The organism is Empedobacter sp. ULE_I140, from assembly GCF_053482575.1.
The window spans coordinates 288,356-346,026 of sequence record NZ_JBQMTX010000001.1 but is presented as its reverse complement, the minus strand read 5'-3'; the positions used below and the strand labels follow the sequence as shown (position 1 = coordinate 346,026).

The 57,671-nt window shown below is 33.5% G+C and carries 42 protein-coding genes, 2 tRNA genes, 3 rRNA genes, 1 other RNA gene, 2 pseudogenes and 2 riboswitches; of the genes and pseudogenes, 15 read left to right on the top strand and 35 right to left on the bottom strand.

Annotation, left to right across the window (positions count from 1 at the left end):
- Positions 1-77: 77 nt before the first annotated feature.
- The 6 genes from ACTS9J_RS01615 to ssrA form a co-directional block, all read right to left on the bottom strand.
- Entirely contained in the window at positions 78-449 is a 372-nt protein-coding gene (locus ACTS9J_RS01615; protein ID WP_448352754.1) for a hypothetical protein, read from the bottom strand.
- A gap of 43 nt (positions 450-492) precedes the next feature.
- Positions 493-1,161, bottom strand: coding sequence for a hypothetical protein (locus tag ACTS9J_RS01610; protein WP_152606162.1), 669 nt, complete (start codon positions 1,159-1,161; stop codon positions 493-495).
- 469 nt (positions 1,162-1,630) lie between these two features.
- A complete protein-coding gene (locus tag ACTS9J_RS01605) occupies positions 1,631-3,010 on the bottom strand; it encodes a DUF3987 domain-containing protein (protein WP_448352753.1) in 1,380 nt (459 codons plus the stop codon).
- A 109-nt stretch (positions 3,011-3,119) separates the two neighbouring features.
- Complete coding sequence (locus tag ACTS9J_RS01600) at positions 3,120-3,887, bottom strand: hypothetical protein (RefSeq protein WP_448352752.1); 768 nt, start codon at positions 3,885-3,887, stop codon at positions 3,120-3,122.
- A 144-nt stretch (positions 3,888-4,031) separates the two neighbouring features.
- The gene (locus tag ACTS9J_RS01595; RefSeq protein ID WP_448352751.1) at positions 4,032-5,300 is read right to left on the bottom strand and encodes a tyrosine-type recombinase/integrase; all 1,269 of its coding nucleotides are present in this window, start codon (positions 5,298-5,300) and stop codon (positions 4,032-4,034) included.
- A gap of 179 nt (positions 5,301-5,479) precedes the next feature.
- Positions 5,480-5,877, bottom strand: a transfer-messenger RNA (tmRNA) gene (gene ssrA / locus ACTS9J_RS01590).
- A gap of 141 nt (positions 5,878-6,018) precedes the next feature.
- On the opposite strand from ssrA, the gene ACTS9J_RS01585 reads away from it, so the two are divergent.
- Positions 6,019-7,524: an aldehyde dehydrogenase family protein gene (locus tag ACTS9J_RS01585; RefSeq protein ID WP_286474546.1), complete on the top strand. Its 1,506-nt coding sequence runs from the start codon at positions 6,019-6,021 to the stop codon at positions 7,522-7,524.
- Positions 7,525-7,552: 28 nt separating this feature from the next.
- Positions 7,553-7,924: a DUF779 domain-containing protein gene (locus tag ACTS9J_RS01580; RefSeq protein ID WP_180905490.1), complete on the top strand. Its 372-nt coding sequence runs from the start codon at positions 7,553-7,555 to the stop codon at positions 7,922-7,924.
- A 53-nt stretch (positions 7,925-7,977) separates the two neighbouring features.
- Here ACTS9J_RS01580 and gltX read toward each other — a convergent pair whose 3' ends face one another.
- Positions 7,978-9,486, bottom strand: coding sequence for a glutamate--tRNA ligase (gene gltX / locus ACTS9J_RS01575; RefSeq protein WP_180905491.1), 1,509 nt, complete (start codon positions 9,484-9,486; stop codon positions 7,978-7,980).
- Positions 9,487-9,604: 118 nt separating this feature from the next.
- Between gltX and ACTS9J_RS01570 the strand changes: the two genes are divergently transcribed.
- From ACTS9J_RS01570 to ACTS9J_RS01555, 4 genes are all read left to right on the top strand, one after another.
- Entirely contained in the window at positions 9,605-10,474 is an 870-nt protein-coding gene (locus ACTS9J_RS01570; RefSeq protein ID WP_280061916.1) for an MBL fold metallo-hydrolase, read from the top strand.
- An 86-nt stretch (positions 10,475-10,560) separates the two neighbouring features.
- A complete protein-coding gene (locus ACTS9J_RS01565) occupies positions 10,561-12,234 on the top strand; it encodes a PSP1 domain-containing protein (RefSeq protein ID WP_286474538.1) in 1,674 nt (557 codons plus the stop codon).
- A complete protein-coding gene (locus ACTS9J_RS01560) occupies positions 12,218-12,679 on the top strand; it encodes a gliding motility lipoprotein GldH (protein WP_084106949.1) in 462 nt (153 codons plus the stop codon). The genes ACTS9J_RS01565 and ACTS9J_RS01560 overlap by 17 nt, the downstream gene beginning before the upstream one ends.
- 6 nt (positions 12,680-12,685) lie before the next feature.
- Positions 12,686-15,022 (top strand): penicillin-binding protein 1A, encoded by a 2,337-nt coding sequence (locus ACTS9J_RS01555; RefSeq protein WP_313252391.1) that lies wholly within the window; start codon positions 12,686-12,688, stop codon positions 15,020-15,022.
- Between the two features lie 54 nt (positions 15,023-15,076).
- On the opposite strand, the gene ACTS9J_RS01550 is transcribed toward ACTS9J_RS01555, so the two are convergent.
- Together ACTS9J_RS01550 and ACTS9J_RS01545 are read right to left on the bottom strand one after the other, a co-directional pair.
- A complete protein-coding gene (locus ACTS9J_RS01550; RefSeq protein ID WP_115002232.1) occupies positions 15,077-15,298 on the bottom strand; it encodes a hypothetical protein in 222 nt (73 codons plus the stop codon).
- Positions 15,299-15,396: 98 nt separating this feature from the next.
- Positions 15,397-15,837, bottom strand: coding sequence for a GNAT family N-acetyltransferase (locus ACTS9J_RS01545; protein WP_313252393.1), 441 nt, complete (start codon positions 15,835-15,837; stop codon positions 15,397-15,399).
- A 93-nt stretch (positions 15,838-15,930) separates the two neighbouring features.
- On the opposite strand from ACTS9J_RS01545, the gene metG reads away from it, so the two are divergent.
- Positions 15,931-17,967, top strand: coding sequence for a methionine--tRNA ligase (metG, locus tag ACTS9J_RS01540; RefSeq protein WP_448352750.1), 2,037 nt, complete (start codon positions 15,931-15,933; stop codon positions 17,965-17,967).
- Positions 17,968-18,059: 92 nt separating this feature from the next.
- On the opposite strand, the gene ACTS9J_RS01535 is transcribed toward metG, so the two are convergent.
- The 5 genes from ACTS9J_RS01535 to ACTS9J_RS01515 form a co-directional block, all read right to left on the bottom strand.
- Positions 18,060-18,452, bottom strand: coding sequence for a hypothetical protein (locus ACTS9J_RS01535; RefSeq protein WP_291122696.1), 393 nt, complete (start codon positions 18,450-18,452; stop codon positions 18,060-18,062).
- 66 nt (positions 18,453-18,518) lie between these two features.
- Positions 18,519-19,424 carry an SPFH domain-containing protein gene (locus ACTS9J_RS01530; protein WP_448352749.1) on the bottom strand — a complete coding sequence of 302 codons (906 nt, stop codon included), beginning with the start codon at positions 19,422-19,424 and terminating at the stop codon, positions 18,519-18,521.
- Positions 19,425-19,481: 57 nt separating this feature from the next.
- The gene (locus tag ACTS9J_RS01525; protein ID WP_312356417.1) at positions 19,482-19,808 is read right to left on the bottom strand and encodes an iron-sulfur cluster assembly protein; all 327 of its coding nucleotides are present in this window, start codon (positions 19,806-19,808) and stop codon (positions 19,482-19,484) included.
- Positions 19,809-20,003: 195 nt separating this feature from the next.
- On the bottom strand, positions 20,004-21,179 hold the full coding sequence (locus ACTS9J_RS01520; RefSeq protein ID WP_291059184.1) for a hypothetical protein: 1,176 nt from the start codon (positions 21,177-21,179) through the stop codon (positions 20,004-20,006).
- Between the two features lie 44 nt (positions 21,180-21,223).
- The gene (locus ACTS9J_RS01515; RefSeq protein WP_291059182.1) at positions 21,224-24,016 is read right to left on the bottom strand and encodes a TonB-dependent receptor domain-containing protein; all 2,793 of its coding nucleotides are present in this window, start codon (positions 24,014-24,016) and stop codon (positions 21,224-21,226) included.
- A gap of 148 nt (positions 24,017-24,164) precedes the next feature.
- Between ACTS9J_RS01515 and ACTS9J_RS01510 the strand changes: the two genes are divergently transcribed.
- The gene (locus ACTS9J_RS01510; RefSeq protein WP_291068740.1) at positions 24,165-24,845 is read left to right on the top strand and encodes a response regulator transcription factor; all 681 of its coding nucleotides are present in this window, start codon (positions 24,165-24,167) and stop codon (positions 24,843-24,845) included.
- 9 nt (positions 24,846-24,854) lie between these two features.
- Positions 24,855-25,883 carry a sensor histidine kinase gene (locus ACTS9J_RS01505; RefSeq protein ID WP_038336818.1) on the top strand — a complete coding sequence of 343 codons (1,029 nt, stop codon included), beginning with the start codon at positions 24,855-24,857 and terminating at the stop codon, positions 25,881-25,883.
- On the opposite strand, the gene ACTS9J_RS01500 is transcribed toward ACTS9J_RS01505, so the two are convergent.
- Positions 25,880-26,290, bottom strand: coding sequence for a hypothetical protein (locus ACTS9J_RS01500; protein ID WP_448352748.1), 411 nt, complete (start codon positions 26,288-26,290; stop codon positions 25,880-25,882). The two genes, ACTS9J_RS01505 and ACTS9J_RS01500, sit on opposite strands and share 4 nt — an antisense overlap.
- A gap of 110 nt (positions 26,291-26,400) precedes the next feature.
- Between ACTS9J_RS01500 and leuS the strand changes: the two genes are divergently transcribed.
- The 4 genes from leuS to ACTS9J_RS01480 all read left to right on the top strand — a co-directional run bounded on the left by leuS (position 26,401) and on the right by ACTS9J_RS01480 (position 31,612).
- Complete coding sequence (leuS, locus tag ACTS9J_RS01495; protein ID WP_448352747.1) at positions 26,401-29,256, top strand: leucine--tRNA ligase; 2,856 nt, start codon at positions 26,401-26,403, stop codon at positions 29,254-29,256.
- 105 nt (positions 29,257-29,361) lie between these two features.
- Positions 29,362-29,898 (top strand): GNAT family N-acetyltransferase, encoded by a 537-nt coding sequence (locus ACTS9J_RS01490; protein ID WP_125348865.1) that lies wholly within the window; start codon positions 29,362-29,364, stop codon positions 29,896-29,898.
- Positions 29,899-29,970: 72 nt separating this feature from the next.
- Positions 29,971-30,663 carry a hypothetical protein gene (locus ACTS9J_RS01485; protein ID WP_286495041.1) on the top strand — a complete coding sequence of 231 codons (693 nt, stop codon included), beginning with the start codon at positions 29,971-29,973 and terminating at the stop codon, positions 30,661-30,663.
- Positions 30,664-30,670: 7 nt separating this feature from the next.
- Positions 30,671-31,612, top strand: a complete 942-nt coding sequence (locus tag ACTS9J_RS01480) for a hypothetical protein (protein ID WP_286495042.1) — start codon at positions 30,671-30,673, stop codon at positions 31,610-31,612.
- 85 nt (positions 31,613-31,697) lie between these two features.
- On the opposite strand, the gene metE is transcribed toward ACTS9J_RS01480, so the two are convergent.
- A complete protein-coding gene (gene metE / locus ACTS9J_RS01475) occupies positions 31,698-34,019 on the bottom strand; it encodes a 5-methyltetrahydropteroyltriglutamate--homocysteine S-methyltransferase (protein ID WP_291046757.1) in 2,322 nt (773 codons plus the stop codon).
- A gap of 86 nt (positions 34,020-34,105) precedes the next feature.
- Positions 34,106-34,241, bottom strand: a riboswitch (cobalamin riboswitch).
- A gap of 109 nt (positions 34,242-34,350) precedes the next feature.
- Here metE and ACTS9J_RS01470 point away from each other — a divergent pair.
- On the top strand, positions 34,351-34,812 hold the full coding sequence (locus ACTS9J_RS01470) for an Lrp/AsnC family transcriptional regulator (RefSeq protein ID WP_038336827.1): 462 nt from the start codon (positions 34,351-34,353) through the stop codon (positions 34,810-34,812).
- A 57-nt stretch (positions 34,813-34,869) separates the two neighbouring features.
- On the opposite strand, the gene ACTS9J_RS01465 is transcribed toward ACTS9J_RS01470, so the two are convergent.
- The 16 genes and pseudogenes from ACTS9J_RS01465 to atpD all read right to left on the bottom strand — a co-directional run bounded on the left by ACTS9J_RS01465 (position 34,870) and on the right by atpD (position 53,571).
- A complete protein-coding gene (locus tag ACTS9J_RS01465) occupies positions 34,870-35,403 on the bottom strand; it encodes a T9SS type A sorting domain-containing protein (protein WP_349676193.1) in 534 nt (177 codons plus the stop codon).
- Positions 35,401-36,306 (bottom strand): annotated as a pseudogene (locus ACTS9J_RS01460) (DUF5074 domain-containing protein); the annotation flags it as partial. The gene ACTS9J_RS01465 and the pseudogene ACTS9J_RS01460, both read right to left, overlap by 3 nt.
- 191 nt (positions 36,307-36,497) lie before the next feature.
- Positions 36,498-37,355 (bottom strand): DUF4465 domain-containing protein, encoded by an 858-nt coding sequence (locus ACTS9J_RS01455; RefSeq protein WP_052217978.1) that lies wholly within the window; start codon positions 37,353-37,355, stop codon positions 36,498-36,500.
- Between the two features lie 19 nt (positions 37,356-37,374).
- Positions 37,375-38,514: a PKD-like domain-containing protein gene (locus tag ACTS9J_RS01450; protein WP_448352746.1), complete on the bottom strand. Its 1,140-nt coding sequence runs from the start codon at positions 38,512-38,514 to the stop codon at positions 37,375-37,377.
- A gap of 9 nt (positions 38,515-38,523) precedes the next feature.
- A complete protein-coding gene (locus ACTS9J_RS01445) occupies positions 38,524-39,660 on the bottom strand; it encodes a DUF5074 domain-containing protein (RefSeq protein WP_448352745.1) in 1,137 nt (378 codons plus the stop codon).
- Positions 39,657-41,654, bottom strand: coding sequence for a TonB-dependent receptor (locus ACTS9J_RS01440; RefSeq protein WP_448352744.1), 1,998 nt, complete (start codon positions 41,652-41,654; stop codon positions 39,657-39,659). Before ACTS9J_RS01440 ends, ACTS9J_RS01445 begins: the two co-directional genes overlap by 4 nt.
- A gap of 99 nt (positions 41,655-41,753) precedes the next feature.
- Positions 41,754-41,937: riboswitch (cobalamin riboswitch) on the bottom strand.
- A 63-nt stretch (positions 41,938-42,000) separates the two neighbouring features.
- Positions 42,001-42,456 carry a cytochrome c oxidase assembly factor Coa1 family protein gene (locus ACTS9J_RS01435; protein ID WP_313304496.1) on the bottom strand — a complete coding sequence of 152 codons (456 nt, stop codon included), beginning with the start codon at positions 42,454-42,456 and terminating at the stop codon, positions 42,001-42,003.
- 523 nt (positions 42,457-42,979) lie between these two features.
- Positions 42,980-43,088, bottom strand: a 5S ribosomal RNA gene (rrf, locus tag ACTS9J_RS01430).
- A 210-nt stretch (positions 43,089-43,298) separates the two neighbouring features.
- Positions 43,299-46,080, bottom strand: a 23S ribosomal RNA gene (locus ACTS9J_RS01425).
- A gap of 204 nt (positions 46,081-46,284) precedes the next feature.
- Positions 46,285-46,358, bottom strand: a tRNA-Ala gene (locus tag ACTS9J_RS01420).
- A gap of 44 nt (positions 46,359-46,402) precedes the next feature.
- Positions 46,403-46,476, bottom strand: a tRNA-Ile gene (locus tag ACTS9J_RS01415).
- A gap of 186 nt (positions 46,477-46,662) precedes the next feature.
- Positions 46,663-48,181, bottom strand: a 16S ribosomal RNA gene (locus ACTS9J_RS01410).
- The 16S, 23S and 5S rRNA genes sit together here with 2 tRNA genes alongside, the layout of an rRNA operon.
- 708 nt (positions 48,182-48,889) lie before the next feature.
- On the bottom strand, positions 48,890-49,897 hold the full coding sequence (locus ACTS9J_RS01405) for a homoserine O-acetyltransferase family protein (protein WP_448352743.1): 1,008 nt from the start codon (positions 49,895-49,897) through the stop codon (positions 48,890-48,892).
- Between the two features lie 30 nt (positions 49,898-49,927).
- Positions 49,928-51,234 (bottom strand): annotated as a pseudogene (locus ACTS9J_RS01400) (O-acetylhomoserine aminocarboxypropyltransferase/cysteine synthase family protein).
- Between the two features lie 449 nt (positions 51,235-51,683).
- Positions 51,684-51,977: a F0F1 ATP synthase subunit epsilon gene (locus ACTS9J_RS01395; RefSeq protein ID WP_280038257.1), complete on the bottom strand. Its 294-nt coding sequence runs from the start codon at positions 51,975-51,977 to the stop codon at positions 51,684-51,686.
- 85 nt (positions 51,978-52,062) lie between these two features.
- On the bottom strand, positions 52,063-53,571 hold the full coding sequence (gene atpD, locus ACTS9J_RS01390) for a F0F1 ATP synthase subunit beta (protein ID WP_114998651.1): 1,509 nt from the start codon (positions 53,569-53,571) through the stop codon (positions 52,063-52,065).
- A 188-nt stretch (positions 53,572-53,759) separates the two neighbouring features.
- On the opposite strand from atpD, the gene ACTS9J_RS01385 reads away from it, so the two are divergent.
- The gene (locus tag ACTS9J_RS01385) at positions 53,760-54,689 is read left to right on the top strand and encodes a bifunctional riboflavin kinase/FAD synthetase (RefSeq protein WP_286495649.1); all 930 of its coding nucleotides are present in this window, start codon (positions 53,760-53,762) and stop codon (positions 54,687-54,689) included.
- Between the two features lie 36 nt (positions 54,690-54,725).
- Here the strand turns inward: ACTS9J_RS01385 and ACTS9J_RS01380 are convergent, their stop codons facing one another.
- The 3 genes from ACTS9J_RS01380 to ACTS9J_RS01370 form a co-directional block, all read right to left on the bottom strand.
- Entirely contained in the window at positions 54,726-55,763 is a 1,038-nt protein-coding gene (locus ACTS9J_RS01380) for a hypothetical protein (protein WP_291047426.1), read from the bottom strand.
- A complete protein-coding gene (locus ACTS9J_RS01375) occupies positions 55,760-56,302 on the bottom strand; it encodes an RNA polymerase sigma factor (RefSeq protein WP_291047424.1) in 543 nt (180 codons plus the stop codon). Before ACTS9J_RS01375 ends, ACTS9J_RS01380 begins: the two co-directional genes overlap by 4 nt.
- A gap of 152 nt (positions 56,303-56,454) precedes the next feature.
- Complete coding sequence (locus ACTS9J_RS01370; RefSeq protein WP_038336152.1) at positions 56,455-57,450, bottom strand: aspartate-semialdehyde dehydrogenase; 996 nt, start codon at positions 57,448-57,450, stop codon at positions 56,455-56,457.
- Between the last annotated feature and the right edge of the window lie 221 nt (positions 57,451-57,671).

The following is a 57,671-nucleotide window of genomic DNA, read 5'->3' as shown; positions in this document are numbered from 1 at the left end:
ATATTTATAATATAATACTTTTTTGTTTAGATAATGATATAAATTGTGTTATTCACAGTATTTTCATTTAAAACCCCTTATCCAATTCTTGATTCTTTTAAACAATAAAAATGAGGTATTAAAAATGGAATTGTAAAAATTAACAAACTTACTACTATTGCAGAATTTCTACTTTTCAGCCAATATTTATTAAATTCAAAGTCTGAAATTTCATTGTTATTATATCTAATTAAATATTTTTTAAACCTATAAATCGGTCTTATTACAATTCTTGATAAATAAAATAATCCAAAGGTTAATAAAAATGTCATAGCAGGGTTTTTATCGAAAAAATTAGGTGCATATTTTTCTCCTGAAGTTAAAATAGAGAAGAAAAATAATAAAGGAATTAAGTATAGTATAACTAAACCTAAAAAACTTGAAACATTTAAAATAAATTTATTTTTCATATTAATTACTATTGTTGATTGAAAATTTATATTTCTTTATAATTTAAGCCACCATAGACAATAAGCCCTCTCTAATCTCTTCATATATTTCTTTTTGGTTTTTATTAGTGTCAAATTTCCATTCTTTAGAAATAAATCCATTCTCTAAACTATCTGTATGACAAGTAACAATTAATTTATTATTCTTCTCTTCAAGAATAATTTTCATAAAAGGTTGCCCAAATAATAAAAATCCAATTTCTGTTTTAGAAGGAGCGTCAGAAAATATTTCCATTCGAGGTTCTGATAATAAACTAGAAATTAAATATTCATACTTTTCAAGCATATTAACTTTCGATGAACTTTTATTATAAACAAAAACTGCTGAAATAAAGCCAATAATCACAATTATTGCTAATAATATTTTATCTACACTAAGTTCCTCTATAAATTCACCATCAATCATATAAAAGGTAGGAACTATATAACAAATAACTCCAAAAACAACCGAAGCATAATAATGTTTATAAACTCCATCTAAACTCAATATTTGACCTATTGGATATAACATAAACATAATTGGTGTAAAAGAAATTGGCAATATAATTCGACTTAAAATAAAGCTAACAGGCACAATAAAATACCAATTCCATCCAATAAGACTAACAAGAGGAAAGCACATAAGTATTTCACTAAAAATCGTCAAATAAGTCATTAAAGTATTATTGTTCAAATCGCCATTTTTATATTCATATCTCAAATGACCATTATCGCTTTTTAATCGATTAAATCTTCGAATTGTATCTGTAATAAAGAATACGGATATATACAAAAAGTAGATGGATAAAATTAGAAAAAGTGTGCTCATATAAAAGTAATATCTAATGAGCCTAAATAGATGATTTTGATTAGAAAAGAAGGCGTAGGCTCGGACTCTTATCTATCTATAGGGGCTCTGGTAAGCCTTGAGGCATAGATAAGCGAAACCCACGCCCTTTATTTATAAAGGACATGAGAATCAACTTAACCTTACTCCTCATTTTTGAATGTACCAGATTCCTATAGGTAAGATTTTCGTTAACGCTTCACGTTAGTTTTACGATATGTTATTGAGACAAATATAAAACAAAATTTGCTTTGTTAACCAATGTTGTTGTTTTTTGATTTGTAAAAAATAAGGAGGTAAAAAACCTCCTTATTTTCTAATTAACTATGGAATAAGTTGTACCGATTTTAGTCAATGCCTTTTTATTTAATAACCTTTTTAATGCATTATCTACAGTCTTAACACTAACCAAAAGCTTCTCAACAACAATTTTCACCGCCTCTCCTCTTTTAAAATTTTGAGGTAGCAATTGTAAAATTTCAGACTCAGAAGCCTTCAAATCAATTGATTTGTCATATAAACTAGCCGTATCTAAAGAATTTCTTAGTAAGTAAGGCAGAATAACTTTTATAAAATCAATAGCTCTATCAGAGCATTCAAATCTATCCATTACATCAGAAAATTCATCGGTATTCTCCAAAACAGTATAAATCATCAACAAACGATACATCATTATTGCTTGTCGCAACACAATATCTACTAGATTTTCATCAATTTCTTGTACTGCTTTAAAATAACCTTCAAAGAAATTGTTAAAATCTTTGAGTTGTTCCTCTTTTAAATAAAATTCACGCTCTAAAGAATTAACAACCTCGTACACCTTGAATAAGTAATCGTTCAGATTATGAATTTCTTGTCTACGATTTCCTACGTAAGATCCATCATTCCATTCAGGTTTCTCAAGATAGGTGTAGAACATGATTCTGCTGAATAAACCGTTTTCCCTTGATTGTATCAAGGGCTTTAACTGCCCTTCTGTTCCTGAAATAGCCACCGTTAACCTTGGGGTATCACATATAATTTCTGGATAAGATTTACGAGAAATACTAATGCGTTCGTGTTGGAATGCTTTACGTAATATCTCTGAATAGTCCCCCCACTCCTTCTTTAATACAAAAGATAAAGTATCAGCTTCGTTATCATGGATATAACTCCCATCCGAAAACGAATTTGACAATTTCTCTTGTAGTTTTGCACTACTGCTATTCGCTGGAATAAAGAAGTTAGAATTTTTTGTTAGAATTTCTTCTTTTACTTTTTGAATAATTTTCTCTCCAATCGATAACTTCGATTTACCTGTAGCTGCTTGCCCAATAACAAATAAGTAGAGATTTGGAAAGAACAACTCATCTCTATAATAGCCAAATATTTTTGGGAAAATCGCACTAAGATGCGTTAAACTTGAGAGGAGAACGATATCCTTCTCTCGCCCTGTAAAGGTTTCTAATAAAGGTTTTAACACATCTGGAGCTAAATCAAATACCTCCTGTGGAAATTTTCCATCATCAGGTATTTCAAATGTAATGTCTTCCGTGGTAGTTTCTACCTCCGCCTGTGAACCCTCTACCTCTCCTTGTGAAATTTCTACTTCTTCTTTAGAAGTTGTTTTCAAATCAACGTTAGAGTCTATCTCTAACTTACTAAAATTTCCATTTAATAATGGCTTACTTTCGAACATTAAGTTCGTTGATGACATTTTTGTCATATTTATAATTTTATTTTTTTCGAAAAGACTATCTTTTCTTCTATTGCAAGTTTAGAGCGAAAGCTGAAGAATTGAACGGAGACTAATTTTTTAATTATTTTTACTTTGACTCTCCACTCATAGCCTTTGTTACAGCATCATAATATCTTTTATTATAAAATGAAGAGATAGTAGTTTCGTTTAAATTACAATTTGAAAAAACGCCTTTAACACATGGAATTTGGAAGATGTGACAAAAAATTACAATAAATTTTATTTTTTCATCTACTTCAGAGAGCAATTTTTCAACTTCTGAATAGAGTCTATGTTTTAGAATTATATGAGTTACTTTATCAATTTCTACTTTTGTCATATAGGATTCGATATATTCATCGGTTAATAATTCTTTTAAATTCTGGGTTATTGAAAATAATGCGAAAAAATTACTAATTCTAACAACTTCTTCAGATGTTGATTTTGGAGTAAAAGCAATTTTTACAAGATCTTCTGTAGAATTAAAATCATCACTAAGAATATTTTTGAGCCGTTTCAATTCTGATTGAGCATCAATAAATTCTTGAAGCATCTTTTTCTCTTCTTCAGTACTAATTGTATTATACTTTTTTATAAAATTATATTGGTATTGAATCCCTAATTGTAAAAACTTTCCTTTTAGCTCAACTAAACCATATGATTTAAACAATTCATCAAGCAAAGATTCTGCTTTTTTAGAAATTCTAAATTCATTAAAAGGGAATTCTAAATCATGTAAGAAACCTTTACTATAGCTTTTATTAAAACGAACTTTCCTAGATAAACTCTCTCTTTCTATATCTTTATAACCTTCTTCAGTAACAATTTGAAAATTATAAACAGTAGGTTCTTCCATATTATGTATTTTTTGTAACTTTTGTATTATTGTAAAAATAGTAGTTTAAATATTATTATAGTAAGGCTCAGGACTGTTTTAATATATAGAACCTCTTCTTTATCTCCTGAGCCTGTAATCTACCATAGTAGCTTCTTACAAAAATTACAAGTTTACAGCTTTCTTAATATCAATAACTTTTGCTATTGTAGGATACTCTTTTGGTTCAAGTTTCGACCTCAACAAATCTGCTTTCTGCTTATCGTTCATCTTAATATATGTTTGTAGGGTTTTAGTTTGTTTGTGTCCTGTACCGAGTTTCAACGTATCTAAATCAACTCCTTTTCCATAATTAAGCGTTACAAACGTTCTTCTTGCTGTATGGCTACTTATCATCTGCCATCTAACTTTTTTATTATCTCCGTTGTATTGCTTATTGAGTGTTTCGCATAGTTTAGCAACTTCTTTGATGTACTCATTGAACTTGACATTAGAAATCTTCGGGAGTTTATAACTATACTTTACAAGAATTGTTTTTACCACCTTCAACAATGGAAGAGTTAATTGCTCATTTGTTTTCTGCTGTCGTATTGCTATGTACTCATCATCAATAATGTTTGATTGATTTATCTTGTTGAGGTCTGAAAATCGTTGACCTGTATAGCATGCAACTAAAAATAAATCTCTTACCTGTTCCAATCTTTTGTTATCAGATAAGTTTAATTTCTCCATTTCATCTATCTCACTTTCACTCAAAGCAATGTTATCTACTTCGATATCCTTTGTCAAAAATCTACTATTATGCAAAAATGGATTAACCTTGATGCCCAAATTCTCAATAAAATATAAAACTGTTCTCAAAAATTTCATTTTACGATAAACAGTAGTCGGAGCATACCTCTTAGTCTCGATTAAATACTCTACATATTCATTTCTAAACTTCAAATCAATCATCTCAGTATTATAAATACGCTTCTTATCCTTCTGAAAATCTTTGAAGTTTTCTTTGGCTTGTTTATACTTTTGAACTGTGGTATGAGCTGTTGTAGATTTTATAGTTTCAATGTAGTCATCAAAATAATCTAAAATTGTTTTCTTATCGACTTTCTTAAACATTGGATTATTCTGAAAATATTCCTGTTCAATCAAATTCTTTAACTCTTCCGAATTTGGTTTTCTTTTGAAGGTATCAGTAAAGCTATTAAACATTTCATAAGCTACTTTTTCAATTTCGACCAATTCTTTGTTTATATTTTGATGATTCTTTTCTGAAATGGTTTCCTTGACCTTCAACCTGTCTTTATTCCAAAACTTCGGATTAACCTTCTGTTTGGTTGAGATTTTCATCTGTAGACCATCCCAACGCATGACCAAATAAATAATCGTTTCTGAACTACTCTTTGGCTCTTTCAATACAAATGTTGTCTTTATCATATATCATTTTTTAAAAATTCCTTTCTATGAGAGGGATTCAAGCTGATATACGAGGGGATGAATTAGGGGATGAAATAGCGATTTTTCACCGATTTTTATATAATTCCAAAAAGTATGGACACAAAAAAACCCTCTATTTTAGAGGGTTTAATAACTTTTAGTGTTTATAAAAGTTGTTTGTGTGGAGCTGGCGGGATTCGAACCCGCGTCCAAACAAGCAACAAATAAGCTTTCTCCATGCTTAGTTTATTATTAATTTTCGACGATATCCTGAGAATAAACACTCTGTCAACCGCTTATCATCTAAAATCTCGAAACCTATCCGATGCACTAAGGTTTCTATTCTTACTTTCCCGTGTCCCTGTATCAAACGCCGTAAGTCAAGGCTTTTGAGGGACATTCAGCTTCTATACCTAGTATAGACGTGGCGTATTCTTACTAAAATTCAGAATTATGCAGCTAAAGCGTACTCTTCGTTGCCAGTTAAAAAGTTGAAGTGCCTGATTAAAGTGAGTACACAACCTATCACTGCATGCTTACTTACCCATTGGCCCTGCTGTCAAAACCAGTCAGCCCCATAAAGTAAATTGTCAATAAATAATTGACGGATGCCAAATGTACAAATTTTATACCAAATAGAATTAACTTTTTCTAAACATAATTATTGAACAAATTTGAATAAATTAGAGAAAATTCAATTCACAAAAATTTTAATAAAATGGGAAACTTAGTTAATGTACCTACATTCAAAGATCATTATGACAATTACATCAATGGTCAATTTACGCCACCTACAAACGGAAAATACTTTGATGTTGTAACGCCACTTACTGGAAAAGTTTTTACAAAAGCTGCTCATTCTTCGGAAGAAGATTTAGCAAAAGCGGTAGATGCGGCTCACGAAGCTTTCAAAAGTTGGAGTCAAACTTCGCCAACGCAACGAAGCATTATTTTGAATAAAATTGCAGATCGAATCGAAGAAAATTTACAAAATGTTGCGGCTGTAGAAACCTACGATAACGGAAAACCAGTTCGCGAAACGTTGAATGCTGATATTCCTTTAGCTATCGATCATTTCAGATATTTTGCTTCAGTTATTCGTGCTGAGGAAGGTTCTATCAACGAATTAGATAAAGATACTGTTTCAATTATTATCCATGAGCCAATTGGTGTTGTTGCGCAAATTATTCCTTGGAACTTCCCAATTTTGATGGCGGTTTGGAAATTAGCTCCTGCTTTGGCTGCTGGAAACTGTGTGGTTTTAAAACCTGCTGAATCTACTCCTATCTCGATTTTATATTTATTCGAATTAATTGGAGATTTATTACCTCCAGGAGTTGTTAACATTGTAAATGGTTTCGGTGGAGAATTAGGTCGCGCATTGGTGACAAATCCTAAAGTATCGAAAGCTGCATTTACAGGATCTACAGCTACAGGGCGTTTCGTGATGCAATATGCAACAGAAAATATTATTCCAGTTACGTTAGAATTAGGTGGAAAATCGCCAAATGTATTCTTCGAATCTGTAATGGATCATGATGATGATTTCTTAGACAAAGCAATTGAAGGTGCAGTATTATTTGCACTTAATCAAGGTGAAATTTGTACATGTCCTTCTCGATTATTGATTCAAGAATCTATTTATGATAAGTTTATTGCACGAGTTGTAGAGCGTGTAAATATGATTAAAGCAGGAAATCCTCTTGATCCTGAAACAATGATTGGTGCGCAAGCTTCTCAAATTCAATATGACAAAATTTTAAGTTATATTAAATTAGGAAAAGAAGAAGGTGCAGAAGTTTTAACTGGTGGAGATGCTAATCATTTACAAGGAGATATCGAAAATGGTTATTACATCAAACCAACATTATTTAAAGGAAATAACAAGATGCGTATTTTCCAAGAAGAGATTTTTGGACCTGTATTAGCTGTAACAACTTTCAAAGATGAAGCAGAAGCGATTGAACTTGCTAATGATACAATTTATGGTTTAGGAGCTGGAGTTTGGACGCGTGATGCACATCAATTGTATCAAGTTCCACGCGCTATTCAGGCTGGTCGTGTTTGGGTTAATCAATATCATAGTTATCCTGCTGGAGCGCCTTTCGGAGGTTATAAACAATCTGGAATCGGACGTGAGAACCACAAAATGATGTTAGACCATTATCGTCAAACTAAAAATATGTTAGTTTCTTATAGCAAAAAGAAATTAGGTTTCTTCTAAATCAATAATTAATTAAAAATCTCAAAAAATGAAACGTGTTGATGCAACAGAAAAAGCAATTAATTTATTGAATGAATTAAAAGCAAAACATGGCGATTTAATGCTTTATCAAGCGGGAGGTTGCTGTGAAGGAACGCAACCACAATGTTTCAGAAAAGGAGAATTTTACCTTCGATACAAAGATGTTTGCATTGGAGAAATTGATGGAGTTGAATTTTGGATTGACAAAGATCTGTTCGAATATTGGAAACATGCACATTTCGAATTAGATGTAATTGATGCGATTGGCGCAGGAGGTTTTTCGTTAGAAGTTCCGCTTGGCAAAACATTTAAAGTCAATTATCGAATATTCTCTCAAGAAGAACTTAATCAATTAGACGAAGTTAAAATCAATTTATAACAGAAAAGCCATTTGCAATGCAAATGGCTTTTTTATTTATGATAGAAATAATTTTATCCTAAAACTTCAATCGCTTTGTTGATACGTGCAATCGTTTCCTCTTTTCCTAAAATTGCCATAATCACAGGAACATCTGGTCCTTGTAACGCACCAACTAAACTAAGACGTAAAGGCATTCCGATTTTTCCAAATCCAATTTCTTGAGCTGTAACAAATTCTGCCATTGCATCGTGTAAAATTTCTGAAGTAAATTCTGATGAATTTAAAACTTCAACAAATTTTCCTAAAATCTCTTTCGAATCATCTTTCCATGCTTTTTTAGCTGCTTTTTCGTCGTAAGTAGAAGGAGCTATATAAAAGAATTGACCTTGCTCGAAAATATCTTTTACAAAGTTTGCTCTTTCTTTTAACAATTCAACCACTTTTGCATCTAAAACTGGATTCGGTTCGATTCCGTTTTCTTTTAAAACTTCTTCGAAAGATGGCAATAATTCTTCAACAGATTTTTGTTGTAAATATTGGTGATTAAACCAAGTTGCTTTTTCTGGAGAAAAACGTGCACCTGATTTCGAAACTTTTTCTAATGAAAATAATTGAATCAATTCTTCCATTGTAAAAATCTCTTGATCAGTTCCAGAATTCCACCCCAATAAAGCTAACATATTCAACACTGCATCTGGAAAATAACCTTCTTGTTTGTATCCTTTTGCAATTCCTTCTTCTGTTTTCCATTCCATTGGGAAAACTGGAAATCCGTGTTTGTCTCCATCACGTTTGCTTAATTTTCCTTTTCCTTCTGGTTTCAAGATTAATGGTAAATGTGCGAAACGAGGCGCTTCCCAACCAAATGCATCATACAATAATTCGTGTAAAGCCATTGATGGTAACCATTCTTCTCCACGAATTACGTGAGAAATTCCCATCAAATGATCGTCCACAATATTAGCTAAGTGATACGTTGGCATTCCATCAGATTTAAACAAAACTTTATCATCTAAAGTTGCTGCATCAATCGTGATTTTTCCACGAATCATATCATCCAATAAAACTGTACGCGAATCATCAATTTTGAAACGAATCACATAAGGTGTTCCATTCTCAATTAAAGCTTTTGTTTCATCTTCCGTCAACGATAAAGAGTTTTTCAAATTTCCTCTTGTCGACCAGTTATAAATAAATGTTTCTTTATTTTCTTCTGCTTTTGCACGTGCAGCGTCTAATTCTTCTGCCGTATCAAACGCATAATATGCATTTCCTGAAGCTAATAATTCGTCTACATATTGTTTGTAGATTTCTTTACGCTCTGATTGACGGTAAGAACCTAAGTCTCCACCAAAACCAACACCTTCATCAGGAGTTAAGCCTAACCATTTCAACGAATCGATAATATATTGTTCAGCACCTTCCACATAACGTGTTTGGTCTGTATCCTCTATTCTTAATAAGAATTTTCCGTTATTATGTTTTGCGAAAAGATAATTGTATAACGCAGTACGGACTCCTCCGATGTGTAACGCACCTGTTGGACTTGGCGCAAATCTTACACGAACTTCTTTTGCCATTGTATCAAAATTTTTGCAAATTTAAGTCGTTCAATTCTATAATAGATATTTATTTTAAATAATATTCTATTTTTTATCTTCGTGAAAGCAAAATTCAACAAAATAAAACCACATAAAAATGAAATTATATTCAATAGAAACAGGAAATTTTAAATTAGATGGCGGCGCAATGTTCGGTATTGTACCAAAATCGATTTGGAATAAAACCAATCCTGCTGATGATAGAAATTTAATCGATCTTGCAATGAGATGTCTATTAATCGAAGATGGCGAACGATTAATATTAATTGATACCGGAATCGGAACTAAACAAGATGCAAAATTCTTTGGGTTTTATTATTTGTGGGGCGATGCTACTTTGGATAATTCTCTAGCCAAACATGGATTTCATCGCGATGATATTACAGATGTTTTCTTGACGCATTTACATTTTGATCATTGTGGTGGCGCAATTCAATATAACAAAGAGAAAGATTATTTAGAAGCTTCATTCAAAAACGCAAAATTTTGGTCAAATGCGAATCATTGGGATTGGGCTGTAAATCCAAATCCTCGCGAAAAAGCATCTTTCCTGAAAGAAAATATTTTACCTCTACAAGAAAGTGGACAACTTAATTTGATTGATTTACCTCAAAATGGAGCAATTATAGAAAATTCTCCACTTGGTTTTGATATTTTATTTGTAGATGGACATACCGAAAAACAAATGTTGCCAATTATTACCTATAAAGGCAAAAAAATAGTTTATATCGCAGATTTAATCCCAACTGTAGGACATATTCCGCTAATTTATGTGATTGGGTTTGATACACGACCTTTAATAACAGTTGAAGAAAAAGGAACGTTTTTACAAAAAGCAGTCGAAAATGAATATATTTTGTTTTTTGAACACGATCATGTCAACGAATTAGCTACGTTAAAATTAACAGAAAAAGGTATTAGATTAGACCAAACCTATTCATTCTCAGAAGTTTTTGATTCAATTTAAAATCAATTTCATAACCGAAATGATTTCACAAATTCAGAAAAATATTTTCATACCTTTGTGTTGTCATTTAAAAAAATTATAGAAGCATGGGATGTGGATCTTGTGGAACTTCTAATGGCCTTCCGAAAGGATGTAACAATAATGGTGCTTGTGGCACTGATGGTTGTGGAAAATTATCAGTTTTTGATTGGTTATCGAATATGCAACTTCCAAATGGACAAGAAAAGTTCAATTTTGTGGAAGTTCGTTTCAAAAACGATCGAAAGTTTTATTATAAAAACGAAAACAACATATCTCTAAATATTGGCGATGTAATCGCTGTTGAAGGAACACCTGGTCATGATATTGGGGTTGTTACACTTACGGGTGAGCTTGTTAGAATCCAGATGAAAAAAAAGAATCTTTCGTGGACTGCGGAAGATGTCAAGAAGGTTTATCGTAAAGCGAACCAAAAAGATATAGAAACTTGGGTAGAGTTTCGAGATAGAGAAAAACAAACAATGGTTGATTCTCGAATTATGGCGAAAAACCTTAATTTGGAAATGAAAATCTGTGATGTTGAGTACCAAGGGGATGGAGCGAAAGTTACATTTTATTATACAGCAGAAGGACGTGTCGATTTCCGTCAATTAATCAAAGAATACGCAGGTAAATTTGGCGTAAGAATTGAGATGAAACAAATCGGATATCGTCAAGAAGCAGCAAAAGTTGGTGGAATTGGATCTTGTGGACGCGAATTATGTTGTTCGACTTGGTTAACAGATTTCCGCTCTGTGAGCACTGCTGCGGCACGTTATCAACAATTGTCAATTAACTCGCAAAAGTTAGCTGGACAATGTGGTAAATTAAAATGTTGTTTAAATTTTGAATTAGATTCATATTTAGATGCATTAAATAGTTTTCCGTCGATAGAAAGCCGTTTCGAGACTGAAAAAGGTTGGGCACATTGTGTTAAAATAGACGTTTTCAAGAAAGAAATGTGGTTTGCTTATGACAAAGGAGGAATTGTTTGGTACAAATTTTCGGTAGACGATATTCAAGAATTTTTAGCAATTACTGCAAAAGGTCAAAAAACTGAACCTTTAGAAGATTTAGCTAAAAATGTAGAAGAATCGAAACCAGATTTTACAGATGTAATTGGAGAAGATTCTTTAGAACGTTTTGAACGTAAAGAAAAGCAAAACAAAAAACGTAAAAGAATTAAGAATAATCAAAATTCTGGAAACGAAAAAGTTGCGACGAATGCTAATAATCTAAAACCTCAGAAGGCAAAACAAAAACAGCCTAACGAAGCGAAAGATAAGGCGAATCGTCTTGAAAATAAACAAGGAAAGAATCCAAATCAGTCTAAAAAGAATAATCAAAGTAGACCGAACAAAAATTCGAATCCTAATCAGAATCAGCAACAACAAAATCAGCCAAAAGAGAAGCAACAGCCAACTCAGGCGAAAGAGCAACAAGCTCAACCAAATACTGATCAGCAAAAGCCGCAAGGAAATAATCGCAATCGCAATCAACAAAAGCGAAAACCGAATAATCCGAGCAATAATAGCCAACAAAATAATCAAACAAATCAGGCTAATCAGTCAACTCAACAACCAAAAAAACAACCTCAGCAAAATAATCAAAATGCTGAGCAAAAACCGAAAACTAAGGACGAGAATCAAGCAAATAATTCTCAACCGAAACCAAATAAATCGAAGAATCGAAATAAAAAAAGATTTAATCGTGGGCCAAAACCAGATGATACGCAACAGTAGTTTGCTTTTTATTTTAGTCTTTTTATTGTTTAGTTGCGAGGCTAAACATTATTATCAAGACACAAAAGATGTGAAAGACGAATGGAAGAGTAATCAGCCTCAAACCTTTACGTTTGATGTAAAAGATCCTAAACCTTCGGCTGTTAACATTGGATTTGTGTTAAGAAATAATACGTCGTATGAATATAGTAACTTATATTTGTTCACGAAATTCATCGATCCTAAAGGAAATGAAATGATTGATACCTTACAGTATTACATTGCAAATCCTGATGGAAGCTGGATTGGTAAAGGAATGACAACAAAAGAAATGATGTTGGTTTATCGCGAAAATTTACCAATAAAAGACTCTGGTCGCTATCAACTAAAAGTTTGGCAAGGTATGCGAACAAAGAATTTGAAAGGAATCGAAGACATTAGTTTGATTGTTGATAAAGCTGAATAATACAGAATGGAAAACAATAAAAATCCTAAAACAAGCACAACTTCTAAAGCAAAAAAGAAGTTCAATAGCTTTTCATTAGCCAAAAAAATAATCGTTACCATTTGGGTACTGTTTTTTTGTGCCGTATTAGGAATTTTCGGAATCTTTTGGGCGACATCTAACGGATGGTTAGGTGAAATTCCCAATGTACGTGATTTAGAAAATCCTGATATTTATGTTTCATCAGAAATTATTTCTTCTGATGGTGTTTTGTTAGATCGTTTCGAAGCAGAACGCAGAACACCAGTCGATTACAAAGATTTACCACCACATTTAGTTGATGCATTGTTAGCAAAAGAGGACGTTCGTTTCTTTGATCATTCAGGTGTAGATATTAAAGCTGCTTTCCGTGCTATATCTTCAGGAGGTGATTCAGGAGGTGGATCTACAATTACACAGCAGTTAGCAAAACAGTTGTACACAAAAGATCCTTCTTCTAATAAAGTGAAACGTGGTTTACAAAAACTAAAAGAATGGGTAACATCTGTTCAATTAGAAAAATTGTATACAAAAGAAGAAATCATTGCGATGTACTTCAATAAGTTTGACTTTATCTATGGTGCAAAAGGTATTGAATCTGCTTCTAAAGTTTATTTCAACAAAACAACAAAAGAATTAAACTTAGATGAAGCTGCAACATTGGTTTCAATGTTTCAAAATCCTGTAAAATTCAACCCTGTAAAAAATCCTGCATTATCTACAGAAAAAAGAAATCTTGTATTAGATCAAATGATGAAATACAACAAAATTTCTCAAGCTGAAGGGGAAGCTGCAAAAGCTACACCATTGGTTACAGATAAACAAGATATTATGCAGCATGATGAATCACATTCAGCATATTTCAAATCTGCTTTGAGAAAGGAAATTCAGCAATGGATGGTTGATTATGAGAAAGAAACAGGAAAATCTTATAACCTTGAAAAAGATGGTTTAAAAATTTATGTAACGTTAGACTCAAGAATGCAGAATTTAGCTGAAGAAGCGGTTAAAAAACAATTAAAAGTTTTACAAGATCAATTCTTTGGAGAGCAACGTGGACGTAGTTTAGCACCATTTTATAATATTTCTGCTGCAAAAAGAACACAAATCTTTAAGCAAGCAATGGCTCGTACAGATTTGTATAAAAAGATGAAAGCCGAAGGAAAATCTGAAGCTGAAATCGAAACTGTTTTCAATACACCTCGCGACTCTGTTCAGTTCTTTACATGGAACGGAATTCAGTACAAAAAAGGAAAAACATTGATGGATTCAATCGAATATCACAAACATATTTTACAAGCTGGTTTAATGTCAATGGATCCAAAAGATGGAACAATCAAAGCTTGGGTTGGAGGAATCGATTGGAATTATTTCAAATTTGACCACGTAAAACAAGCACGTCGTCAGGTAGGTTCTACGTTCAAACCGTTTGTTTATGCAACAGCGATTAATCAATTAGGATTAACACCTTGTCATACTGTTTCTAATGAGAGAATTCCAGGAAATTGGTCTCCTCGAAATGCTAATGGTAAATATGGTGGATCTCAAGATTTAAGAACTGCATTAGCTTATTCAACAAATATTGTCGCTGCTCGTTTGATTATGCAAACAGGTACAGAACCTGTAATTCAAATGGCTCGTGACCTTGGAGTTGAATCTCCTATCGTAAAAGACCCTACAATTGCATTAGGTTCTGCCGATTTATCATTGTATGAAATGGTTGGTGCGATGAGTGCTTTTGCAAATGGTGGTATTTACATTAAACCGCAATTAATCTTAAGAATAGAAGATAAACAAGGAAAAGTTATCAAAGATTATACACCTCAAACACGAGAAGTTGTTAATGAAAACGTAGCGTACACTATGATTGATTTGATGAAAGGTGTTGTAGAAAGAGGTTCTGGTTCGCGTCTTAGAAATAGATATAACATCACAGCGGAAGTTGCTGGTAAAACAGGTACAACAAACGAAAACTCTGACGGTTGGTTTATGGGATTAACGCCAAATTTAGTTACTGGAGTTTGGGTTGGTGCAGAAGACCGATTTGCTCACTTTGCAAGTACAGCCACAGGACAAGGAGCCAATACAGCTTTACCTATTTGGGCTTACTATATGCAAGGCGTTTACAAAGAAGGAGGAAAATTTGGCGTAACAGCTGGAGATAAATTTGACAAACCTAAGGACATTGAAAAACACTGGGATTGTTCGAATACATACGGATTCCATCAATATGATGAAATGTATGATCCAGGTCCAATTATCGAAGGAAGTGGTAGTGAAAGCGTAGGCGAAAACTATGAAATTCCTGAAGAAGAAGGTCAATAATTAAATTGATATAAACAAAATAGCCACTCAAAATTGGGTGGCTATTTTTATGATTTATAAGTCTTCTTTTTCCTCTTCGTTATCAAACTGATTGTTGTACGATTCACGTTCTTGTGACAATTTCTTTTCGCGTTGTTTTTTCTTAAAATCACGAATCGTCATATACGTTAACAACACAACAAGCGCTGCAACCAAAAAATAATTAGCATACGTAAATAAATTCGTAATTGTATCCGTTACCACCTCATCTGGTGTTACAACAGCTTTTTCTTCCATAGGAAATATTTTAATTATTGATAGAATTCTTTCGGATATTCTACCATTCCATTTACATTTTTCAGCGCATCTTCCTCCAACTCAATTGCCATACAATTTTAATCTGGAACATCAAAAGGTAACTGAATATCAAAGTCAGATGCTTTTCGGTAACCAAATTTAGGATAATAAGTTGGATGACCTAACAAAATAATCGATTCAAAACCTAATTCTCTCGCTTTCTTATGCGCAAATTCTATTAAATGACCACCAATTCCATTTCCTTGATAATTAGGTAAAACCGCTACAGGAGCAAGTGCTAAAGAATCGTAAGAAAAATCTGAATGATTAATTTTAATCTTTGTCAATGAGATATAACCAACAGTAAGTCCATTCATTTCAAAAACAATAGACAAATCAGGAACAAAACTATCAGAATTTCGTAATCGTTCTACTAAAAATTGTTCACGATGATCACTATATTCTTCATTTTCAAATGCCTTTTCAATCAATTTAAAAATTTGTTCATAATCGCTTTTCTCCTCTTTCCTAATATTCATGCTCCATCAATTGATTAACCTTATAAAATTAGAAAAAGGTTTTAACAAAACAAACAACAAATCGTATCTTTGTCGCTTATAGATTTTAAGCAAATGAGTCAACCAAAAAGATATACAATAACAGCGGCTTTACCTTATGCTAACGGACCATTGCACATTGGTCACATGGCAGGTGTTTACGTTCCTTCTGATATTTATGCGCGTTTTTTACGAAGAAAAGGAAAAGATGTGGCATTCATTGGAGGTTCTGACGAACATGGTATTCCAATTACAATTCGTGCCAAAAAAGAAGGCGTAACGCCACAAGATATTGTTGATCGTTACCACGAAAATATCAAAAATACATTGGCTAATTTTGGTGTGACGTTCGATATTTATTCTCGTACAACATCAGATAAACACAGAGAAGTTGCGCAAGACTTCTTCAAAACGTTATATGATAATAACAAATTTACAGAAGATGTTACAGAACAATTTTACGACGAAGATGCGCACGAATTTTTAGCGGATCGATACATTCGTGGTGAATGTCCCAAATGTGGAAATCCTGATGCTTACGGCGATCAATGTGAAAAATGTGGCTCAACATTAAGTCCAGAAGAATTGATTAATCCGCGTTCTGCTTTATCTGGAAATACGCCAATCAGAAAAGAAACTAAAAACTGGTATTTGCCATTGGATCAATACCAAGATTTCTTATCAAAATGGATTTTAGAAGGTCACAAAAATGATTGGAAATCGAGTGTTTATGGTCAAGTAAAATCTTGGTTAGATGATGGTTTGAAACCTCGTGCAATGACACGCGATTTGAACTGGGGAATTTCTGTTCCTGTTGATGGAGCTGAAGGAAAAGTAATGTATGTTTGGTTTGATGCGCCGATCGGTTACATTTCTTTCACGCAAGAATGGGCAGAGAAAAACGGTAAAAATTGGAAAGATTATTGGCAAAATGAAGAAACAAAATTGGTTCATTTCATCGGAAAAGACAATATCGTTTTCCACTGTATCATTTTCCCAACAATGATGAAAGCGCATGGCGATTATATTATGCCAGATAATGTTCCTGCAAACGAATTCTTGAATTTAGAAGATGATAAAATCTCAACTTCTCGTAATTGGGCAGTTTGGGCGCACGAATATTTAGAAGATTTCCCAAATCAACAAGATACATTGCGTTATGTGTTGACGGCAAATATGCCTGAAAATAAAGACAATAACTTTACGTGGAAAGATTTCCAAACGAAGAATAATTCTGAATTAGTTGGAATTTTAGGAAACTTTATCAACCGTGTAATGGTGCTTTCTCACAAATATTACGAAGGAATTGTTCCTGCAAAAACAATTGAATTTGAAGAATTAACTGAAATCAAATATTTTGCAAAGCGCATTGGTGATCATTTAGATAAATATGAATTCCGTGCTGCGTTGACAGAATATATGAATTTGGCTCGTCTTGGAAATCAATTTTTACAAGCGCAAGAACCTTGGAAAAAAGGTGATGATCCAGAAGCTGTAAAAGGAATAATGTACGCTGCGACGCAAATTGCTGCTGCATTAGGACAATTAGGAGAACCATTTATTCCATTCGCTTCTGAAAAAATGTTGGCTATGATGAATGTAGAAAAAATGAGTTGGGATGATTTAGAATCAACAGACGAATTTGTAAAAGCTGGACATCAATTAGGTCAATCTGAACTAATCTTTGCGAAAATTGAAGACGAAGCAATCGAAGCACAAATCAATAAATTAAACGAAAGTAAAGTCAAAAATAATATGACAAATCCAAACGCAGAACCTCAAAAAGAATTGATTTCTTTTGACGATTTCCAAAAAATGGATATCCGTATCGGAACTATTTTAGAAGCGAAGAAAGTTGAAAAAGCAGACAAATTATTCGAACTAAAAGTGGATACAGGAATGGACGTTCGCACAATTGTTTCTGGTATTGCAGAACATTTTACGTTAGAAGAAATCGTTGGAAAACAAGCAATGGTTTTAGCAAATTTAGCGCCTCGTAAAATTCGTGGAATCGAATCGAACGGAATGTTATTATTCGCTGATAAAGCAGACGGAAAATTAACGTTTGTAAATCCAGAAGAAGAAACGCCAAACGGTGTTCAAGTTGGATAGACTTAGATTTTAGATATAAGTATTGAGATAGTAGAAAGCCACTTCGATGAAGTGGCTTTTATTATGTTGTTTATTAATTTTATTAGAAATTATTAATTGATAATAATATAATATTTACGTCCTTTTTTATTATTAATATTTTCTAAAAGATTAGTACTTGTAATTTTTAAAGTATCATATTTTTTTATTTTAACAGAATTAAAGGGTAAATAATTCCCTAGATAACCTCTGTTTCCAAATAAAAAAATACTATCATTTGGGTTTAAGTTGTAGATTCCTTCCTCAAAATTATCTATTCCATTTATTTTTTTAGAATTAATTTTATTGTAGGAATTGCCTTGTTTTATTCCTATTCTTTTTTCTATCGATGGATAGGTTTGTAATTCAATTTTAGAATTAGTGTTATTTACAATATAAACATTATATCCAGGATAACAGCTTATAATAGATAATAAAAAACTAAGTAAAACAATATATTTTTTCATCTTCTAAGGATGTTCCGGAAAAGTAAACGAATCGCCTTGATTTGGTTTATTTTTTTGTTGCGTTGGCTACTCTTTTGTTATTTGATGTTCATTCAATTCATGAGCTGCAGTAAACGATGTCACCATCGTGTTCAACATTTCCGATGCTGCTGTTGGTGAATTTGGTAACAAAACTAATTTGCTTCCAGATTTTTCTCCAATCGCTTGCAATGTATCATAATGTTGCGTCACCACAATTAGCGCAGAAGCTTCTTGCGACGTAATTCCTGCTCCATTCAAAACATCTACAGATTCCAATAAACCTTTTGCAATTTCGCGACGTTGATCTGCAATACCTTGTCCTTGCAAACGCTTCGATTCTGCTTCGGCTCTTGCTTTTTCTACAATCAAAATACGTGCAGCATCACCTTCATATTGCGCTGCTAATTTCTCACGTTCTGCAGCATTAATACGATTCATCGCATGTTTTACTTGTTCATCTGGATCGATATCGGTTACCAAAGTTTTAACAATTTCATATCCATATGAATTCATTGCTTCCTGCAATTCACTTTTTACAGCAACCGCAATGTCATCTTTCTTCTCGAAAACATCATCCAAACGAAGTTTTGGAACCTCCGCTCGAACAACGTCAAAAACAAAAGAAGTTATTTGCGTATACGGATTATCTAATTTGTAAAATGCATCATAAACTTGTGTTTTGATGACTTGATATTGAACAGAAACTTTCAATCGAACAAATACATCATCTTTTGTTTTAGTTTCGACAACAACGTCTAATTGCTGAATTTTTAATGACATTTTTCCTGCAACTCTATCCACAATCGGAATTTTGAATTGTAATCCTGGATTACGAATGCTATTAAATTTTCCGAAACGCTCGATTACAACCGCCGTTTGTTGTTTTACTGTAAAGACGAATAAAAAAAGGAAAATAATTCCAAGAAAAACGATCACGCCTAAATATCCCATAAGTTTTAGTGTTTTGAATTTGTTGGATTAAGATACAAAAAAATTAGGAATGTTAAGTTATAACATTCCTAATTCGAATTTTGCTTCTTCGCTCATCATATCTCTATCCCAAGGTGGATCGAACGTAATTTCTACGTAACATTTCGTTACATATTCTATCTCTTCTACGCGCTGTTCTACCTCTACAGGTAAACTTTCTGCAACTGGACAGTTTGGAGATGTAAGAGTCATGGTAACTTTTACTTCACCATCTGCATTTACTTGCGCATCATAAACTAATCCTAACTCGTATATATCTACTGGAATCTCCGGATCAAAAACGGTCTTGAATTTTTCAACCAATTTTTCTCCAATCGAATCTAATTGTTCTTCTGTTAATGCCATTATTTCAATTCTTAATGGTACAAATGTACAAATACTTTATCTTACGTGGAATTTTTCTAAATAACTATTTTTAATGACTTAAAATAAAATAGTTATAATAGAAGAAAATCGCTTCTTTGGAGAACCCAAAAAAGCGATTTACAAACACGAAGAACTTTTTTATAAGAAAAGTTTAATCATTCATTATATAGATTTTTATTTTAATCCTGTCCAAGCTGCCCATGTTGGGATATCTGCTCCGTTACCAGCTCCTGTAGCATTCGGATTAGTTGTATATGCTTTAGAAACATCTACAGCTTCTTTTTTACTATTTGTTCCTTTACTTTCTTTATCTACATTGATAAAACGAACATTTGTCAATTTTCCTCCTTGATTAAACCAGTTAACAGAACGATCTGTTTCAATATCTAAACCTGTAACAAAATTTGCAATAACTAAGTTGTCAATATTCCCATTAGTACCTGCTCTTAATTTTGCACCTTGAGATTCTGGCCCTTCTTTAGTTCCTACAACCGTTACATTTTTAAGTGTTGGGTTAGAAATTGGTGTTGCATCAGGATTTGTATCTTGATTATCCGCTTCTATACCTCTATTCCCCATTTCTCCACCGATTGCTGCAGGTCTTCTTTTTGCGTACCAATTTGTACCCGTACCCGACCAACCTTCTGTCCAGTCAAAAGAATCGTCTCCAACACCGTTTACAATTATGTTACTTGCATTTACAGTTCCTCCGAAGAATTCAATTCCATCATCACCTCCATTTTCAATGTAGATGTTATCGATTTTTGTTCCGTTACCAACACCAAATAATGAAAGTCCATTAAATTCTTTTTGATCATTATATCTTGCTCCTGAATCTTTAATAATTACATAAGTTAACGATCCTGAGTTATCTGCACTCTCTTTACCTCCATAAATTTTATCTCCTAATTCTGAAGTTGATTCACCTGAAGCACTACGATTAGATGGAGCTTTTCCTAAGATAACAATTCCTCCCCATTCTCCTGGTGTATGATTAACTCCTTGAAAAACAATAGGACTTGCAGATGTTCCATTTGCATATATTTTACCTCCTCTATCTACAATAATGTAAGAAGCAGTACCTCCTTTTGTAATAAACTTAGTTCCAGCAGGAATCGTTAATGTTGCTCCATTTTCAACCGTTACTTTACCTGTTAGGTTATATGTTTTCGAAGGATCTAATGTTAAAGACTTTCCTGTTTTTATTGTACCTTCAAATTTTTCAGGTGTTAAAGGGTTTTTATCATCAATTACTTCACCACTATCATCATTGTTGCTACATGAAATTACCATTGCAGTAGAAGATAAAATTGTTGCACAAAAAAGTGCTTTAAAGATTAATTTTTTCATTTGTATTGTTTTTGTTTGTAATTTTTATATTCTATTGTTGATTTTTAAAGTGTGTGAGAAAATCCTAATCCAACTTGGATTCCTCTGTTATAATTTTCGAGAATGTAGTTTGTTCCTCTATTATTTTGTTCGATCGTGAAATTTGGATTTAATAAATTCTTTCCAAATACTGATAAAGTCGTTTTTTCTGATAAATTGAAACGTATATTAGCATCTAGCAAATTGATTGCTTTCAGCATTTGAGAACCTCTTTCTTGAGAACCAATTGCATATACGTTTTTACCTACATAACCATAAACAAGCATTGCGTCTAATTTCTTTTTACCTCCTAAAGAAGTAGAATAACCAAGACTTGCATTTCCTGAAAAGCGAGCTGCTCCAACCATTTCTTGGTCTGTCTTAGTGAAATTGGTTGCAATTCCTGTTTCATTTTTAACTTTCTCAAAATCTAATTTTTGGTTAGAATTTAATATAGCTGCGTTTAGGATTGTGTATAATTTTGACGTTGTAGAAAACTCAACAATATTTTTTCTCGCCTCTATTTCTGCACCATAAACATATCCGTTATCTCCAGTGTTAATGTATGTTAAATCATTTGCAGATGCTGAAGAAACGTTAACCCTTGAAATTGGATTTTTGATATATTTTCCAAAAGCAGTAATCGATAAGACTTCGTCTCTTTTTGGAAAAAATTCCCATTTTAGTTCTGCATTATAATTATCTGATGGATAAATCTTTGGTTGTCCGTATGTTGTATTCGTTACATCATCATAAGCAAAAGGTGCCATTTCTTTGATTTGTGGCAATGTATAAGTTTTAGATGCTGAAAAACGTAGATTTTGATTATCCGTTAAACTATATTTTAAATTCAATGCTGGTAAAATTTTGTTGTAATTCTTGTCAACTTTACCAGTCATCTCTCCAATATTTGTATTCCAGTCAACCATCAAATTGACATTATCATTTCTCAATCCAATTTGAACTAAGAATTTATCACTCAATTCATATTCTATGTTAGCAAAACCAGAGTAAATTTTTTGTTCTGCAGTATAACTTAATGGATCTAATAAATTTGGCAAATCTGAAGTTCCTGTTCCTCTAAGAGTGGATAAGGTAAACATCCCATTGTTAAAATTATTTTGATTAAAAAATGCATCTAAGTTATTTGGGTCTACAATTTGACCATTTTTTGTACCAATACTAATTTGGACTGCACCAAAATCACGCTTTTTATAAAGACCATACCCTCCAACGGTTAATTTTAGTCGATCCCATTTTTTCGTAATATCGGCTCTACCTTGAAAATCGTTTCCAGAAAATTCATCGTAATAACGGTGATTATCTCCTGGTGAATTACTAATTAGTATGTATTGATTAATCTTTTCATCTAACATCATCGTGTTTTGCATACGATTTGGACGTTCACTGTTGATATGATTAAAGGCTCCACCCCAATTCAATGTTAAGTTATTTCCAAATTGATGCTCACCAAAAAGTTGATTTGCAAAAACTGTTGTGACTTTATTATCTGCACGATGTACAAGACCTTGTCCATTTTCAGCAGTATCTCTCAAAAACCCTCTTAAGATTCGAAAATCTTGTTCTGATGCATGAATAGTATTTGAAGTTAACGTAATTTTATTGTTCGAATTGATTCTATAAATAAAATTTAATAAACCGTTTGTATTAGTTGTATAAGAAGAACGATCAACATTCAATTGCTTTAAATAATCTCCTGCAGCTGAAACGTTATTTTCCTGTCCTTCTCTGTATGCATAATGATTATCAAATCCTATATATCCATAGATAGAAAGTTTACCTTCTCTTCCAATATTTACATTTCCACCAGCCTCTAAATCAATTCCTGTGTTGAATGGATTTTTGGCATTTTTATAATCCCAATTTGTTTTAAAAGCATATTGCTTTACAGGATTGGTACTTGTTGGTAACTCTATTTTTTTGAATCCAAAAAAATTTGGACCATCTTGTTGTTTAAATTTATTATTATCTATTGTCTGTAAATTGACAGAAGAACCTACACCTATTTTTACATAAGCTTTTCCTGTATATTCTTTGGAAACGATGTCGATATTTGCTCCTGTAAAATCACCAATCATACGAGGATAAAATGATTTTTCAAGTGAAATATAATCGACCATATTTGTTTTGAAAATACCTAAATTAATATTCTTATTTTCAGGATCATCTGATGGAATGATAAAACCATTTAACGTAGTCGAATTGAAACGATCTCCTAATCCTCGGACGAAAATAATTCCCGTTCCTTCTTGTTTTATCGTTCCAGAAGCTTTAGTAATAGCAGTTGCAACATCCCCAATACCTTGTTTTTCTAATTGAGCTGCTCCAACTCGCTCTACAATTTCTGTAGATTTCTTCTGCATATTCAACAAGTTAGACTCAGCTGATTTACTTCTTACTCCAGTCACTACAGCTGTCGACAAATCAATTTTTCCATCTTTAAAATCTTCCGGTTGCAAATACATGTTAAGATTCGTCTCCTCTGTTAAAGTTTTCGTAATGGTTTGATAACCGTCAACTTTTACATCGATTTGATAAACATCATCCGGAATAGAAATTTCATAGTACCCTTTCTCGTTTGTTTTTGCTTGAATATTTAATCCTTCAACCACAAAAGTTTTTTCAGAAAGTGGTTGGTTTGTTTTTTGATCAAATAAAGTTCCTTCTAATTTAATATTAGTTTGCGCAAATAATGCTGCAGAACCTAATAATAAAAGTAAAGTTAAATTGCGTTTCATTGCGATTGTATAATTCGTGTTTGTTTGATGGCAAAGTTGCGGCAATCCAATGAAAAACATTTTTAAAAATTGTAAAGGTTTTGTTAGGTAAATGTTATGAAATTATCGTAACTTTAAATGAATGTTAAGAAATGTTTTTACCTAATTTCTCCTAAAATTTAAGCTTAATTTTACATCGACTAATTTTATTTAGTTATTACAAACAATTATGAAGAACATTAAAATTTTATTAGTTGACGACGAACCAGATATTTTAGAATTTATTGGTTACAACTTAAAAAAAGAAGGTTTTGAAGTAGAAACAGCTCAAAACGGACTAGAAGGTTTGAAACAAGCCAAAATTTTTCGCCCAGATTTGATTCTATTAGATGTAATGATGCCACAAATGGACGGAATGGAAATGTGTGCGGAATTGAGAAAATTAGATTCTTTTCAAGATACTTTGGTCGTTTTTCTTTCTGCTCGCGCCGAAGATTTTTCTCAATTAGCAGGTTATGATGCCGGTGCAAATGATTATATCTTAAAGCCTATCAAACCAAAAGTTTTAATCAGTAAACTAAATGCTTTATTAAAATTAAAACAACCTAACGAATCGCCAAAAGACGAATTTATCAAATTGAATAATTTCGAGATTAACCGCGAAACCTATAAAGTAAATTACCAAGGACAAGACTTTTTGTTACCTCGAAAAGAATTTGAATTGATTGCTTTATTGGCCTCAAATCCAGAACGTGTTTTCAAACGTGAAGAAATTTTGGAGAAAGTTTGGGGAAATGAAGTTGTAGTTGGCGGACGTACAATTGACGTACATATGCGCAAATTACGCGAAAAATTTGGGAACGATCGTTTCTCAACAATCAAAGGAATTGGATACAAAATAAATGACTAAAAGCTCGTAATGGCTTCAACTTTCAAAGTTCAAAACATCTTTCTATTTGCCTTTCTCAGTACATTATTCTTGGCTTTAGGATTTGTTTTGTTCTCTTTTTTATGGTTTGGAAATATTGATTTTATTCTCCAAGAAAAACTATTTTTCATCAGTTTAATGCTTCTTTTATTGATTGGATTATCAATATTTTATTGGTTTTCTTTAAAAAATCAACGAAGAAAAGATTTTACTGAAATCTCGAAAAATATTCCACAATTTCAATCCAGTACAATGGATTTTGAAGAACTTTCTCAAAAAATTTCTACCATTACAGAAGATCAATCCAAAGAAATTGATGTTTTGAATGAGCGTGAAAATTACAGAAGAGATTTCTTAGGAAATATTTCACATGAGTTGAAAACGCCTCTTTTTTCGGTTCAAGGTTATTTGTTAACACTGATAGAAGGCGGAGTTGAAGATGAATCTATTCGAGATAAATACTTAAACCGAATCAATAAATCGGTTGATCGATTGATTTATTTGGTCAAAGATTTGGACATGATTGCAGAACTTGAACGTGGACGAATCAATATCGAATTTTCGGTTTTCAATTTGACGGCACTTGTACAAGATGTGATTGATTTATTAGAAATTAAAGCTGAAAAAAATAACATAAAAATTTCACTAAATTATCCTATTCATCAACCGATAAAAGTTGTAGGTGATATTCAGAAAATTCAACAAGTTTTGATTAATTTGATTGTAAACGCCATCAATTATTCAAATCCAAATACAGAAATTGACATCGATTTTGAAGAATATGATGATAAAATTCAAATCTCGATAAAAGATCAAGGTGTTGGAATAAAACAAGAAGATATTGACCGAATTTTTGAGCGTTTTTACAGAATTGATAAATCTCGAAATCGTAACAATGGCGGATCTGGATTAGGTTTGGCAATTGTAAAACATATTTTAGAAGCCCATAAACAGAAAATTTATGTGACAAGTAAAATAGGAAAAGGTTCTACTTTTTCGTTTTATTTACAGAAGGCTTAATATTGTTCTTGCTTCTTAGTAAATTTCAAGGTAATGTTGTGTTTAAAAACTTTCAACGTGTCGTTTTTAGCCTCTTTCCACAAGAAATAAGGAGGTTTCAAATTCAGTACATTTCCTTTTACAGCTAACGAATCCTCAAAAAGTTCAGCATAAAGAATTGTATCTTTTTTTAAGAATGCTTTGTCTTTATAATCAATCAAATAATAATCATTTCTGACATAAATAGGATCTTTGACACGAAGTGTTGAATCTTTTTCATCAAAATTCCATTTGATATTAACAGGATTAAAACCATCTTCGTACCCCACAAAAACACGTGTTGTATTTACGATATGTCTAACAGAAAAAATAAGGATAGTAAAAAAAATAAGGATACCGATATAATATAATATCAATTCTTTTTTCATGGATTTGGTTTAGGTGTTGATTGTTAATGTACAAATATCGCTATTCTAACCCAAAAGATACATAAAAAATGTAAATTTGCATAAATTTAATTTTAATATAACTTCCAATAATGCAATATAATCCGAATGAAATCGAACCAAAATGGCAAAAATTTTGGATTGAAGACAAAACGTTCAAAGCTGAAAATCAATCAGAAAAACCTAAATTTTACGTATTAGATATGTTTCCTTACCCTTCTGGAGCAGGATTACACGTAGGTCATCCACTTGGATACATTGCGTCTGATATTTATTCTCGTTACAAAAAATTAAAGGGTTTCAACGTTTTACACCCAATGGGTTACGATTCTTTTGGTTTGCCTGCGGAGCAATATGCGATTCAAACAGGTCAACATCCTGCGATTACAACAACAACGAATATCGAAGGTGGAGTTGATAAACAAGGAAATGTGATTGCTGGATACGAAAACCAAATGAAAAAAATTGGTTTAGGATATGATTGGGATCGCGAAATCAGAACTTCGGAACCTGAATATTATAAATGGACACAATGGATTTTCAATCAATTATTTGATTCATATTATGATAATTCAACCGATAAAGCTGAATCCATTTCAAAATTAGTTGAAACATTCAAAACTGAAGGTAATGCAAATGTAAATGCTGTGGCAGATGATGATATTGAAATCTTTACGGCAGAGCAATGGAATGCCTATTCTGAAAAAGAACAACAAGCAATTTTATTAAAATATCGTTTAACTTTCTTAGCAGAAGCAGAAGTAAACTGGTGTCCAGATTTAGGAACTGTTTTAGCGAATGACGAAGTAATTAACGGATTATCTGAACGTGGAGGATTCCCTGTTGTGCGCAAAAAAATGACACAATGGATGATGCGTATCACGGCTTACGCTGATCGTTTATTAACTGGTTTAGATAAATTAGATTGGCCAGATCCGATCAAAGAATCTCAAAAAAATTGGATTGGTAAATCGCAAGGTGCATCAATCTTTTTTGATGTTGTAGGAAACGATGACAAAATTGAAGTTTTTACTACTCGTCCTGATACTGTTTTTGGTGTTTCTTATGTAACATTAGCGCCAGAGCATCCTTTAGTTTCTCAAATTACAACAGCAGAAAACAAAGCAAAAGTTGATGCTTATGTCGATTATACTTCAAAACGTTCTGAACGTGATCGTTTAGCGGATGCTAAAAATATTACAGGAGAATTTACCGGGGCTTACGCCATTCATCCATTTACAGGAAAACAAATTCCGATTTGGATTGGTGATTACGTATTGGCTTCTTATGGAACTGGAGCTGTAATGGCTGTTCCTGCTGGTGATGAACGTGATTTTGCTTTTGCAAATCATTTCAATTTACCAATTATTAATATTTTCAAAAATCAAGATATTTCTGAAGCTGCTTTTACAGAAAAAGGTGGATTCGAATTACAAGATTCTGATTTCTTAAACGGATTAGATTATAAACAAGCGGTTGCAAAAGCGATTGAAGCTTTAGAAGAAAAAAGTTTTGGACAAGGAAAAACAAACTTCCGTTTACGCGAAGCTGTTTTCTCTCGTCAAAGATATTGGGGAGAACCGGTTCCTGTTTACTTCAAGGACGGGATGCCTTACACAATTCCTACAGAAGCTTTACCAATTATTTTACCTGAAGTGGACGAATATTTACCAACATCTGAAGGTGAGCCACCATTAGGGCGTGCAACAAAATGGGCTTTTGATACAACAACTAATCAAGTTGTAGATAATACTTTAATCAATAACGAAACTATTTTCCCAATAGAACTAAATACAATGCCAGGTTGGGCAGGTTCTTCTTGGTATTGGTTACGTTATATGGATGCAAAAAACGACAACGATTTTGTATCTAAAGAGGCTGTTGATTATTGGCAAAATGTAGATTTATACATGGGTGGATCTGAGCATGCTACTGGTCACTTATTATATTCTCGTTTTTGGCAAAAATTCTTATTCGATAAAGGTTTAGTTCCAACGGATGAGTATGCAAAAAAACTTATCAACCAAGGAATGATTTTGGGAATGACCGCTTATGCATATAGAATTAATGGAACAAATACTTTTGTTTCTAAATCTTTGAAAGATCAACATGAAACAACACCAATCCGTATTGATGTTAAGTTGTTAAAAGATGGAGGCGACGAATTAGATACAGAAAAATTCAAAACTTGGAGAGAAGATTTTGCTAATGCAGAATTTATCTTAGAAGATGGGAAATACATCACAGGACGTGAGGTTGAAAAGATGTCAAAATCTTACTACAATGTCTTAAATCCTGATGATATTTGTAATCAATATGGAGCAGATTCTTTACGTTTATACGAAATGTTTTTAGGTCCTGTTGAACAGTCTAAACCATGGAATACACAAGGTTTATCTGGAGTTTATTCATTCTTGAAAAAATTCTGGAGATTATATCATTCAGGAACAGAAGAAACATTTTTTGTTTCGGAAGATGAACCAACAAAAGAAGAAATGAAAGTGTTGCATCAAACCATCAAAAAAGTGGACGAAGATGTAAACAATTTCTCTTTTAATACATCGGTTTCTACTTTTATGATTGCTGCAAACGAATTAGGAAAATTAAAAACAACTAAACGTGCAATTTTAGAGCCTTTGGCTATTATTATTTCTCCTTATGCACCGCATATTGCAGAAGAATTGTGGTCAAAATTAGGACATGAAACGTCAATTGCACATGCAGATTTCCCTGTTTTCGAAGAAAAATGGTTGATTGCAGATGCTAAAGAATATCCAGTTTCATTCAATGGTAAAATGAAATTTTTGTTAGAATTACCTTTGTCGTTATCGAAAGAAGAAATTCAAGAAATTGTAATGAACGACGAACGTACAATCAAACAATTGGGTGATCGTACTCCGAAAAACATTATTATTGTTCCTGGAAAAATCATTAATATCGTTGGATAAAAAAAGATTTTAGATACTAGATTTTAGTATTGAGAATATAGATAAAATCCTCGCAATTGCGAGGATTTTATATTTTATACTATCTTTAATCAAAACTATAACTCAATGAAATATTTACCAACACTCGAAACAGAACGGTTAATCATCAGACCTATTACGATTGATGATTTACAAGATTTTTTTGAAATGGATTCACAACCAGAAGTTCATGAATTTCTAAAAGCAGAACCTATTCAAACCATTGAAGAAACAAAAGAAATTATTGAAGATATCCAAAAACAATATGAAGAACTTGGACATGGTCGTCTTGCTGTTGTTGAAAAAGAAACAGGTAAAATGATTGGTTGGACTGGTTTTAAATATATTATAGAAAGCGAATCGATGAATAATAAATTCGATTTTATTGATATCGGATATCGTTACAGAAAAGAAACTTGGGGAAAAGGTTATGCAACTGAAGCTGCCGAAGCTTGCATGGACTTTTACAGAAAAAATATGTCACATATTAAACTAAACGCAATAACGCATGTTGATAATAAAGCTTCTCGAAATGTGTTAGAAAAAATGGGATTTGAAGTCACTGAAACTTTTCATCTTGACATGTGGGATTTGGATTGCTTTTGGTATGAATTGAAGAAATAATTAACTTCAAAATAATCTTGGTTCACGCAACCTTTTAAGCAATTGATTCTCTTTCTTTTAAATACTATTTATATGAAAAAGAATTTTTTACTTTTTTTGTTCGTTATTGGTTTTGGACAATTCATTTCAGCACAAGAAAAATCAAGCGATGAGCGCAAAAATGTCATCACTTTTAGCGTTCTTTCAGCAGCATTATCACCTCCAAGATGGACGTTTGGATACATTTATAAACTCAACGAACGTTATTGGATTGGCTCTGAAATCGGCTACGGAAGTTATCATAGCATTCCTCTTAGTCACAAACCAAAATATAAAATCAACGAAGATTATCAACTTTTTGAGATTCGACCAGAATTTTTTATCAATCTAAGCGAAAACAAACGAGTAAAACATCTTATTTCTTCTGAATTTTTCTATATTCATCACACTGATCATCTTGAAAATGGAGAATTTTATCGAAAAGATGATCAAAATTTTTCTTATTTATATTCTTATGATACTGCCGATTACAAGCGAGAAAAATATGGAATAAATCTTAATTATAATGTTTTTATACAGTTGCACAAAGGTCTTATACTAATGCCAAAAGTTGGTTTAGGTGTAAAAAATAGAAATGTAAAATATTCGAATATTACAAATTTAGAAAGTGTTGATACTCGAATTTTTGATTATTTTATGAGCGGTTTAGAAAATCATTATAAAAAAGAAGGTTCTTCTACAGATTTCAATTTAAATCTTAACTTTAAAATCGGTTATCAATTTTAAACAAAACATGAAAAAAATAATTTTAACGACAATTTGTTTGGCTGTCTCACAAGTTAATTTTGCACAAAAAATTTCAACGAATGATTATGAAGTTAAAACAACTTTAGCTGACTTTAATCTAAAAGGAAAGGTTGAAAAAGTGACTTCAAACGCAACAAATGCAAAAGGAAACACCACAACTTTACCTTTTTTAGAAAATGAATTTTACAATCAAATTTCGTTAGAATTTAATTCAAAAGGTTTGTTAACAAAACGAACAAATTATTTGGATTATCAAGGAAAATTAGCTGTTTATAACTATGTTAATTACGACTACAATAACTCAAATTTAATTGATAAACAAACGAATACAGTTATTAACAATGGTGAAGATCCAAAACGAGTTGCTTCGGACAAAAACTTCGTTTATGACAATAAAAATCAGTTGATAAACTTGACAGAAAAAATCGAAGGGAAATCGTCAAAATCTAATTATGAAACGATTTTTAATTATTCGAATAAGTTGGATAAAATCACAACAAAAGTGGAAGGTTCTACGATTAGTGAAAATAATTTGACGTATAACAAAAATGGTTTATTGGTTTTGGATGAAATAACTTCTTTTGATGGAAAAAAAGGACGAAAATCGTATTATATTTATGATAAAGAAACGCCTATTTTTCAGGAAGAAATTGCTGGAAATTCGAGCAAAATAATGTTTTTTGAGAATGGAAATATTTCTAAATTACAATCATTTCACGCCAATAAAACGTTAGCCTATCAAGCTGATTTCGATTCGAAAAATGAAATTGTCAACTTTAAAAAACAATCCTTCCGAAATGGACAAGTAGTTTTAACTTCTTATCAAGTTTCGTATGAATATGATTCGAAAAATAATTGGATAAAAGCCTCTATTTCAACTAATGGAGAATTGAAATATGTTGTAAAACGAACGATAAATTATTATTAAAACACAAAAGGTTGAGCGTTGCTCAACCTTTCTTCACAAATAAATAACACTACACTACTTAAGTCATAAAAGTAGGATGTTAAGCTTAAATCGCTTTTGGCGTATATATTTTTCTTAATTCTTTTGTCGCCGCAACCATTTCAATCAAAGCTTTTTCGGTTTCTTCCCAATGACGCGTTTTTAGTCCACAATCAGGATTCACCCATAATTGATCTGCCGGAATAACTTTTGCCGCTTTCTCTATCAAATCAACCATTTCTTCTTTCGACGGAACTCGAGGCGAATGAATATCATAAACTCCAGGTCCGATATCATTTGGATAATTGAAATCTGAAAAAGCATTTAATAATTCCATTTGACTTCTCGAACATTCAATTGTAATAACATCCGCATCTAAATCAGCAATATTTTGAATAATATCGTTGAATTCTGAATAACACATATGCGTATGAATTTGAGTAGAATCATCAACATTACTTGAAGCTAATTTGAACGAATCAACCGTCCATTTCAAATAATTTTGCCATTCATCTTTTCTCAATGGTAAACCTTCTCGAATTGCAGGTTCATCAATCTGAATAATTTTAATTCCAGCTTTTTCTAAATCTGAAACTTCATCACGAATCGCCAATGCAATTTGTTTACACGTCGTAGATCTTGGTTGATCATCGCGAACAAAAGACCATTGCAAAATCGTAACTGGACCAGTCAACATTCCTTTTACTTTTTGTTCTGTGATAGATTGCGCATATTTCGACCAATAAACCGTCATTGGAACTGGGCGATAAACATCACCAAAAATAATAGGCGGTTTTACACAACGCGTTCCATAACTCTGAACCCAACCATTTTTAGAGAAGACAAATCCGGCTAATTTTTCACCAAAATATTCCACCATATCGTTGCGCTCATATTCACCATGCACCAAAACATCAATGCCAATTTCCTCTTGCCACTCTATCGTACGCTTGGTTTCTTGTTTCAATAAAGTATCATATTCTTCGGCAGATAATTCTCCTTTTTTATATTTCGCACGCCAACTTCTCACCTCTTGTGTTTGTGGAAAAGATCCGATTGTTGTCGTTGGGAAAGGCGGAAGATTCAATACATTTTGTTGCACAATTTTTCGTTGTCCAAAACTATTTGTACGATTATAATCTTCATCTTTTATTGCATTTACTCGTTCTTTAACTTGAGTTTGATGAATTAATTGAGAATTTTTTCTATTATTAATAGAGAATTGATTCGCTTCATATTGTTGAATCAATTTTTCGTCATTCGGGTTTGAAAAATAATTTTTTAAGAAAGCAACTTCTTCTAATTTTTGCTTCGCAAATGCAAACCAATCTTTGATTGTTGTCGGAAGATTTTTTTCGTTTGTTTCTAAATCTAAATCACAAGGCGAATGTAATAATGAACAAGATGTTGAAATAATAACACGTTTTTCTCCAATTTTGTTCACAACTTTTTCTATGGTTGAAAGCGATTTTTGAAAATCATTTTTCCAAATATTTCGACCATCAACTAAACCTAAAGAAAGTTTTAATTGAGAAGGAATTAGATTCAATATTTCATCGATTTGATTTTCGTCACGAACCAAATCAAGATGCAAAATATCAATTGGTAAATTGATTGCTAAAGCTGTATTATCTTTCAATCCATCAAAATAAGTTGCGACCTGAATTGTAAGTTGAGGAAATTCTTTTCTTATTTTTTTGTAAACTTCTTGATAAGCTGTTTTCGATTTTTCGTCTAAATCTAAAGCTAAAAAAGGTTCGTCGAACTGAATTGTATTTGCTCCATGATTGATTAAATCATGAATAATTTCAAAGTAAACTGGCAATAAATTCTGAATTAAATCAATTCGATCAAATCCCTCTTCTTTTTCTTTTCCTAATAATAAATACGTAATCGGTCCAATTAAAACAGTTTTTGGATTAAAACCTTCTTTTTTTGCAGCGATAAATTCGTTTACAATTGAGTTTGAGAAATATTTAAATTCTTGATTTTTTACAAATTCCGGAACGATATAATGATAGTTGGTATCAAACCATTTTGTCATTTCCATCGCTGTAATATCTAAATTATCTTTTTGATAACCTCTTGCCATCGCAAAATACAAGTCTAATTCTGTGTTCTTTTTATTTAACGCAACCGTATTGAAACGCGCTGGAATTGCACCAACTGATAACGTAGAATCTAAAACTTGATCATAAAAAGAAAAGTCATTACACGGAATTAAATCAATTCCGGCAGCTTGTTGCAATGCCCAATTTTGTTTGGTAATTGTACGGCTTGTTTGCAATAAAGCTTGTAGTTCAATTTTACCTGCCCAATAGTTTTCGCAGGCTTTTTTTAGTTCACGGTTAGCGCCAATTCTTGGATAACCTAAAATTTGTGTTTGCATTTTGATTGTTTTTTAATGTTCAAAAACACAAACGCGAGTTGATAAATAGTAAACCTATTGTGACAGACTGACTTCAAATCGCGAAAGTATCATCTTTTGTTTCTATTGGTAATCTGACTTGTAATTTGCATTACTTACAGTTGCGCGACAGCTCGTGATTCTCACACGATTCCCCAATAATTTGTTGTTTATTTCTTTACAAATGTAACAAGACAAAATAAACGATTGTAAAACTTGAAAAAATAAGATTATACAACTTATTATTAATATTTTTACAAAACAAAACACTTAAACAACGATAAAATATCGTGTTGAAAAGAATATTATTTGGATGGAAACATTAGATCAAACCGATTTAGAATTATTAAGAATTCTACAAAAAGATTCGAAATTGACAGTAAAAGCAATTGCTGCTTTAGTTAATTTATCTCCTTCACCCGTTTTTGAACGTATAAAAAGGTTGGAACAACAAGGTTATATCAAAAATTATAGAGCGGTTTTGGATGCAGAAAAGCTGAACAAAGGCTTTATGGTTTTTTGCAGCATTAAGCTAAAACAACATGATCGCACGATTGGGAATAAACTTGTGGAAGATATTTTGTTGATTGATGAAGTGGTGGAATGTTATAATATTTCGGGCGAATATGATTTTATCTTAAAAGTACAAGTTTTGGATATGAAGCAATATCAAGATTTTGTTTTCAATAAATTGGGCGCTTTAGAAAGCATCGGGAGTACGCACAGCTCTTTTGTGATGGCTGAAATAAAAAATACGTACGGAATCAATATTTAAAAAAAAAAACAAAAGGTTGAGCAATGCTCAACCTTTTTTCCACAAATAAATAACACACTACTTTTTGATTACCTTGAAAGTAGAATTGTTAACTTTTATGATGTAAACACCTTTTGGTAAAGAGGAAACATCTAATTGATTTTTCCCTTTTTGAAGTGTTTTCTCTGTCATTTTAGTTCCTGTAATAGCGAAAATTTCGGCTTTTGAAGCTTCATTTGTTTCAATAAACAATACATTATTAACAGGATTTGGATAAACATTTACAACAGATTTAGCTAAATCATTTGTACCTAAAACGGCTGATGAAATTGTGATGTTTTGTGAAACAACTTTTCCATTCGAATTGAAAGAAAGTTTAATTTTAGCTGTTCCATTTTTTAGTGGATTAATCACTAATTCTTCCTTATCATTAATCGAAATTTCAGCTACATCATCATTTTCAATGATTTCTAAATCTTTTACAATCGCTGCTGATAAATTATCAACATCCGAAACTTTATCTTTCAAATCAATTGTTGTTGCTGTGTTAATTTGATAAGTTGTCTCTAAATCATTGATAATTGGTGCCGCATTATCTGGAAAAACAGGCATTGAAGGAAACCAATAATACTCACTTAATTTCACCGACTCTTTAAGAGTTCCATTATCAAAAAATCTATGCACAAAATTAATTTGAGAATTAGTTCCCCAACCTGAACCAATAGTAGTTAATACTAGTTCGTTTGTCAACGGATCAATTCTTAAACCTGCTCCATAATATGTTTCCTTTGGTGTCGTATCTTGACCAGGAATTTCTATAAAAGTTTCTTCAAATTTATTATTTGTTACATCGTATTTCACAACATTGATTCCTGATAGAAAATAAATACTATTATCTTGTGTTGAAGAACAAAAAGTACCAGCATTCCAAGCAGAAGGAGTTGGAACTGTTTTCGTAGGAATAGCAATTTCTGTAGTTTCTAAAGTCGTAGGATTTATTTTGACTAATTTTTTAGATAAAGCTCCCCATACATTTCCATCTTTAGATTGCACAACTGAAATAAAACTTCCAGCAATCGTTTGTTTTATTTGATGTGTTTTTGGGTCGATAACTAAAATTCCTCCAGTACTTGAAACAGCAAAAACAAATTTAGATGTACGAATCATATTTCCTACTTGACCAACTTTAGAAGTTCCATCAATCAGAGAACCAATTTTTAAATTCTCAATATCAAAAAGATAAATTCCTTTTGCAGATCCTATATAACCTTTTTTACTATTAATCCCAAGAAAACTTCTACCATCAGCACCAATTGTTTCGAAACTTGCTTTTTTCTGTAATGTTTTCGAATCTGCAACAACTAAACGATTTCCTTGTTTCGAAACAATGTAAAAATTATCGCCATATATTGTTCCATATTGAGAAGTTACACCAAATTCTTCACCAGGATTAACTGTTTTATAAACATTATAATCAACCGAATCATTTGCATTAATAAAATTAATTGATCCATTTGCTTTACCAAATCAATCTTCATTCACAATAAAAACGCCGTTTGTGTATTCTTTTGTTTGTGCAAAACTTGTTTGAATTGCAGCTATTGTAAAAATCGAAAGTAAAAATTTCTTCATGTATTGTTTTTTTAGAAATCCGAAACCATCATCCAAAAATGACAGCCTCGGATAAAAATATTTAGAATGTTAGATTATTGAATTTTTTCTACTTTTAGTTTATCCATTGTAAAGTATAATGCTGTGTTTGCTCCCCAATCTCCTACATCTGTAGTTTCTAAAAAGAACATTAAATATTTAACTTCTCCTAAAGCAGAAAGATCCACATCTTGCCAATTTGTTGAAATATTATTTATTCCATTTCTAAAATCAACAAAATAATGAGTTACAGGTTTTTCTGTAGTCAATTGTTTATTTGCTGAAACACCATAAATATGAATCGCGAAATAATCTCCTTTTACAAACTTTCTTGCATATGCATCACCATTCAGAATCCCATAATAAGACCAAGGGCTTATTGCTAATTTTACATTTTTTGCTTTGTATTTATTAGCTGTATCAGTAATTTCTACTACACTCGAAAATCTGTCAATCTTAACTTCTTCTCCATATTTCAAAACTTTCTCAGATGGTTTGTGATCAGCGAAAGAGACTAAAAATGGTGTTCCTTGTCCATCTGCACCACCTTTTGCCATTGTACCCCATTGATTATCTAACCAACCGCCTTCTTTATCTATTTGATCAGAATTGTCATTACTATTAGAAACCGTGAATCCCATCCATGTTAAATACTCTGGCCAAGCTGTATGTTTAAACTTGAAAATACCTGAAGTTAATTCAGCGTCTTCTGTATAAGTACCTTCCCAAATTTTTCCTCCGGCTGTAGTAGTTCCTTTTGTTAAATCAAACTTTGATAAATCTAAGGTTTCATATTTTTGTTGATCTACTAATTCAGTATTGTCGTCATCATTATTACAAGAAGTCAATAAAAAGATTGATGATGTAGCAAATAAGAAATTAAAGAATAGTTTCTTTGTAAAATTAAAATTCATTTTATTTAGTTTTGTTATATTATAAATGCAAATCATAAGCTCCTGCAACTTCTGTTGAGATTTCGCCTAACCAACCTGCTTCTTGATTTGTTGCTGTGTAAACTTTGATAAAATCGATTCCCATTAACTTAACTGGATTACCATTTTTATCAACAGCCCAATCGATATCAATGTTTGAATCTTCGCTATTATTTGGTGCATTATCTACATAACCATAAGCCAATTGTTTACCAGTCCAAATACCATTTTTCTCTGTATAATTGCTTTCCAAAAGTGTACCTGAGAATTTTAACTGATTCTGCCCAAACCAAATTGGATAATATGGTTGTTTATGAAACGTATTTTTCGCTTTAAAACCAGATTTTCCTTGGTTATCTTCCCATTTTATATATTCAGGAGTCGCATTAGAATCTTCAACTGTTGGTTTGTGATATGTAATTGTATAATTTTTTATTGTAGTTGGATTTGTGTATTCGCTTCCTGCAATTTCGTACCATTCGTCTTCGTCTGGTTTACCATTTTTGTTTTTATCGTAAGCAACCATAATAATTCCTGGCTCAGAAGATCCTGCAAATCCATTTCCTAAAACTTTAAAATCACGTTTATCTTTCTGATTCAAAATTGTATGGTCAAAACCAAATACCACATATCCTCCGTAACCTCCAAGTGTAATCATTGTAGATTTTTCTCCTACTAAAGCCTTAGCAGCTTTGGCTGTCATATCAGCTTGAGTTTCTCCTGTTACATAAGATGGTAAAGCATTTGTGAATTGTCCAACTGCTGGCAAATAATCAAAGACTTGAGAAATATATTTACTGTAAGTAGATAATTCTTGTGTAACATTAACCTTTGTTTTTATCGTTTTAGAAGTTACTCCTGAAGTAATTTCTAATGTTAAATCGTAAGCACCAACTTTATCAGAAACAAAACCTAAGGTTTTCTCATTACCAATAATTTCATTGCCAAGTTTCCATGTATATGTTGCATTTTCGAAACCAGAAACAGTTGGTTCAATTGAAACAATTTTTAAACGTGCTGCATCATAAGATACTTGTAAAGTAGCATTATCAGGATTAGTCTCGATAATGTTTTCATCATCACTACAGCTTTGTATTAAAGCAAAACTTAGTGCGGTTAGTAAGATTTTAGAATATTTCATATGTAAATTTTATTTATAGACAAAAGCAAAGTGAGCAGGAATATTTCCAGCAGCAGTTTTCCATTTAAAAGCACCATTTTTATCAAAACAATAGATGTAACCCATCGAAACATAATTTCCGACATCGGTTAGAAAAAGATCTTTGGTTTGAGGATTTACAGCAATTCCGTAAGGCGTTTCGATTTCATTAATAACAGGATCATTGACCAATGTTTTGTTGATAACTTGTTCTGTTTTGGTATCAATTACACCATAAGTTTTTGTGTATTCGAAAGTTGTGTAACTAAATTCGTTTGAATAATAATAGAGTTTGTTATCAACAATTGTAAAGTTAGAAACAGGAATATCAAATTTCTTTTTGATTTGATGCGTTTTACTATCCAACACATATAAATTTGATGGAACGTTGTAATAATCACCACGAGAAGTCACATATAAATCGCCATCTGCATCTTTTTTTAAACGATTAAGATTTACTTCAACATCAATTTTTTTGGTTTCTTTAAATGTTGATAAATCAATCACAGAAACTGTTTTATCATACTCAGGAACTCGATAACCACCTGAATTTGCTACATACAGATTATTCCCAACAACTTCTAATTCTTCTGGCTGATAACCTACCGTCACTTGTCGCGTAACCGATAAATTAATCGTATCAATTTCGACTACTTTTCCTAAAGGTGCTTTCGGATCGATTGTAACAGGACCAGCATACGAAGATGCATACGCTTTACCATTTGCAAACGTGATGTAACGACCATTTTCCAAAGGAATTGTTCCCAAATGTTTGGCTGTTCTTGCATCCATTACTTCGATAAAGTTTGATACATTGATAACCGCATATAATTTATTTCCATAAATTTTTATATCATTCCCAACATCACCCAATTCCTTTACCATAGTAGGATTTACGGTTGCATATATGTTTCGATTATAAGTTCCTGTTGTAAAGTCCATATAATCTACCGTAGCCATATTGCTTCCCATATTTCCTTCGTTTAGCAAATAAAAACCAACGACATCTGTTTTTTCGGGATCAGTTACACCTTCTTCTTCTTTCTCAATCAAATAAGTATCTTGTTGACAAGCATAAAAAGTGATTGCTGTTAAAAAACAGACGAATAATTGTTTGAAATTTCTCATAAGTTTGCGCTTAGTATTAGTTTGAATTGTCTTCCTGGCATTGGATAATTTAAAACCACATCATATTGCTGATTCAAAATATTATTTAATTCAAAAGAAACTTTGAACAAATTTTGATTCAACCTAAATTCTTTATGTATTCCTAAATCATTTGTAAACCAAGGATTAAGACGATTTATTTTAATATTATCTTGATGAACATTGTAACGTTCGCCCACATAAATAAAACTGTAATTAAAATTCCACGTTTTATAAGAAGCAGCTAACACAAAAGAGCCACTATGTTTTGGTGTATATGGAATTTGATTTTTGTAGTAACTTTTCTTCGAATTCGAATAATCCAACGCTTGCAAAAAACCATAGTTAAGCATTGGTGAAACTTCTATTTCTCCTAGTTGGAATGTTGATCGAATTTTAACATCCAACCCTTTTATTCTAACTTCATCCAAATTCAACATCGTAAAACGAAACAGGCTTCCCGAAGGCGCAGCAACAATTTTATCAGTTACTTCATTGTAAAAAGCATCGGCTTGAATTGTAATATTTTTGAAAAAATTTGGAGTTGATTTAGAATATGTAAAACCAACATTATATTGAGTTGAATATTCTGGTCGAAGATTAGAATAACCAATACTAGTATAATACAAATCGTTGAACGTTGGCATTCTAAAAATACGTTTGTAAAATGCTCTGACATTAAAATCATGAGATTTGAATGGTTGATAATTGGCAATAATTGTTGGCGTCCATACATTTTTATCTGGAGCACTTGTGTTCATTTCTACTGATTCTTTTACAAAAGTTCCCAATAAACTTCCTTGCAAACTCAAACCTCCAAGACGATAAGTAGACGCGAACGCAACAAGATTTGTATGACGAGAAGGAAAAGAAAAATTCTTTAAATCTGCTCCCATATTATTAAACTGATAATCTGTTGCAACATTCACATCCCAATTATCTGTAATCGAATAAAGATTTGCCCAAGACACATAAAACTCGCGTTGTGTGTACTTATTTTCTGTTTTTACGGTCGAAACTGTATCTGTATAATGAGTGAAATCGTAAGCAAATTTTGCGTTTATCTTCGATTGAAAGTTTCTGAATCGTTTTTCATATTTTCCTTGAACAAAATAATTTCGATCAACCAAAGTTTGTCCACGTCCATCAAATCGACCACGAACAATTGCGGCAGGAATTCCACGATCAGAATCATATAAATATCCTTTTACATTCCAATTCGATTGATTTCCTTTTCCGATCAATCCTAATTCCAAACGTTTCGCATCAACTTGTCCATCTCTACGTTTCAAAACTGTATCGTATGCAGTTGTTCCATCCAAATTTTTGCGTTGATAACGAAATTTATATACACCATTGGTTTTAACATATTCAGCACTCAAAACAGCACATAATCTGTCCGTAATTTTTTGTTCAATACGAATAGAAGGATTGATTAATTGAATCGAACCTATCTTATAACGAAGTGTAGCATTCGTTTTTTTATCACCAATGAAAACAGGTTTTTTGGTTTGAAGATAAATAGCAGAAGCAGAAGCATAATCTTTCGCTGATTGAAAAATATTACTTTTTTGACCATTATATAAAGAAATCATTTCCATATCGTCTAAAGAAAATTTTCCTAAATCGACAATTCCATTCTGCGCATTTCCAAGTTGAATTCCATCATAAAAAACTGCAACATGTTGAGATCCCATCCCACGAACATCAATAGTTTTTAAACCTCCAACTCCACCGTAATCTTTAATTTGCACTCCTGCAAAAAAACGAACAGCATCTGCCACAGAATGGCTATTTAAAGCCTCTAGTTCCGCTCCTTTCAATTCCTGAACAGGAACAACGGCTTTTACATTATTTTTTAAAATATTAACTTGCTGAAGCTCTAAAATACTATCATGAATAATTTGCGCAGAGGCTATGCGACATGAAAGCAAAATCAAGCTGCAACAAATAATTATAGTTTTTAGATTTCTCATTTAGCAATAATCAATTGTTGCTAACGAGAGTATATGAAGAAGTATTGAAAGGACGAACCTATCCAAAATTTGAACTTCACGCTTTAGTCCCCGAAAGCATTCAACATTTATCATTTTGGTAGGTCTTCTGACTTACTCCTTTTTTAGAAATCCTTCCCATTAAAAACAGTGGATATAATGTATCTAAAAAATATGGAGCTTACAGCAGCGGGTCTGTTCAGGATTTTCACCTGATTCCCTGTTACCGAACGGTTAAGTTCGCACCAAATGTTAATCAAAAGTAAAATTATTATTTTGAATAAACAATTAAATCTTTATCAATAATTGCTAAATAAAAAAAGCTAACTCATTCGTTAGCTTCTTCTTTTACTTTATTTATTTCGATCACTTCTCCAGTTTCATCAACCTGAACCGCAATCTTTTCATAATTCCATTTATCAAATTCTTTCTCTCCTACAATAATTGCAGTTCCAGAACCTTTTGTTCCTTTTATAGGTACAGAAATGTTAGCTTCACCAATATCATTTGTAATAGAAATATTTCCAGTAAAAACTCCGTTCGTTTTAACATCCGTACCCAATTTCTGCTGAACTTCAACATTTTGATTAATAATATTAATTGCATGTTTCGTTACATCACTATCCGAAGTTATCTTACTAAAACCCCAAAAAGCACCACCAATTAACAATCCAAAAAATAAAATCACAAACGACAAACAGCCAACAGGCACAACCCATTTCCAATTACGTTTAAACCAACTTTCCTTTGGTAACAATTGATTATCATACTGATTTTCTTCCATAATATATAGGTTTTGAGTAAAGATAATAAATTTGGGCGTTCCCTCGCTCTTTGCCTTCCATTTATATTATTCATAGAATAAGCAAAATAATACAAACACAGCTAATGCAAATCGCTCGGTCGGGCTATCCGTTGCAATCTTTTGTAAAAGAAGATTAGAAGTGATTACAGGAAATACAATTTCTACAAAAGGATTTCCACTGCTATCCCTAACGCGGGTTTTAAGTTCTGAGTTTTGAGTAATAAGTTATAAGACATAAGATTTAAGACTGACAATAAAAATCTACAAAGGAGTGTTATCGAGTTATGAGTTGTAAGTTCTGAGTTAGTTGTAAAAAGGAAGCTTTCTTTTTATCAAGAAGAAGCTTCTTGTTGACTAATTAGAAGCCTCTTGTTGGATGAAAGCAAGCTTCTTGTTTTATAAAACATAGTCTGGAGATGCGTAAAGCTTACAGCGTTCAGCTAAAGCGCGACGTATAACCACAAAAAAAGCCTCAAGTTGTTCACTTGAGGCTTTTGATAAAAACTGGCGACGACCTACTCTCCCGTAAGTAACAGTACCATCGGCGCAGGCAGGCTTAACTTCTCTGTTCGGAATGGGAAGAGGTGAGCCCTGCAGCTATAGTCACCCTAATATTTTTGTATAGGTTTAGTTCCTATTATATCTTGACATTATTAGAAGCTCTATGCATTAAGCTTAAAGCCTTCACACAATCTTTGGTATTACATTATTAATCCAAATAAGATTAACTAACCTTCTCTATGACGATTAAATCAATCTTAGTATTTAATCTTTTTAATTTTTGATATTGCTATCATTATCTTTGATTCGTTCTACTTTTTTAGAAAAAGTCTATGGGTAATTAGTACTACTCGACTATGACATCACTGCCTTTACATCTATAGCCTATCAACGTTGTAGTCTACAACGACCCTTTAAAGAAGTCTTATCTTGCGGCGAGTTTCGCACTTATATGCTTTCAGTGCTTATCTCTTCCAAACGTAGCTACTCAGCGGTGCACCTGGCGGCACAACTGATACACCAGAGGTTTGTTCAACACGGTCCTCTCGTACTAGAGTCAACTCCGCTCAAACTTCTAACGATCACAACAGATAGAGACCGAACTGTCTCACGACGTTCTGAACCCAGCTCGCGTGCCACTTTAATGGGCGAACAGCCCAACCCTTGGGACCTTCTCCAGCCCCAGGATGTGACGAGCCGACATCGAGGTGCCGAACCTCCCCGTCGATGTGAGCTCTTGGGGGAGACTAGCCTGTTATCCCCGGAGTACCTTTTATCCTTTGAGCGATGGCCCTTCCATACGGAACCACCGGATCACTATGTCCTGCTTTCGCACCTGATCGACTTGTTGGTCTCACAGTCAAGCACCCTTATGCCATTACACTCTACGCACGGTTACCAAGCGTGCTGAGGGTACCTTTGAAAGCCTCCGTTACTCTTTTGGAGGCGACCACCCCAGTCAAACTACCCACCATGCACTGTCCTTCCATAAAGAAGTTAGGCTCCAAGTAAATAAAGGGTGGTATTTCAACAATGACTCCACAATACCTAGCGATACTGCTTCATAGTCTCCCACCTATCCTACACATTATTTACCCGAAGTCAATACAAAGCTATAGTAAAGGTTCACAGGGTCTTTTCGTCCCGTTGCGATTAACCGGCATCTTCACCGATACTACAATTTCACCGAGATCATGGTTGAGACAGTGCCCAGATCGTTACACCATTCGTGCAGGTCGGAACTTACCCGACAAGGAATTTCGCTACCTTAGGACCGTTATAGTTACGGCCGCCGTTTACTGGGGCTTCAGTCAAAACCTTCGAGTTACCTCTAAGCTCCTTCCTTAACCTTCCAGCACCGGGCAGGTGTCAGACCCTATACGTCATATTTCTATTTTGCAGAGTCCTGTGTTTTTGATAAACAGTCGCCTGGGCCTTTTTACTGAGGCTGACATTGCTGTCAGCGACCTTTCTCCCGAAGTTACAGGTCTATTTTGCCTAATTCCTTAACCATGAATCGCTCGAGCGCCTTAGGATACTCTCCTCGACCACCTGTGTCGGTTTACGGTACGGGCTGCACATCTCGCTATTTCTTGGAACAATTTTCAGAGGATTATCACTCTAACCGAAGTCTTCGTGTACTATCCCTACTTTACGTAGGTTCAACGTACTATTCCGTCAGTACGCACCTCCTACAATCATTCGTCACTTTTATTGAGTGCAGGTACGGGAATATTAACCCGTTTGCCATCCACTACCCCGTTAGGGTTCGTGTTAGGTCCCGACTAACCCTCAGCTGATTAGCATAGCTGAGGAATCCTTAGTCTTACGGCGAATAAGTTTCTCACTTATTTTATCGTTACTCATGCCTACATTTTCTTTTCTAAAAGCTCCACCACCCATTACCAGGTGACTTCTGCGCCGTTAGAATGCTCCCCTACCAGTAGTACTAATGTACTAATCCATAGCTTCGGTAATATGCTTATGCCCGATTATTATCCATGCCGGATCGCTCGACTAGTGAGCTGTTACGCACTCGTTAAATGAATAGCTGCTTCCAAGCTAACATCCTAGCTGTCTATGCAATCCAACCGCGTTTTTTCAACTTAGCATATATTTGGGGACCTTAGCTGATGGTCTGGGTTCTTTCCCTCTCGGACATGGACCTTAGCACCCATGCCCTCACTGCCTAGAAACATATATTAGCATTCGGAGTTTGTCAGGAATTGGTAGGCGGTGAAGCCCCCGCATCCAATCAGTAGCTCTACCTCTAATATACTTTACTAAACGCTGCACCTAAATGCATTTCGGGGAGTACGAGCTATTTCCCAGTTTGATTGGCCTTTCACCCCTACCCACAGGTCATCCGAAGACTTTTCAACGTCAACCGGTTCGGTCCTCCACTTTGTGTTACCAAAGCTTCAACCTGCCCATGGGTAGATCACAAGGTTTCGCGTCTAATACTACTGACTATAGCGCCCTATTCAGACTCGCTTTCGCTACGGCTCCGCACCTGAAGTGCTTAACCTTGCCAGCAACATTAACTCGTAGGCTCATTATGCAAAAGGCACGCCGTCACACTTACGTGCTCCGACCGCTTGTAGGCGTACGGTTTCAGGTTCTATTTCAACTTTCTATTCGAAATGCTTTTCACCTTTCCTTCACAGTACTAGTTCACTATCGGTCTTTGAGGAGTATTTAGCCTTGGAAGATGGTCCTCCCATATTCGGACAGAATTTCTCGTGTTCCGCCTTACTCGTTATCAACTTAATAAAAATTTCATTTACGGGACTATCACCCTCTACGGTTAACCTTTCCAGGTTATTCTATTATCCTTATTAAGTCTTTAGGGCTAATCCGCGTTCGCTCGCCACTACTTACGGAATCTCAATTGATTTCTTTTCCTATTGGTACTTAGATGTTTCAGTTCCCAACGTTCGCTCCCATTGCTGGGTGACATGCCTTCAACATGCCGGGTTGTCCCATTCGGAAATCTACGGATTAATGCGTATGTGCCGCTCCCCGTAGCTTATCGCAGCTTATCACGTCCTTCATCGCCTCTCAAAGCCTAGGCATCCGCCGTACGCCCTTTGTAACTTTTTTCTCGATTTAACCGTCATATTATGAGCGGTTATGTTAATCTTACTCGTTTTCTTGATTAATTGTATACCTTTATAAAACTTTGATTTATTTCTAAATCTGTTTGTTTTTGATTGTATGCGATTATAAATAAATTATAATCTGTTTCTAATAATGTCAATGAACTCTTCTGCTTTAGACGAATTTCGAGATTCGTTTATCGCTTCGTGGAGAATATCGGAGTCGAACCGATGACCTCTTGCGTGCAAGGCAAGCGCTCTAGCCAGCTGAGCTAATCCCCCTCTTTGTCGTATTTCGAAATTCATTAATCGAACTTCGTTTTTAGTAGTCTCAGGCAGACTCGAACTGCCGACCTCTACATTATCAGTGTAGCGCTCTAACCAGCTGAGCTATGAGACTCTTTAATACTCTTAAAGAGTGGTCTTTTGTTAGTTGTAAGTCTTAAGTTATAAGTAATAAGTTTTTATTCCTTAATCTTTTACTTTATCTTAACCTCTATCTCTAACTATATATTAAATACTACAGAATAAAAAGCCGAATCAAAATCAATCTTCTTACAATAGAAGAAAATTCGTCGTTCTCTAAATATGAGATGTTCCAGCCGCACCTTCCGGTACGGCTACCTTGTTACGACTTAGCCCTAGTTACCAGTTTTACCCTAGGCAGCTCCTATTACGGTCACCGACTTCAGGTACCCCCAGCTTCCATGGCTTGACGGGCGGTGTGTACAAGGCCCGGGAACGTATTCACCGCATCATGGCTGATATGCGATTACTAGCGATTCCAGCTTCATAGAGTCGAGTTGCAGACTCCAATCCGAACTGAGATAAGTTTTTGAGATTCGCATCTTGTTGCCAAGTAGCTGCCCTCTGTACTTACCATTGTAGCACGTGTGTAGCCCAAGACGTAAGGGCCGTGATGACTTGACGTCGTCCCCACCTTCCTCGCGGTTTGCACCGGCAGTCTCATTAGAGTCCCCGTCTTTAAACGCTGGCAACTAATGATAGGGGTTGCGCTCGTTGCAGGACTTAACCTAACACCTCACGGCACGAGCTGACGACAGCCATGCAGCACCTTGCATTCTGTCCGAAGAAAAAACTATTTCTAGTTCTGTCAAATTGCATTTAAGCCTTGGTAAGGTTCCTCGCGTATCATCGAATTAAACCACATGCTCCACCGCTTGTGCGGGCCCCCGTCAATTCCTTTGAGTTTCATTCTTGCGAACGTACTCCCCAGGTGGGATACTTATAACTTTCGCTTAGCCACTGAACCCGAAAGCCCAACAGCAAGTATCCATCGTTTACGGCGTGGACTACCAGGGTATCTAATCCTGTTCGCTCCCCACGCTTTCGTCCATCAGCGTCAGTTAATGTTTAGTCACCTGCCTTCGCAATTGGTGTTCTGCGTAATATCTAAGCATTTCACCGCTACACTACACATTCCAGCAACTTCAACATCACTCAAGACTAACAGTATCAATGGCAGTTTCATAGTTAAGCTATGAGATTTCACCACTGACTGATTAATCCGCCTACGGACCCTTTAAACCCAATAAATCCGGATAACGCTTGCACCCTCCGTATTACCGCGGCTGCTGGCACGGAGTTAGCCGGTGCTTATTCTTCTGGTACCTTCAGCTACTTACACGTAAGTAGGTTTATCCCCAGATAAAAGTAGTTTACAACCCATAAGGCCGTCATCCTACACGCGGGATGGCTGGATCAGGCTTCCACCCATTGTCCAATATTCCTCACTGCTGCCTCCCGTAGGAGTCTGGTCCGTGTCTCAGTACCAGTGTGGGGGTTCACCCTCTCAGGCCCCCTAAAGATCATCGTCTTGGTGAGCCGTTACCTCACCAACTAACTAATCTTACGCATGCCTATCCTACTGCGATAAATCTTTCAAAATCTAATGATGCCATTAAATCTGTTATAAAGTATTAATCCTCCTTTCGAAGGGCTATCCTTTTCAGTAGGGCAAGTTGCATACGCGTTACGCACCCGTGCGCCGGTCTCTATCTCCCGAAAGAAATATACCCCTCGGCTTGCATGTGTTAAGCCTCCCGCTAGCGTTCATCCTGAGCCAGGATCAAACTCTCCATTGTAAATTATTTTGTTTAGTCTAAAAAGACTTCTGTTTTTACAACTTCGAATTTCCTATAGCTCCATTATTAAAGGATTGACTTCGTTTTATTCGGCTATTTTTTTCTTCTGTATATTTTATAATTTCAAATGAACTTCTCATCTTAGCAAAACCTCTCGGTACTTGCGGTTGCAAAGGTAATACTTATTTCTTAACTAACAAATTTTATTTAGAAAATTTTTAAAGTTTTTATTTCAATAAGTCAAATTTACTTTCACTCCAAAACTCCTTTCGGAATCGGTTTGCAAAAACAATACTTATTTCTAAACTCGCAAATTTATTTTTAAATAAATTTTGTCGATATATAAGTCCTTATGTCAATTTCAATACTACTCGTCTTTCGTATTGAGGTTGCAAATATACGCCTGCATTATTCGTTTTTCCAAACATAATTTACATTTATTTTACATTATTCTCGTAAGTGATTGGTATGATGCAAAATATTTTTTGATTTTTTTTGATGTGAGATGTGAAATAGGAGGTTTTAAAAGAGAAAAGCCCATTTTTAACGCACAAAATGATTAGACGTTTTGCTTTTCTTGAACAAAAGAAAAGTAAAATGGATACTTTTGAAGGAACTACTCGAGAGAAATTCTACGAAGTAGAATCTATTTATAAATAAAAAAAGCTCGAATAAATCGAGCTTCATATAATTATTCATTTCATAATATTATACGAGATGTTCCAAAATTGTATTTAATTCTTGTAATTCGACCAAGAAACCATCGTGTCCAAAAATAGAATCTATTTCGATGAATTTTGCATTTGGAATATGATTCGCTATAAATTTTTGCTCACTTGGCGGAAATAAAATATCCGAAGAAATTCCAATCACTAAGGTGTTCGAAGAAATCTGAGACAAAGATTTCTCTAAAGATTCTCTATTTCGAGCCAGATTTTGTGAATCCATGGCTTTCGAAAGTGTCCAATAAGAATGAGCATTGAATCTGTTTGCTAATTTTTCACCTTGATATTTTTGATAAGAAGAAGCTTTGAAATCATTGTAAACAGAATCCTCGTCTTTTTGCTTCTGTTCATATATAATATAGGTACGGTAAGACAACATCGCAATTGTACGTGCTGCAATCAATCCATTTCTTCCTCCATTCTCAGTTTTATCATTAAAAGTTGAATCGGCTTCGATAGCTAAACGCTGCGATTCGTTGAACGCAATTCCCCAAGGAGAATGTATTGCATTCGTCGCCAACAAAACTAAATTGTCCACTTTAACTTGATTCAGCAACGTAAATTCTAACGCTTGTTGACCACCGAGTGAACCACCAATTAATAAATGAATAGTTGAAATTCCTAAATGATTTGCTAACAATTGATGCGCATTTGCCATATCTTTTATCGTAATTGTAGGAAAATCTCGATAATAAGGCGAATTTGTTTCAGGATTTGTAGACAACGGATTTGTTGTTCCGTAATTAGAACCAATCACATTGGCACAAATAATAAAATGATCTTTTGGATTGAACAATTCATTTTCTCCAAAAAGACCAGCCCACCAATCGAAAACATCCGAGTTTGCCGTTAAAGCATGACAAACCCAGATGATATTGTTTTTTTCGGGATTCAATGTTCCCGCTGTATGATAAGCAATGGTTAAATTTTCGAGAATTTGACCATTTTCTAATTGAAATGGCTTTGTATAATTATATTGATAAAAATTCACTGAATTAATTTATAGCTAATAATACTTTGTTTACTTAATTTTATCAAAAGCTCGCTGAAGATCATTTTTGATATCATCAATATATTCAATTCCGACAGAAAGACGCAATAAACCAGGAAAAACTCCAGCAGATTTTTGTTCATCATCGCTCAGTTGTTGATGAGTTGTTGCAGAAGGATGAATAATTAACGATTTTGCATCGCCAACATTTGCCAAATGACTAATCAATTCTAAACTATCAATAAATTGATTCGCTTTGTCTGCATCACCTTTAATTTGGAATGATAAAACAGCTCCGAAACCATTTTTCAAATATTTTTTTGCCAAATGATGACTTGGAGAAGTAATTAATCCAGGATAATTCACTTTTTCAACTTGCGGATGAAGTTCTAACCAACGCGCAATTTCTAACGTATTGTCCAAATGTTTCTGAACTCTTAACGACAACGTCTCTAAACCTTGTAACAATAAAAAAGAATTGAACGGTGAAATTGCTGGACCAAAATCGCGCAAACCTTCGACGCGGGCACGAATAATAAACTGAATATTACCAAAAGGACCATTCACTCCAAAAACATCGGAAAAAACTAAACCATGATAACCTTCTGATGGTTCAGAAAATTGTGGAAATCTACCATTACCCCAATTATAATTTCCACCATCCACGATAACTCCACCGATAGAAGTTCCGTGTCCACCGATCCATTTTGTTGCAGATTCTACGACAACGTTTGCTCCATGCTCTAAAGGTTTGAAAATATAACCGCCCACACCAAACGTATTATCCACAATAAATGGAATGTTATATTTTTGTGCAATTGCAGCGATTGCTTCAAAATCTGGAACATTAAAACTCGGATTTCCTATCGTTTCTGCATAAATCGCTTTTGTATTTTCATCAATTAATGATTCAATTTTTGCTGGATCTGCATCTTCAGCAAAGCGAACATCAACACCTAAACGCTTAAATCAACTTTGAATTGATTATATGTTCCGCCATAAAGATTAGAAGCTGAAACAAAATTATCTCCTGATTCTAAAATATTATTTAAAGCAATAAATTGTGCCGCTTGTCCCGATGAAACAGCTAATGCCGCAACACCACCTTCCAGCGCAGCAATACGTTTTTCGAAAACGTCAGTTGTTGGATTCTGAATTCTTGTGTAAATATTACCAAATTCTTTCAAAGCAAATAAATTTGCTCCGTGTTCGGCATCATTAAATACATAAGAAGATGTTTGATAAATTGGAACAGCGCGAGAGCCTGTTGATGGGTCTACTTCTTGACCTGCGTGTACTTGTAAAGTATCGAAATGTAATTGTTTTTCTGTTGACATAATAAAATTGTTTTGAATGTGACTACGATTAATAAATAGTAGGGTAGGTTAGTTAGCTAAAATTAGCAGCTGCACATTCGAATTTTACTATTGATACAATTATAGATGCTCTGAAGCAGGACGCCGTGTCCAAAAGAATGTTTTTTAGAATTGTACTTCATCTTTAAAAAAATTATTCATTTCTAACTACACTTTGTAGTTTTATATTTTATGTGAAATTAGAATAATTTTCTAAATAATAAAATTTATAATTAGTTTTTAGAAAATAAATCTATTAAATTGATTTAAAAAGAATATTCATGCCAAAAAGTTAAAAATATTTCTTTCGAAATCTATAAAAAGGATTTAAACAGAATAAAATTTGAAGTAAAAAAGAGAATATTAAGTAGAAAACATAAAAAAAGGAGATCAAAATTGATCTCCTTTTAAGTTTTATGATAAAAAAGTAATTAGTTTGCTAAAACGATTACTTTATTATTGCTCATTTCAATTGTTCCTCCTTTGATATCTAACAATAATGTAGATTCGTTTGATGGAGAAGTGTAAACTTTGCCAGATTGATTATCGAAATCTTCGAAAGTTTTTGTGTGAACTTTAATTTTAATTGTTCCTTCACCTAAAGTTGCAACGATAGGAGCGTGGTTATTTAATAACTGAAATTCACCATCTTTACCTGGTAAAGTAACAGCATCTACTTCTGCATCGAAAACTACGAATTCTGGCGTAATAATTTGTAAGTGCATAATCCTATTGTTTTTAAAAAAAAGAGTACTTAGCAACTTTCAAAAAGAAAAGAAACGTAAGCACTCTTTATATGGTTAAATTATATTATTTAGCTTCTGCTAACATTTTTTCTCCAGCTTCAATCGCTTCTTCGATTGTACCACGTAAGTTGAATGCAGCCTCAGGATATTGGTCAACTTCACCATCTAAGATCATGTTGAATCCTTTGATTGTATCTTTGATATCTACTAAAACACCTGGGATACCTGTAAACTGTTCTGCAACGTGGAATGGTTGAGATAAGAAACGTTGGATACGACGTGCACGGTGTACAACTAACTTATCCTCTTCTGATAACTCTTCCATACCTAAAATCGCGATGATATCTTGTAAAGCATTGTAACGTTGTAAGATTTCTTTTACACGTTGTGCTGTTTCGTAATGTTCTTTACCAATAATTGCTGGTGATAAGATACGAGATGTAGAGTTCAATGGATCTACCGCTGGGTAAATACCTAATGAAGCAATTTTACGATCTAATACCGTTGTAGCATCTAAGTGCGCGAAAGTCGTAGCTGGCGCAGGGTCAGTTAAATCATCGGCAGGTACATATACCGCTTGTACAGAAGTAATAGATCCGTTTTTAGTAGATGTAATACGCTCTTGCATAGCACCCATTTCAGTTGCTAATGTTGGCTGATAACCTACGGCTGATGGCATACGTCCTAATAAGGCAGAAACCTCAGAACCTGCTTGTGTAAAACGGAAGATATTATCTACGAAGAATAATACGTCACGTCCTTGACCTTGTCCATCTCCATCACGGAAATATTCAGCTAATGTTAAACCTGTTAAAGCAACACGAGCACGTGCACCTGGAGGTTCATTCATTTGTCCGAAAACGAAAGCTGCTTTAGACTCTTTCATGTTTTCACTGTTTACTTTAGATAAATCCCAAGATCCACCTTCCATAGAGTGCATGAAATCTTCACCGTAATTAATTAATCCAGCTTCAATCATCTCACGCATTAAGTCATTACCTTCACGAGTACGCTCACCAACACCAGCGAATACAGATAAACCTCCGTGTCCTTTTGCGATGTTGTTCATCAACTCCTGAATTAATACTGTTTTACCTACTCCGGCACCACCAAATAAACCAATTTTACCACCTTTTACGTATGGCTCTACTAAGTCAATTACTTTAATACCTGTAAATAAAACTTCTGCAGATGTTGATAATTCTTCGAATTTTGGAGCTGGACGGTGAATAGGTAAACCATTTTCTTTGTCTAAATTCCCTAAACCATCAATAGCATCTCCAACTACATTAAATACACGTCCTTTGATGTTTTCTCCGATAGGAACCATAATTGGTTTTCCTAAAGCGATAACTTCTTGACCTCTTTGTAAACCATCAGAACTATCCATTGCGATACAACGTACAGTATCTTCACCGATGTGTTGCTCAACTTCAAGAATTAATGTTTCTTTTCCTTGACGAGGAACCTCTAATGCATCATAAATATTTGGAAGGCCTTCTGCGTTATCAAAAATAACGTCAATTACAGGTCCAATAACCTGTGCAATCTTACCTTTCTTTTGATTTGCCATTATATGAAATGATTTAGTTTATTTTATTTGGGTGCAAAGGTAAGTTAAAAACATTGTATAATTTATATACTTTTTAAGATTTTTGTCATAATATTTTGATTAGTAATCAGAATATTACAATCAAAGGAAATTAAAAATAGATTTGAAGTTCGATTTGAAAGCCTTAATTTTGTGCAAAATCATTTTTAGTGAACGTTTATCAATCCTTAGAAGAAATCAAACCAATCAAACGTCCTGTCCTTACTTTGGGCATGTTTGATGGTGTGCACATTGGACACCAATCTATTCTAAAACAACTCAATACAATTGCAAAAGAAATTGATGGAAAAAGTGTTTTGATTACTTTTAATCCACATCCTCGAATGGTTTTACAACCAAATTGTGATCTTAAATTTTTGAACACTTTAGAGGAAAAAGAAAATGTTTTGCGTCAATTTGGGTTAGAACATTTGATTATTCAAGCGTTTACAACAGATTTTTCGCAAGTAACTTCTGTCGAATTTGTCAAGAATTTATTGGTTGATAAAATTAATATTGATACGCTAGTGATTGGCTACGATCATCATTTCGGGAAAAATAGAGAAGGAAATTTTGAACAATTACAAGTTCTTTCGAAAAAATATGGTTTCAATTTGATTCAATTGCAAGCTGTCGAAGAAAATGATGTGGCGGTGAGTTCTACAAAAATTAGAAATGCACTTATCGAAGGAAATATCGCGTATGCGAATAAAGCGTTGAACTATCAATATCCGCTTTCTGGAGAAGTTGTTCATGGTGACAAAATTGGTCGTACACTTGGTTTTCCTACCGCTAATTTACAAGTTGATCCCAATAAATTAATTCCAAAAGATGGCGTTTATGCGGTTGATGTTTTTGTGGATGATCAGAAATATTTAGGTTTATTAAGCATCGGATTTAGAGAAACGGTTACCAATTCTCGTGAACATCGAGTAGAAGTGAATATTTTGGATTTTGATCGAGATATTTATGGAGAAACAATTCGCCTTGAATTTTTAGGACATTTGCGAGATGAAAAGAAATTTGATTCGTTAGATGATTTAATCATCGCGATGAATCAAGACAAAGAAAATGCAATAAATTTATATGGAAATAATTAAAAAAAGGTTCGCTAAAAGCGAACCTTTTTTTAATCTCTATTTATTATAATATTTAAATATTTCTTTTTTATTTTTTTCCAAAACTCCCAAAAGCGTCGCATCAACCTTTGGTTCGTTTGTTATTAAAACAATCTTATCATTTACTTTCTCAAATGTAATGACAAGATTATTCGTTGTACTTTCAAACGAAATTTTATCTTTTAATTTCTTTTGTAATTTAAAATTAGTACGTAAAATATCCGATTTTACTGTAAACTTTAAAGGTTTATAAACAATTGCAGATTTGTCAATTACAGATTTTTTTGGCGAAACTTCCATCACCGAAGCTGTTTCTAACGAAGCATTTGCAGCACGTGTTTCTGCAACAACCGTCATTTTCATCACATCAGAAGTATCTTTTAGCTTAGCATTTTGTCTGCTTACACCATTTGCAACTACAATACCAGAAGCTTTTCCAGCTAACTTATCCGAAATAACTGAATCTTTTATAGAACCCAAATTCTGATTACTTGTTTTAGCATATTGTCTTTCTTTTTCTATTGAATCTAAAACCTTAGAACGAGCTTCCATCGCTTGCGGTGCTGATAAAGTAACTGGAGCATTCGATGCAGAAGCATTAGATAATTGAGGAAAATATCCTTCGTCAGCAATTACACTAGCAGAATGTCCTTCAATTACTTTATAAACAGGCTGTTTTGTAACTTTATCATTCTTTACTATTTCTAGAGGTTTTTCCAAATCTTTATCTTTCGATTCCAAAACCACTATTTCTTCTTGTTCAGCAGGCGATTGCTCGATAACTGGGACATTTGTTTTGACAATTTCAAGTGAATTTTCTCTATTTTCAGTATTAATATTCTCGATAAAAAGCACAAAGTAAGGAATCGCAATCAACGCGAAAACGGCAGCAGAAAACCATACACTCGAAACAAATTCGCGAATAGGTTTCTTCTTCTTTTCCTCCTTCTGCAAACCAGATTCAATACGTTTCCACACCAAATCACTCGGCTTTTCGCCGACTGTTTCGCTACTTCTTGATCGAAATAAATCTTCTATTGGATCGTTTGTGTTCACGATAAATTTGATTTTATATTTTCATTCTTACTTAACATATCCTTCAATTTCGTCTTCGCTAAATTAAGTTGCGATTTAGATGTTCCTTCTGTAATGCCCAAACTTTCGGCAATTTCTTTGTGCTTATATCCCTCAATAACGTAAAGGGTAAACACGAGACGACAGCCTTCGGGTAGATAATCGAGGAGTTTCATCACATCATCTTCTTCGATTTGTTGCGAAGCTTCTTGATTAGATGAAATAGAAGAGGAGTAATCGTCTACATTAAGGTGAAAAATTTTATTTTTCCGCAACTCCATCAAACATTCATTAATCATAATTCTTCGCATCCATCCTTCAAAACTTCCTTCGAACGAATAATTTTCAAGATTCTGAAAAATCTTCAAAAAACCTTTTACCAACGCATCTTCCGCTTGTTGTATATCGGTAAAATAACGTTTACAAACCGCAAAAAATCGCGCATCATATTTTTCGTAAAGCAGCCGCTGTGCTTTCGAATCATTGTTGATACAAGCTTTTATGAGTTGTTTTTCGTCCAAAATACTTTTTCTTTCTCAGTGTTTAGATGCGAAAATTACGCTTATGGTTGCTTTGATAGCGTAAAATATTTGTTAAAGTTCTGAAAACTTATTCATTAAACATAAAAAAGTCGCTACAAGAGCGACTTTATATAAGTTTTTAATTGAAAATATTATCCAACTAAATTGTGTTTTACTAGATATTCTGCAATTTGAACCGCATTTGTAGCTGCTCCTTTGCGTAAATTATCCGCAACAATCCAACAATTTAATGCATTTGGTTGAGATAAATCACGACGAATACGACCTACAAAAACATCGTCTTTCCCTTCTGAATAGAAAGCCATTGGATAAGTATTTGTGTCTGGATTATCTTGTACTGTTACACCTTCCTGTTCTGCTAATAATTTGCGAACTTCGGCTAAATCAAAATCATTCTCAAATTCAATATTCACCGACTCCGAATGTCCTCCTTGCACAGGAACACGAACCGCAGTAGCTGTAATATTCATTTCATCCACACGCATAATTTTACGAGGCTCACGAGTCAATTTCAATTCTTCTTTTGTATAACCTGTTTCTTCATCAAACACATCACAATGAGGCAATGCATTTTTGAAAATTTGGTATGGATAAACTTTCGCTACATCACGTCCTTCAATTTCTCCATTCAATTGCTCCACAGCATCTTTACCTGTTCCCGTAACTGATTGATAAGTAGAAACAACTACACGTTTAATTCCGTATTTTTTGTGTAAAGGATTAAGAACCATTACCAATTGAATCGTTGAACAGTTAGGATTTGCGATAATTTTATCATTTGTTGTTAAAATATCTGCATTGATTTCTGGTACAATCAACGGACGATCTGGATCCATTCTCCAAGCCGATGAATTGTCAATTACAGTTGTTCCGACTTCTGCAAACTTAGGCGCCCACTGTTTGGAAGTTTCTCCACCTGCTGAAAAGATTGCGATATCAGCTCGCATTTCTACAGCATCCTGCATTGATACAATTTTGTATTCTTTTCCTTTGTATTCAATAGTTTTTCCTATTGATCTTTCTGATGCTACTGGTATAATTTCAGTGATTGGAAAATTTCTTTCTTCCAAAACTTGGAGCATAACTCTGCCGACCATTCCGGTAGCGCCTACGACTGCTATTCTCATTTGTTTATTAAATAATATATTAAAAAATTTCGAATTGCTAATTTACAGATTATTTTGATACATTTTTCTCTATTTCATAGGTTTAGCAATCAATTTGATATGATATATTTTATGTTATGATGTTAATTCAGGTTTTTAAACTTTTCCTCGAATTAAAATTTATAAAACTCTTTTTTATAAGAATTTTGAACACAAAAAAAGTGGAACAAATTGCTCCACTT

Coding starts and splice junctions, on each gene's coding strand:
- ACTS9J_RS01615 (WP_448352754.1), bottom strand. CDS start 449: ATGAAAAATAAATTTATTTTAAATGTTTCAAGTTTTTTAGGTTTAGTT.
- ACTS9J_RS01605 (WP_448352753.1), bottom strand. CDS start 3,010: ATGTCATCAACGAACTTAATGTTCGAAAGTAAGCCATTATTAAATGGA.
- ACTS9J_RS01600 (WP_448352752.1), bottom strand. CDS start 3,887: ATGGAAGAACCTACTGTTTATAATTTTCAAATTGTTACTGAAGAAGGT.
- ACTS9J_RS01595 (WP_448352751.1), bottom strand. CDS start 5,300: ATGATAAAGACAACATTTGTATTGAAAGAGCCAAAGAGTAGTTCAGAA.
- ACTS9J_RS01585 (WP_286474546.1), top strand. CDS start 6,019: ATGGGAAACTTAGTTAATGTACCTACATTCAAAGATCATTATGACAAT.
- ACTS9J_RS01580 (WP_180905490.1), top strand. CDS start 7,553: ATGAAACGTGTTGATGCAACAGAAAAAGCAATTAATTTATTGAATGAA.
- gltX (WP_180905491.1), bottom strand. CDS start 9,486: ATGGCAAAAGAAGTTCGTGTAAGATTTGCGCCAAGTCCAACAGGTGCG.
- ACTS9J_RS01570 (WP_280061916.1), top strand. CDS start 9,605: ATGAAATTATATTCAATAGAAACAGGAAATTTTAAATTAGATGGCGGC.
- ACTS9J_RS01565 (WP_286474538.1), top strand. CDS start 10,561: ATGGGATGTGGATCTTGTGGAACTTCTAATGGCCTTCCGAAAGGATGT.
- ACTS9J_RS01560 (WP_084106949.1), top strand. CDS start 12,218: ATGATACGCAACAGTAGTTTGCTTTTTATTTTAGTCTTTTTATTGTTT.
- ACTS9J_RS01555 (WP_313252391.1), top strand. CDS start 12,686: ATGGAAAACAATAAAAATCCTAAAACAAGCACAACTTCTAAAGCAAAA.
- ACTS9J_RS01550 (WP_115002232.1), bottom strand. CDS start 15,298: ATGGAAGAAAAAGCTGTTGTAACACCAGATGAGGTGGTAACGGATACA.
- ACTS9J_RS01545 (WP_313252393.1), bottom strand. CDS start 15,837: ATGAATATTAGGAAAGAGGAGAAAAGCGATTATGAACAAATTTTTAAA.
- metG (WP_448352750.1), top strand. CDS start 15,931: ATGAGTCAACCAAAAAGATATACAATAACAGCGGCTTTACCTTATGCT.
- ACTS9J_RS01535 (WP_291122696.1), bottom strand. CDS start 18,452: ATGAAAAAATATATTGTTTTACTTAGTTTTTTATTATCTATTATAAGC.
- ACTS9J_RS01530 (WP_448352749.1), bottom strand. CDS start 19,424: ATGGGATATTTAGGCGTGATCGTTTTTCTTGGAATTATTTTCCTTTTT.
- ACTS9J_RS01525 (WP_312356417.1), bottom strand. CDS start 19,808: ATGGCATTAACAGAAGAACAATTAGATTCGATTGGAGAAAAATTGGTT.
- ACTS9J_RS01520 (WP_291059184.1), bottom strand. CDS start 21,179: ATGAAAAAATTAATCTTTAAAGCACTTTTTTGTGCAACAATTTTATCT.
- ACTS9J_RS01515 (WP_291059182.1), bottom strand. CDS start 24,016: ATGTTTTTCATTGGATTGCCGCAACTTTGCCATCAAACAAACACGAAT.
- ACTS9J_RS01510 (WP_291068740.1), top strand. CDS start 24,165: ATGAAGAACATTAAAATTTTATTAGTTGACGACGAACCAGATATTTTA.
- ACTS9J_RS01505 (WP_038336818.1), top strand. CDS start 24,855: ATGGCTTCAACTTTCAAAGTTCAAAACATCTTTCTATTTGCCTTTCTC.
- ACTS9J_RS01500 (WP_448352748.1), bottom strand. CDS start 26,290: ATGAAAAAAGAATTGATATTATATTATATCGGTATCCTTATTTTTTTT.
- leuS (WP_448352747.1), top strand. CDS start 26,401: ATGCAATATAATCCGAATGAAATCGAACCAAAATGGCAAAAATTTTGG.
- ACTS9J_RS01490 (WP_125348865.1), top strand. CDS start 29,362: ATGAAATATTTACCAACACTCGAAACAGAACGGTTAATCATCAGACCT.
- ACTS9J_RS01485 (WP_286495041.1), top strand. CDS start 29,971: ATGAAAAAGAATTTTTTACTTTTTTTGTTCGTTATTGGTTTTGGACAA.
- ACTS9J_RS01480 (WP_286495042.1), top strand. CDS start 30,671: ATGAAAAAAATAATTTTAACGACAATTTGTTTGGCTGTCTCACAAGTT.
- metE (WP_291046757.1), bottom strand. CDS start 34,019: ATGCAAACACAAATTTTAGGTTATCCAAGAATTGGCGCTAACCGTGAA.
- ACTS9J_RS01470 (WP_038336827.1), top strand. CDS start 34,351: ATGGAAACATTAGATCAAACCGATTTAGAATTATTAAGAATTCTACAA.
- ACTS9J_RS01465 (WP_349676193.1), bottom strand. CDS start 35,403: ATGCCTGTTTTTCCAGATAATGCGGCACCAATTATCAATGATTTAGAG.
- ACTS9J_RS01455 (WP_052217978.1), bottom strand. CDS start 37,355: ATGAATTTTAATTTTACAAAGAAACTATTCTTTAATTTCTTATTTGCT.
- ACTS9J_RS01450 (WP_448352746.1), bottom strand. CDS start 38,514: ATGAAATATTCTAAAATCTTACTAACCGCACTAAGTTTTGCTTTAATA.
- ACTS9J_RS01445 (WP_448352745.1), bottom strand. CDS start 39,660: ATGAGAAATTTCAAACAATTATTCGTCTGTTTTTTAACAGCAATCACT.
- ACTS9J_RS01440 (WP_448352744.1), bottom strand. CDS start 41,654: ATGAGAAATCTAAAAACTATAATTATTTGTTGCAGCTTGATTTTGCTT.
- ACTS9J_RS01435 (WP_313304496.1), bottom strand. CDS start 42,456: ATGGAAGAAAATCAGTATGATAATCAATTGTTACCAAAGGAAAGTTGG.
- ACTS9J_RS01395 (WP_280038257.1), bottom strand. CDS start 51,977: ATGCACTTACAAATTATTACGCCAGAATTCGTAGTTTTCGATGCAGAA.
- atpD (WP_114998651.1), bottom strand. CDS start 53,571: ATGGCAAATCAAAAGAAAGGTAAGATTGCACAGGTTATTGGACCTGTA.
- ACTS9J_RS01370 (WP_038336152.1), bottom strand. CDS start 57,450: ATGAGAATAGCAGTCGTAGGCGCTACCGGAATGGTCGGCAGAGTTATG.